At 44.4% G+C, this 57,671-nt stretch carries 55 protein-coding genes (1 of these 55 running past the window's edge); 28 read left to right on the forward strand and 27 right to left on the reverse strand.

From position 1 onward, the window contains the following. Window positions 1-76: 76 nt before the first annotated feature. Both R2S67_RS17065 and R2S67_RS17070 read left to right on the forward strand, forming a co-directional pair. Entirely contained in the window at window positions 77-1,210 is a 1,134-nt protein-coding gene (locus tag R2S67_RS17065; RefSeq protein ID WP_005393103.1) for a flagellin, read from the forward strand. 116 nt (window positions 1,211-1,326) lie between these two features. Next, window positions 1,327-2,451, forward strand: coding sequence for a flagellin (locus tag R2S67_RS17070; protein ID WP_317345900.1), 1,125 nt, complete (start codon window positions 1,327-1,329; stop codon window positions 2,449-2,451). Window positions 2,452-2,531: 80 nt separating this feature from the next. On the opposite strand, the gene crr is transcribed toward R2S67_RS17070, so the two are convergent. The 5 genes from crr to cysZ form a co-directional block, all read right to left on the reverse strand. Continuing rightward, window positions 2,532-3,041: a PTS glucose transporter subunit IIA gene (gene crr / locus R2S67_RS17075; RefSeq protein WP_005382041.1), complete on the reverse strand. Its 510-nt coding sequence runs from the start codon at window positions 3,039-3,041 to the stop codon at window positions 2,532-2,534. Between the two features lie 121 nt (window positions 3,042-3,162). Next, window positions 3,163-4,887 (reverse strand): phosphoenolpyruvate-protein phosphotransferase PtsI, encoded by a 1,725-nt coding sequence (gene ptsI / locus R2S67_RS17080; protein ID WP_005393100.1) that lies wholly within the window; start codon window positions 4,885-4,887, stop codon window positions 3,163-3,165. Window positions 4,888-5,027: 140 nt separating this feature from the next. Further along, window positions 5,028-5,285, reverse strand: a complete 258-nt coding sequence (locus tag R2S67_RS17085; protein WP_005382043.1) for an HPr family phosphocarrier protein — start codon at window positions 5,283-5,285, stop codon at window positions 5,028-5,030. A 301-nt stretch (window positions 5,286-5,586) separates the two neighbouring features. Next, entirely contained in the window at window positions 5,587-6,555 is a 969-nt protein-coding gene (gene cysK / locus R2S67_RS17090; RefSeq protein WP_005382045.1) for a cysteine synthase A, read from the reverse strand. Between the two features lie 164 nt (window positions 6,556-6,719). Next, window positions 6,720-7,463 (reverse strand): sulfate transporter CysZ, encoded by a 744-nt coding sequence (gene cysZ / locus R2S67_RS17095; RefSeq protein ID WP_031780324.1) that lies wholly within the window; start codon window positions 7,461-7,463, stop codon window positions 6,720-6,722. Window positions 7,464-7,714: 251 nt separating this feature from the next. Between cysZ and zipA the strand changes: the two genes are divergently transcribed. The 3 genes from zipA to R2S67_RS17110 all read left to right on the forward strand — a co-directional run bounded on the left by zipA (window position 7,715) and on the right by R2S67_RS17110 (window position 12,694). Then, entirely contained in the window at window positions 7,715-8,671 is a 957-nt protein-coding gene (zipA, locus tag R2S67_RS17100) for a cell division protein ZipA (RefSeq protein WP_317345933.1), read from the forward strand. 90 nt (window positions 8,672-8,761) lie between these two features. Further along, the gene (gene ligA / locus R2S67_RS17105) at window positions 8,762-10,774 is read left to right on the forward strand and encodes an NAD-dependent DNA ligase LigA (protein ID WP_317345934.1); all 2,013 of its coding nucleotides are present in this window, start codon (window positions 8,762-8,764) and stop codon (window positions 10,772-10,774) included. 510 nt (window positions 10,775-11,284) lie between these two features. Further along, window positions 11,285-12,694, forward strand: a complete 1,410-nt coding sequence (locus R2S67_RS17110) for a hypothetical protein (protein ID WP_006742721.1) — start codon at window positions 11,285-11,287, stop codon at window positions 12,692-12,694. A 42-nt stretch (window positions 12,695-12,736) separates the two neighbouring features. On the opposite strand, the gene R2S67_RS17115 is transcribed toward R2S67_RS17110, so the two are convergent. From R2S67_RS17115 to R2S67_RS17145, 7 genes are all read right to left on the reverse strand, one after another. Continuing rightward, the gene (locus tag R2S67_RS17115) at window positions 12,737-12,919 is read right to left on the reverse strand and encodes a hypothetical protein (protein ID WP_109168626.1); all 183 of its coding nucleotides are present in this window, start codon (window positions 12,917-12,919) and stop codon (window positions 12,737-12,739) included. Window positions 12,920-13,033: 114 nt separating this feature from the next. After that, window positions 13,034-13,213: a hypothetical protein gene (locus tag R2S67_RS17120; RefSeq protein WP_074191004.1), complete on the reverse strand. Its 180-nt coding sequence runs from the start codon at window positions 13,211-13,213 to the stop codon at window positions 13,034-13,036. A gap of 324 nt (window positions 13,214-13,537) precedes the next feature. Then, on the reverse strand, window positions 13,538-13,999 hold the full coding sequence (locus tag R2S67_RS17125) for an NfeD family protein (protein WP_012842052.1): 462 nt from the start codon (window positions 13,997-13,999) through the stop codon (window positions 13,538-13,540). 3 nt (window positions 14,000-14,002) lie between these two features. Continuing rightward, window positions 14,003-14,920: an SPFH domain-containing protein gene (locus tag R2S67_RS17130; protein ID WP_005393087.1), complete on the reverse strand. Its 918-nt coding sequence runs from the start codon at window positions 14,918-14,920 to the stop codon at window positions 14,003-14,005. A 155-nt stretch (window positions 14,921-15,075) separates the two neighbouring features. Further along, window positions 15,076-15,930: a co-chaperone YbbN gene (locus tag R2S67_RS17135; RefSeq protein ID WP_048626123.1), complete on the reverse strand. Its 855-nt coding sequence runs from the start codon at window positions 15,928-15,930 to the stop codon at window positions 15,076-15,078. A 479-nt stretch (window positions 15,931-16,409) separates the two neighbouring features. Next, entirely contained in the window at window positions 16,410-17,237 is an 828-nt protein-coding gene (locus tag R2S67_RS17140) for an SDR family oxidoreductase (protein WP_114322609.1), read from the reverse strand. Between the two features lie 40 nt (window positions 17,238-17,277). Continuing rightward, entirely contained in the window at window positions 17,278-18,192 is a 915-nt protein-coding gene (locus R2S67_RS17145; RefSeq protein WP_258508222.1) for a TIGR01777 family oxidoreductase, read from the reverse strand. Window positions 18,193-18,444: 252 nt separating this feature from the next. Between R2S67_RS17145 and R2S67_RS17150 the strand changes: the two genes are divergently transcribed. The 6 genes from R2S67_RS17150 (at window position 18,445) to yfcE (ending at window position 21,680) form a co-directional block, all read left to right on the forward strand. Next, a complete protein-coding gene (locus R2S67_RS17150; protein ID WP_317345942.1) occupies window positions 18,445-19,179 on the forward strand; it encodes a DUF1538 domain-containing protein in 735 nt (244 codons plus the stop codon). After that, the gene (locus R2S67_RS17155; RefSeq protein ID WP_046874269.1) at window positions 19,176-19,967 is read left to right on the forward strand and encodes a DUF1538 domain-containing protein; all 792 of its coding nucleotides are present in this window, start codon (window positions 19,176-19,178) and stop codon (window positions 19,965-19,967) included. The genes R2S67_RS17150 and R2S67_RS17155 overlap by 4 nt, the downstream gene beginning before the upstream one ends. Beyond that, window positions 19,957-20,307, forward strand: coding sequence for a P-II family nitrogen regulator (locus R2S67_RS17160; RefSeq protein ID WP_005393077.1), 351 nt, complete (start codon window positions 19,957-19,959; stop codon window positions 20,305-20,307). The genes R2S67_RS17155 and R2S67_RS17160 overlap by 11 nt, the downstream gene beginning before the upstream one ends. Beyond that, window positions 20,304-20,711, forward strand: a complete 408-nt coding sequence (locus R2S67_RS17165; RefSeq protein WP_005393075.1) for a CBS domain-containing protein — start codon at window positions 20,304-20,306, stop codon at window positions 20,709-20,711. The genes R2S67_RS17160 and R2S67_RS17165 overlap by 4 nt, the downstream gene beginning before the upstream one ends. Window positions 20,712-20,860: 149 nt before the next feature. Next, the gene (locus R2S67_RS17170; protein WP_005393073.1) at window positions 20,861-21,070 is read left to right on the forward strand and encodes a hypothetical protein; all 210 of its coding nucleotides are present in this window, start codon (window positions 20,861-20,863) and stop codon (window positions 21,068-21,070) included. 64 nt (window positions 21,071-21,134) lie between these two features. After that, on the forward strand, window positions 21,135-21,680 hold the full coding sequence (gene yfcE, locus R2S67_RS17175) for a phosphodiesterase (RefSeq protein ID WP_104974381.1): 546 nt from the start codon (window positions 21,135-21,137) through the stop codon (window positions 21,678-21,680). A gap of 39 nt (window positions 21,681-21,719) precedes the next feature. Here the strand turns inward: yfcE and R2S67_RS17180 are convergent, their stop codons facing one another. The 4 genes from R2S67_RS17180 to R2S67_RS17195 are packed head-to-tail and all read right to left on the reverse strand — an operon-like array spanning window position 21,720 to window position 24,226. Next, window positions 21,720-21,998 (reverse strand): SelT/SelW/SelH family protein, encoded by a 279-nt coding sequence (locus R2S67_RS17180; RefSeq protein ID WP_005382088.1) that lies wholly within the window; start codon window positions 21,996-21,998, stop codon window positions 21,720-21,722. Window positions 21,999-22,019: 21 nt separating this feature from the next. Next, on the reverse strand, window positions 22,020-22,775 hold the full coding sequence (locus tag R2S67_RS17185) for a sulfite exporter TauE/SafE family protein (RefSeq protein ID WP_005393069.1): 756 nt from the start codon (window positions 22,773-22,775) through the stop codon (window positions 22,020-22,022). Between the two features lie 46 nt (window positions 22,776-22,821). Continuing rightward, complete coding sequence (gene toxS / locus R2S67_RS17190; protein WP_005393067.1) at window positions 22,822-23,337, reverse strand: transmembrane regulator ToxS; 516 nt, start codon at window positions 23,335-23,337, stop codon at window positions 22,822-22,824. A gap of 10 nt (window positions 23,338-23,347) precedes the next feature. After that, window positions 23,348-24,226 carry a transcriptional regulator gene (locus R2S67_RS17195; RefSeq protein ID WP_256949389.1) on the reverse strand — a complete coding sequence of 293 codons (879 nt, stop codon included), beginning with the start codon at window positions 24,224-24,226 and terminating at the stop codon, window positions 23,348-23,350. A 271-nt stretch (window positions 24,227-24,497) separates the two neighbouring features. Between R2S67_RS17195 and htpG the strand changes: the two genes are divergently transcribed. The 3 genes from htpG (at window position 24,498) to hemH (ending at window position 28,500) form a co-directional block, all read left to right on the forward strand. Next, window positions 24,498-26,402, forward strand: coding sequence for a molecular chaperone HtpG (htpG, locus tag R2S67_RS17200; RefSeq protein ID WP_005393063.1), 1,905 nt, complete (start codon window positions 24,498-24,500; stop codon window positions 26,400-26,402). A 321-nt stretch (window positions 26,403-26,723) separates the two neighbouring features. Beyond that, the gene (adk, locus tag R2S67_RS17205; protein ID WP_005393061.1) at window positions 26,724-27,368 is read left to right on the forward strand and encodes an adenylate kinase; all 645 of its coding nucleotides are present in this window, start codon (window positions 26,724-26,726) and stop codon (window positions 27,366-27,368) included. Window positions 27,369-27,537: 169 nt separating this feature from the next. Continuing rightward, window positions 27,538-28,500: a ferrochelatase gene (gene hemH, locus R2S67_RS17210; RefSeq protein WP_085343421.1), complete on the forward strand. Its 963-nt coding sequence runs from the start codon at window positions 27,538-27,540 to the stop codon at window positions 28,498-28,500. 42 nt (window positions 28,501-28,542) lie between these two features. On the opposite strand, the gene R2S67_RS17215 is transcribed toward hemH, so the two are convergent. Next, window positions 28,543-29,931: a peptide MFS transporter gene (locus tag R2S67_RS17215; protein WP_005393058.1), complete on the reverse strand. Its 1,389-nt coding sequence runs from the start codon at window positions 29,929-29,931 to the stop codon at window positions 28,543-28,545. Between the two features lie 334 nt (window positions 29,932-30,265). On the opposite strand from R2S67_RS17215, the gene rfaH reads away from it, so the two are divergent. Then, entirely contained in the window at window positions 30,266-30,766 is a 501-nt protein-coding gene (gene rfaH, locus R2S67_RS17220) for a transcription/translation regulatory transformer protein RfaH (RefSeq protein ID WP_005393056.1), read from the forward strand. A gap of 148 nt (window positions 30,767-30,914) precedes the next feature. Here rfaH and asnB read toward each other — a convergent pair whose 3' ends face one another. The 4 genes from asnB to nagA form a co-directional block, all read right to left on the reverse strand. Continuing rightward, complete coding sequence (gene asnB / locus R2S67_RS17225; protein WP_005393054.1) at window positions 30,915-32,579, reverse strand: asparagine synthase B; 1,665 nt, start codon at window positions 32,577-32,579, stop codon at window positions 30,915-30,917. A 230-nt stretch (window positions 32,580-32,809) separates the two neighbouring features. Then, window positions 32,810-34,399: a cation:proton antiporter family protein gene (locus R2S67_RS17230; protein WP_006742714.1), complete on the reverse strand. Its 1,590-nt coding sequence runs from the start codon at window positions 34,397-34,399 to the stop codon at window positions 32,810-32,812. An 81-nt stretch (window positions 34,400-34,480) separates the two neighbouring features. Then, window positions 34,481-35,695, reverse strand: coding sequence for an ROK family protein (locus R2S67_RS17235; RefSeq protein ID WP_006742713.1), 1,215 nt, complete (start codon window positions 35,693-35,695; stop codon window positions 34,481-34,483). Window positions 35,696-35,697: 2 nt separating this feature from the next. Further along, entirely contained in the window at window positions 35,698-36,834 is a 1,137-nt protein-coding gene (gene nagA / locus R2S67_RS17240; protein ID WP_317345950.1) for an N-acetylglucosamine-6-phosphate deacetylase, read from the reverse strand. Between the two features lie 489 nt (window positions 36,835-37,323). Here nagA and nagE point away from each other — a divergent pair, with 489 nt between their 5' ends. Both nagE and glnS read left to right on the forward strand, forming a co-directional pair. After that, window positions 37,324-38,895 carry an N-acetylglucosamine-specific PTS transporter subunit IIBC gene (nagE, locus tag R2S67_RS17245; protein WP_006742711.1) on the forward strand — a complete coding sequence of 524 codons (1,572 nt, stop codon included), beginning with the start codon at window positions 37,324-37,326 and terminating at the stop codon, window positions 38,893-38,895. 236 nt (window positions 38,896-39,131) lie between these two features. Continuing rightward, window positions 39,132-40,802 (forward strand): glutamine--tRNA ligase, encoded by a 1,671-nt coding sequence (gene glnS / locus R2S67_RS17250; RefSeq protein ID WP_317345952.1) that lies wholly within the window; start codon window positions 39,132-39,134, stop codon window positions 40,800-40,802. A gap of 289 nt (window positions 40,803-41,091) precedes the next feature. Here glnS and fcrX read toward each other — a convergent pair whose 3' ends face one another. Further along, window positions 41,092-41,541, reverse strand: coding sequence for a ferric iron uptake transcriptional regulator FcrX (gene fcrX, locus R2S67_RS17255; protein WP_317345954.1), 450 nt, complete (start codon window positions 41,539-41,541; stop codon window positions 41,092-41,094). Between the two features lie 200 nt (window positions 41,542-41,741). Here fcrX and R2S67_RS17260 point away from each other — a divergent pair, with 200 nt between their 5' ends. Continuing rightward, window positions 41,742-42,245: a DUF4442 domain-containing protein gene (locus R2S67_RS17260; RefSeq protein WP_005393042.1), complete on the forward strand. Its 504-nt coding sequence runs from the start codon at window positions 41,742-41,744 to the stop codon at window positions 42,243-42,245. Between the two features lie 50 nt (window positions 42,246-42,295). Here R2S67_RS17260 and fldA read toward each other — a convergent pair whose 3' ends face one another. From fldA to R2S67_RS17275, 3 genes are all read right to left on the reverse strand, one after another. Next, complete coding sequence (gene fldA, locus R2S67_RS17265) at window positions 42,296-42,829, reverse strand: flavodoxin FldA (protein WP_046874258.1); 534 nt, start codon at window positions 42,827-42,829, stop codon at window positions 42,296-42,298. A 48-nt stretch (window positions 42,830-42,877) separates the two neighbouring features. Continuing rightward, complete coding sequence (locus R2S67_RS17270) at window positions 42,878-43,099, reverse strand: DUF2788 domain-containing protein (protein ID WP_005393038.1); 222 nt, start codon at window positions 43,097-43,099, stop codon at window positions 42,878-42,880. A gap of 112 nt (window positions 43,100-43,211) precedes the next feature. Beyond that, complete coding sequence (locus R2S67_RS17275; RefSeq protein WP_046874257.1) at window positions 43,212-43,979, reverse strand: alpha/beta fold hydrolase; 768 nt, start codon at window positions 43,977-43,979, stop codon at window positions 43,212-43,214. 92 nt (window positions 43,980-44,071) lie between these two features. On the opposite strand from R2S67_RS17275, the gene seqA reads away from it, so the two are divergent. Continuing rightward, the gene (gene seqA, locus R2S67_RS17280; protein ID WP_005393026.1) at window positions 44,072-44,614 is read left to right on the forward strand and encodes a replication initiation negative regulator SeqA; all 543 of its coding nucleotides are present in this window, start codon (window positions 44,072-44,074) and stop codon (window positions 44,612-44,614) included. Window positions 44,615-44,706: 92 nt separating this feature from the next. Next, window positions 44,707-46,353, forward strand: coding sequence for a phosphoglucomutase (alpha-D-glucose-1,6-bisphosphate-dependent) (pgm, locus tag R2S67_RS17285; RefSeq protein WP_012842047.1), 1,647 nt, complete (start codon window positions 44,707-44,709; stop codon window positions 46,351-46,353). Between the two features lie 62 nt (window positions 46,354-46,415). On the opposite strand, the gene R2S67_RS17290 is transcribed toward pgm, so the two are convergent. Further along, the gene (locus R2S67_RS17290) at window positions 46,416-47,189 is read right to left on the reverse strand and encodes a DUF1853 family protein (RefSeq protein WP_317345960.1); all 774 of its coding nucleotides are present in this window, start codon (window positions 47,187-47,189) and stop codon (window positions 46,416-46,418) included. Window positions 47,190-47,421: 232 nt separating this feature from the next. Between R2S67_RS17290 and R2S67_RS17295 the strand changes: the two genes are divergently transcribed. Continuing rightward, the gene (locus tag R2S67_RS17295) at window positions 47,422-48,180 is read left to right on the forward strand and encodes a Nif3-like dinuclear metal center hexameric protein (RefSeq protein WP_317345961.1); all 759 of its coding nucleotides are present in this window, start codon (window positions 47,422-47,424) and stop codon (window positions 48,178-48,180) included. Between the two features lie 92 nt (window positions 48,181-48,272). On the opposite strand, the gene R2S67_RS17300 is transcribed toward R2S67_RS17295, so the two are convergent. Then, window positions 48,273-49,562 carry a citrate synthase gene (locus tag R2S67_RS17300; protein WP_005382163.1) on the reverse strand — a complete coding sequence of 430 codons (1,290 nt, stop codon included), beginning with the start codon at window positions 49,560-49,562 and terminating at the stop codon, window positions 48,273-48,275. Window positions 49,563-49,958: 396 nt separating this feature from the next. Between R2S67_RS17300 and sdhC the strand changes: the two genes are divergently transcribed. The 7 genes from sdhC to sucC form a co-directional block, all read left to right on the forward strand. Beyond that, complete coding sequence (gene sdhC / locus R2S67_RS17305) at window positions 49,959-50,351, forward strand: succinate dehydrogenase cytochrome b556 subunit (protein WP_017634811.1); 393 nt, start codon at window positions 49,959-49,961, stop codon at window positions 50,349-50,351. Next, window positions 50,345-50,689, forward strand: coding sequence for a succinate dehydrogenase, hydrophobic membrane anchor protein (gene sdhD, locus R2S67_RS17310; protein WP_005382169.1), 345 nt, complete (start codon window positions 50,345-50,347; stop codon window positions 50,687-50,689). The genes sdhC and sdhD overlap by 7 nt, the downstream gene beginning before the upstream one ends. Beyond that, window positions 50,690-52,456, forward strand: coding sequence for a succinate dehydrogenase flavoprotein subunit (sdhA, locus tag R2S67_RS17315; protein WP_005393016.1), 1,767 nt, complete (start codon window positions 50,690-50,692; stop codon window positions 52,454-52,456). A gap of 15 nt (window positions 52,457-52,471) precedes the next feature. Beyond that, window positions 52,472-53,182, forward strand: a complete 711-nt coding sequence (locus R2S67_RS17320; protein WP_005382174.1) for a succinate dehydrogenase iron-sulfur subunit — start codon at window positions 52,472-52,474, stop codon at window positions 53,180-53,182. Between the two features lie 170 nt (window positions 53,183-53,352). Beyond that, entirely contained in the window at window positions 53,353-56,178 is a 2,826-nt protein-coding gene (gene sucA, locus R2S67_RS17325; protein ID WP_005393014.1) for a 2-oxoglutarate dehydrogenase E1 component, read from the forward strand. Window positions 56,179-56,206: 28 nt separating this feature from the next. Continuing rightward, window positions 56,207-57,415 carry a 2-oxoglutarate dehydrogenase complex dihydrolipoyllysine-residue succinyltransferase gene (odhB, locus tag R2S67_RS17330; RefSeq protein WP_047009527.1) on the forward strand — a complete coding sequence of 403 codons (1,209 nt, stop codon included), beginning with the start codon at window positions 56,207-56,209 and terminating at the stop codon, window positions 57,413-57,415. Between the two features lie 213 nt (window positions 57,416-57,628). Continuing rightward, a protein-coding gene (sucC, locus tag R2S67_RS17335) for an ADP-forming succinate--CoA ligase subunit beta (protein WP_046874251.1) crosses the window boundary here: on the forward strand, window positions 57,629-57,671 show its 5' end (the start). Its footprint extends 1,124 nt past the window's final position; the window shows 43 of its 1,167 coding nt (coding positions 1-43); it begins with the start codon at window positions 57,629-57,631; its stop codon lies off the right edge, out of view.

A 57,671-nucleotide genomic window follows, 5' to 3' on the forward strand; every position in this document is an offset into this window, starting at 1 on the left:
GTAACTTTGAGAGAACTACTTGGTTTTCCGAGACGTCGGAAACCGCTATACCGGAAAATCAATTGGAGAAATCACCATGGCAGTGAATGTAAACACTAACGTATCAGCGATGACCGCKCAGCGTTACCTAAACAACGCAAACTCAGCTCAACAAACTTCTATGGAGCGTTTGTCTTCGGGTTTCAAAATCAACAGCGCAAAAGATGACGCTGCGGGTCTTCAAATTTCGAACCGTTTGAACGTACAAAGCCGTGGTTTGGATGTGGCGGTTCGCAACGCGAACGACGGTATCTCAATTGCACAAACCGCTGAAGGTGCAATGAACGAGACCACTAACATTCTTCAACGTATGCGTGACTTGTCTCTACAATCAGCAAACGGCTCAAACTCGAAATCAGAGCGTGTGGCGATTCAAGAAGAAGTGACCGCGCTAAATGACGAACTAAACCGTATCGCAGAAACCACTTCTTTCGGTGGTAACAAGCTACTAAACGGCACACACGGTGCGAAATCGTTCCAAATCGGTGCGGATAACGGTGAAGCCGTGATGCTTGAGCTAAAAGACATGCGTTCAGACAACAAAATGATGGGCGGTGTGAGCTACCAAGCTGAAAGTGGTAAAGGTAAAGACTGGAACGTTGCTGAAGGTAAGAACGACCTAAAAATCAACCTAACGGACAGCTACGGTCAAGAGCAAGAAATCAACATCAGCGCAAAAGCAGGTGACGATATCGAAGAGCTTGCGACTTACATTAACGGTCAAACTGACCTAGTGAAAGCMTCAGTAGACCAAGACGGTAAACTGCAAATYTTTGCTGGCAACAACAAAGTCGAAGGCGAAGTCGAGTTTTCAGGCGGCCTATCTGGCGAGCTAGGYTTGGGCGAAGGTAAAAAAGTAACGGTAGATACTATCGACGTAACCTCAGTTGGTGGCGCACAAGAATCTGTCGCTATCATCGATGCGGCACTGAAATACGTAGACAGCCACCGCGCAGAGCTGGGTGCATTCCAGAACCGTTTCAACCATGCAATCAGCAACTTGGACAACATTAACGAGAACGTGAACGCGTCGAAGAGCCGTATCAAAGATACTGACTTCGCGAAAGAAACGACTCAAATGACCAAGTCACAAATTCTATCGCAAGCGTCAAGCTCAATCCTTGCGCAAGCGAAACAAGCGCCAAACTCAGCGCTAAGTCTGCTAGGTTAAGCACCTTAATAAGACAAGATACAAAAGCCAGGCTCATCCCTGGCTTTTTTGCTTATCGGCTATAACGTTTAGATGCGTCCCAACAGGATGTTCGACAAGGCACTCATATCGATTAGATGGTCTCTTTAAATACCAATGTTGCCGCGATGGTGGCGCAGAGACACTTGAGTCAAGCAGCAGCGCAAAACGTCGAATCACAACGCAACCTGACTTCTGGTTTTCGAATTAACTCGGCGAGTGATGATGCGGCAGGTTTACAGATATCCAATACTCTCCATGTGCAAACGAGAGGGCTTGATGTCGCCTTAAGAAATGCGCACGATGCTTATTCGGTCGCGCAAACCGCGGAAGGCGCGTTACATGAGAGCAGTGATATTTTGCAACGGTTACGCTCTCTAGGGCTTCAAGCGGCAAATGGTAGTAACGATACCAGTGACCGACAAAGCATCCAATACGAGGTCGTAGCGCTGCAGGATGAGCTTGATCGTGTCGCGATCACGACAACATTTGCGGATAAAAACCTGTTTGATGGATCTTACGGTTCACAAAGTTTCCATATTGGAGCGAACGCTAACTCAATCTCTTTGACGTTACGTAATATGCGTAGCCATATCCCAGAGATGGGAGGGCAGCATTATGTTGGTGATGCGGTCGATAAAGATTGGCGAGTCACTAAAGATAACCAAACTCTAAAAGTCGAATACCAAGACAGTAAAGGGCAAACCCAAACGGAATCCATTGGGCTCAAATTGGGTGATCGCATAGAACAGGTCGCCACTTACATCAATGCTCAACAATCGGTAGTGAGTGCCTCAGTAACGGAAAACAATGAACTGCAATTCTTTGCCTCTACGATGATTGCGCCAGAGGGCGTGCATCTAGAAGGCAGTTTAGCGGATGAGCTTGATATAAGCACCGGTCAATCAGTCACAATGGATGACATCGATATGTCGACGGCTGGTAAGGCGCAGTTTTCAATTGGGGTGATTGATGCAGCAATTAAGTACGTTGATTCGCACCGAAGTGAAATTGGCAGCTTTCAGAACCGTGTAAATGGTTCGGTGTATAACTTAAATACCGTGAATCGGAGTGTTACGGAATCCAAGAGTCGAATAAGAGATACAGACTTCGCAAGAGAATCTACGGAAATGGTGCGTTCTCAAGTGCTCAAAGATGCGACAACTGCGTTATTGGCTCAGGCAAAACAAAGGCCGAGTTCGGCACTTGGTCTACTCAGTTGAATCTGGTAAGAAAGCATAAACTTCAGGTAATAAAAAACGCTGCCAWTGGCAGCGTTTTTTCGTGTTCGGCTAAGTAAAAATTACTTAGTTACACGTAGAACTGGAGTTTCACCAACAGTCACAGAACCAGAAAGCTTGTTCAGCTCTTTGATTTCGTCCATGTTAGAGATAACAACTGGAGTTAGCGTTGACTTCGCTTTCTCTTCTAGAAGAGCTAGATCGAATTCAATTACAGTGTCGCCAGCTTTAACAGTTTGACCTTCTTCAGCGATACGCGTGAAGCCTTCGCCTTTTAGTTCAACTGTGTCGATACCGAAGTGAACGAAAAGCTCAACACCGTCGTCAGACTCGATAGAGAATGCGTGGTTAGTTTCGAAGATCTTACCGATAGTACCGTTTACAGGAGCTACCATTTTGTTGCCTGCTGGCTTGATAGCAATACCGTCACCAACGATTTTCTCAGCGAAAACAACATCTGGCACGTCTTCGATGTTTACAATCTCACCAGAAAGTGGCGCGATGATTTCGATAGCACCAGCGTCAGCGCTGTCATCAGATACAAGCTTCTTAAGTTTGTCAAACAGACCCATTGTGTCATGCTCCTAAGGTTTGGTTTTATTCTGTCGAATTATAGTATACCAATATAGCGCATTAGACGACTTTTTTCGCCGTCTAATGGCCATTAAGTATTGAATTACTTGGTACTACCGATTACTGAGCTTTCTCAGCAATAAACTTTTCTACCACTGCTTCGATTTCTGCAGCTGTTGGTAAAGAAAGGGCTTCTTCAGCCATTGCTTTCACTTCTGCGAAGTTAGAGTTACGAACTACTTTCTTCACTTTAGGGATTGAAATGCCGCTCATTGAGAACTCGTCCAGACCCATACCTAGAAGTAGAAGCGTTGCACGCTCGTCACCTGCAAGTTCACCACACATACCAGTCCATTTACCTTCTGCGTGAGAAGCGTCAATAACTTGCTTGATCACGGTTAGTACTGCTGGTGATAGTGGGTTGTAAAGATGAGAGATCATCTCGTTACCACGGTCTACCGCTAGCGTGTACTGAGTTAGGTCGTTTGTACCGATAGAGAAGAAAGATACTTCTTTCGCTAAGTGGTGTGCGATCGCTGCAGCAGCAGGAGTTTCAACCATAACACCGATTTCGATGTTTTCGTCGAATGCGTGGCCTTCAGCGCGTAGCTCTTCTTTGTACTCTTCGATCGCTTTCTTAAGCTCACGGATTTCTTCAACAGAGATGATCATTGGGAACATGATACGCAGTTTACCGTGTGCAGACGCACGTAGGATGCCACGTAGCTGATCACGAAGGATTTCACGACGATCCAGACTGATACGTACAGCACGCCAGCCTAGGAATGGGTTCATCTCTTTTGGAAGATCCATGTATGGGAGATCTTTATCGCCGCCGATATCCATTGTACGGATGATCACAGCTTGACCGTTCATTGCTTCTGCAACTTCTTTGTACGCTTGGTACTGTTCTTCTTCAGTTGGTAGCGCAGTACGGTCCATAAATAGGAATTCAGTACGGTACAGACCAACACCTTCACCGCCGTTACGGAGGATACCGTCACAGTCTTTCACTGTACCGATGTTACCGCAAACTTCTACACGGTGACCGTCAGTCGTTTCTGCGTGCAGGTCTTTCAGTTTCGCTAGCTCTTCTTTTTCAGCTAGGAATGCCGCTTTAACCGCTTTCGCTTCTTCTAGTTCAGCTTCTGATGGGTTAACAACAATCTTGTTGTTCATCGCGTCAAGAATCAGCATATCGCCATTCTTAACTTTTTTCGTGATGTCGTTAGTACCAACGATAGCTGGAAGCTCAAGAGAGCGAGCCATGATTGAAGTGTGAGATGTACGACCGCCGATATCACAAGCAAAACCAAGTACGTAGTCTAGGTTAATTTGTGCCGTTTCAGATGGCGTTAGGTCGTAAGCAACTAGGATAACTTCTTCATTGATGTCGCTAAGCGAAACAATGTTGATACCCAGTGCGTTTTTCACAAAACGAGAACCGATATCGCGGATGTCAGTTGCACGTTCTTTTAGGTATTCGTCATCTAGTGACTCAAGAGCACATGCTTGCTCTTCGATAACTGAGTGGATAGCGTGATCCGCAGTCATCTTGTCGTTTTTGATAAGTGCTAGGATCTCTTCTTCTAGCTCTTCGTCTTCAAGAAGCATGATGTGACCTTCAAAGATCGCTTCTTTTTCTTCACCAAACGTTTCAAGCGCTTTTTGCTTGATAGTTTCTAGCTGAGCTGCAGATTTGTTACGAGCGTCGAAGAAACGCTGAACTTCAGCTTCTACTTGATCGTCAGAAATAGTGTTTGTGTTTAGGACAATTTCATCTTCTTGAAGTAGTAGTGCTTTACCGATTGCAATACCAGGAGATGCTAGGATGCCTGAAATCATAGCCTTACCTTAAGTTTGGTCAACTTTATAAAACGGGAGAATAATGGGTGCGCTAACGAATAGTTTTAGCTTAGTTTTGAGCCTATTTCCAACGAAGCCATTTTGCTTTCACAAAATGGCTTCTGGAGTAGGAGACCGGATTAGTGTAGTTGGTCCATTAGAGCAACTAGGTGGTCAACTGCTTGCTGAGCTTGTGGGCCTTCAGCAGAAATAGTTACTTGAGTACCTTTTACTAGGCCTAGTGTTTGTAGTTTGAATAGGCTCTTAGCGCTAGCGCTTTTACCGTTAGAAGTCACAGTGATGTCTGCGTCGAATGCTTTTGCTTCTTTAACAAACTGTGCAGCTGGACGAGTGTGAAGGCCGTTTTCTGCTGTGATTTCTACTTGCTTCTCGTACATGTGATATACCCCAATAAATGTATTTTTTTGTTAGTTTGTGACTAGATTTTAGCTTAACTGCTTTACATCTTGTGCGCTAGCACGGGAAGAGTTCAAAGCGCGTCAGTTCTGATACTAGTCAAAAGTTTGGTAACTACGCAACTGTTTGCGTGCGTAATCACTTTGAAACCTTTTTGTGTTCTTGCTTCTTTATTTTGAAGCTAGAAATAAAACACCCTGATATTACCAAAGGTAGGGCAGGGATCAACAAAAAAGCCCCTAAACGGGGCTTTTTTAAACTAAAAATTGATTTGAACACATATTATTGTTGGTTCTCTTTTTCGGTAAAGATACCTGCAAAGAGTGCTGTACTTAGGTAACGCTCACCTGAACTTGGTAGAACGGTTACAATTGTTTTTCCTTCAAATTCAGGGAGTTCTGCAAGTCGGTTAGCTGCAACAACAGCCGCGCCGGATGAGATACCAGCTAGGATACCTTCCTCTTCCATTAGGCGACGAGCCATCTCAATCGCTTCTTCTGAGGTGACTTGCTCAACACGGTCAATAATGTCTAAATCGAGGTTACCTGGGATGAAACCAGCGCCGATACCTTGGATTTTGTGCGGAGCAGGTTGGATTTCTTCGCCAGCAAGTGCTTGTGCAATAACTGGAGACTCTGCTGGCTCAACTGCAACAGAAGTGATGGCTTTGCCTTTTTCACCTTTGATGTAACGGCTTGTACCTGTGATAGTACCGCCCGTACCGACACCAGCAACGAATACGTCGATTTCACCGTCTGTCGCTTCCCAAATCTCAGGGCCCGTAGTCTTTTCGTGGATCTCTGGGTTCGCAGGGTTGTCAAATTGTTGAAGAAGTAGGTACTTCTCAGGGTTGCTTGCTACGATTTCTTCTGCTTTAGCAATCGCCCCTTTCATGCCTTTCGCCGCTTCAGTCAGCTCAAGGTTAGCGCCTAGTGCTTTAAGTAGCTTACGGCGTTCTAGGCTCATTGATTCAGGCATGGTCAATGTTAGCTTGTAACCGCGAGCAGCCGCTACGAATGCTAGAGCAACACCTGTGTTACCACTGGTAGGTTCTACAAGCTCTACACCTGGCTTAAGAAGCCCCGCTTTCTCTGCTTCCCAAATCATGTTTGCACCGATACGGCACTTAACACTGAAGCTAGGGTTACGCGCTTCAATTTTCGCGAGAACTTTGCCTTTGCTCACTTTGTTTAGACGAACGAGAGGTGTATTACCGATAGTAAGAGAGTTATCTTCGTAGATTTTGCTCATAGTGATGTTCCTTCATTACACGTTGTGTGAATATGGATAGAAGAATATGCGGTATGAAAAAAAGGGAAAAGGATTAAAAAGTTATATCTTATTAGGTTGGCCCAGAACTCGATAAAAGAAAAGGGAAAAGCTGGCGCAGATCCCTTTCCTTAATCTCTAATCGACTATCGTTGGTGCTTAAACTCCGCCACCCACATAGCGGTTGCGCCACATATTGCTACAGGCATGACAATGAGGTTCAAAATTGGGATCGTCGTAAACACAGACACCAATACCCCAAAGCCATAGGCCTTACCTTGCTTTTGTTTCAATTTGTAACGCATGTCGTTAAATGGGATTTTATGGTTATCAAACGGGTAGTCACAATATTGAATCGCGAGCATCCAAGCGGTAAAAATAAACCATAAAAATGGGCCTACTGTTTGCCCAAGGGCAGGGATGAGCAATAACAGGAATAGGCCTATTGCTTTAGGTAAGATGTAAAGCAGCTTTCTCCATTCACGAGCTAAAACGCGAGGAACATCTTTCAGAACGGCAGTGAAACCATCATCATTCACTTTTTGTCCCGTTAAGTATTCTTCAACTTTTTCAGCTAAGAGGCCATTGAATGGCGCGGCGATAAAGTTCGCGAGCGTGCTGAAAAAATAGGAGAAGGTAGCGAGTATCGTCAGAGCGAGTAAAGGCCAAAGAATGTAAGTTAACCAGGATAAAAACTCAGGCAGCTGCCCAATCCAGTCTTCGATCCATATATTAAGGTTTGAAAATAGATAGAAGATGGCACCACCCACAAGCAAGATATTTGCAAGTAGAGGTAAGATGACAAAGCGTCTGATTTTAGGGGCAAGTGCCAATTGTATCCCGTATAGAAAATAACCGAATCCGGTTCTCTGCTGATTGTTTTGCTTCATGTCTATTTTGGCTTCGTGTAAATGAAAACTCATTGTACCTGTGAGGGCTTTTCTTTCAATGCCCTGACAAATGACGTCTTGTTAAGTGGAATCGTGGCAAGAATCACAACAAAAAACGGAACTTCTTGCATTAAGTTGTTCTAAATCTACATATAGTTTTGGTAAAGTAAACGTATCATTCAGATTTATTGCACTTGGGTTGCTGCTCAAGGAACTGCGAGTAGTAAAAACAAGTATATTGAGAGTAAATAATGCAGGAATTGCGATTCGTACTCATTGTTGTTGGCGCATTAGCCATCGCGGCATTGCTGTTTCATGGTTTGTGGAGCAGTAAAAAAGAAGGCAAAGCAAAGTTTGGTAACAAGCCGCTTGGTAAGCTGGATGTTGACCAAGAAGACAAAAATGATCTTGTCGAGAAAGAACGAGACTTCGCTCCCGCTCCTGAAGATGACTTTGAGATCATTCGTAAAGATCGCAAAGAGCCAGATTTTGGGATGGCGAGTTCTTTCGACAACAAGTTTGAATCTGACCCGTTATTCGGTGGTCCATCTGAAGTAAAACAGATGCAGCAGGAGCCGGATGACATCCCTTCATTTGTTGCAGAAAAAGATAAAGAAGAGGACGTTGAGCCTGTCGTTCAAGCACCAGTAGCTGAAGAGCCACTCCAGCCTGCTGTGGAAGAAGAAGCTATTCCCGCCGCGTTTGATATCGCTGAGAAAGAACAGCAAGTCGAAACGGTTAGTGAGCCTGTAGTTGCAGAGCCTAAGGAAGAGCCAAAGCCTGAACCTGAAATGCAAGTGATTGTATTGAATGTGCACTGTGCGGGTGAAGAGCCATTTGTTGGTACTGCTTTATTTGAGAGTATGCAACAAAACGGCTTAATTTATGGCGAGATGGATATTTTCCACCGTCATGTTGACTTGTCCGGTAACGGCAAAGTGCTGTTTAGCGTAGCTAATATGATGCACCCTGGTACGTTTGAGCATGCTGATCCTGCTGAGTTTACAACGAAGGGTATTTCATTCTTCATGACATTGCCTTGTTATGGCGAGGCTGAACAGAACTTCAACTTAATGCTCCGAACTGCGCAGCAAATTGCTGATGATTTAGGTGGCAACGTTCTTGATGACCAGCGTAACTTAATGACGCCAGACCGTTTAGCGTCTTATCGACGTCAAATAGTTGAGTTTAATGCCGCTAACGCATAATCTTAACAGCAAATAATAATAGGGCTCCGGATGGAGCCCTTTTTCTTGGATTTCCCAACCTCACCGATTGAAAATACACGGGGCTTTACTATGTCTGAATCAGTACTTCAGCGATTAGAAGAACTAAAAGAGTCGTTGCATTACCACGCTGTGCGTTACTACGTGGAAGATAACCCAGAGATCCCTGATGCCGAGTACGACCGCTTAATGCGAGAGCTCCTGGATATTGAAGCTGAGAACCCTGATTTAATTACCGTAGATTCACCAAGTCAACGTGTCGGTGGACAACCGCTCTCTGCGTTTAGCCAAGTGACACATGAAGTACCGATGCTTTCGCTTGATAATGCGTTTGATGACAGCGAACTTGATAGTTTCCATAAGCGAGCACAAGAGCGGGTGGGCAGTCAGAGTGTAAAAGAATACTGTTGTGAGCCGAAATTGGATGGACTTGCAGTTAGTTTACTGTATGAGAACGGTGTGTTAGTTCAGGCGGCAACACGAGGCGATGGCACTACTGGCGAGAACATCACAGAGAATGTTCGCACGATTAAAGCCATTCCTTTAAAACTCAGGGGTAATGACTGGCCAAATCGTCTTGAAGTTCGTGGTGAAGTCTTTATGCCGAAAGCTGGGTTTGAAAAGCTCAATGAATTAGCAAGGAAGAAAGGCGAGAAAATCTTTGTTAATCCACGTAATGCTGCGGCAGGTAGCTTACGACAATTGGATTCACGCATTACGGCTTCTCGTCCGCTTAGCTTCTATGCATACAGTGTAGGCGTGGTGCAAGGCGCTGAATTGGCGGCAAGTCACTACGAACGCTTCTTGCAAATTAAATCTTGGGGATTACCAATGTGCCCGGAGACCAAGCGAGTTGAAAGTTTGGCGGATGTAAAAGCTTACTACCAAGATATCTTGCAGCGTCGTGATGCCCTTCCTTATGAGATCGATGGTGTCGTCATTAAAATTGACGATATTGCCGTGCAAGAGCGTCTTGGATTTGTTGCTCGCGCTCCACGTTGGGCGATTGCCTACAAATTCCCGGCTCAGGAAGAAATGACGACGTTGAATGAGGTGGAATTCCAAGTCGGTCGTACTGGTGCGATTACACCTGTTGCTAAACTAGAGCCTGTATTTGTTGGCGGGGTAACGGTAAGTAATGCGACGCTTCATAACGCAGATGAGATAGAACGTCTGCAAGTTAAGATCGGTGATCACGTTGTGATTCGTCGAGCGGGTGACGTTATTCCTCAAGTCGTTTCTGTCATCAAAGAGCGTCGACCAGAAACGGCGCGAGATATTATTTTCCCAACTCAGTGTCCGGTTTGTGGTTCGCATGTTGAGCGGATCGAAGGAGAGGCGGTAACACGTTGTACGGGTGGCTTAGTTTGCCAAGCCCAACGTAAACAAGCGCTAAAACACTTTGTGTCTCGTAAAGCGTTAGACGTTGACGGTCTAGGCGATAAAGTGATCGAGCAACTTGTTGACCGTGAGATGGTGAAAACTCCTGCTGACTTATTTAAGTTATCTGCGGGGATTTTAACGGTATTAGATCGCATGGGGCCAAAGTCTGCGCAGAACATTGTGAATGCGTTAGAAAAATCCAAAGAAACAACGTTACCTCGCTTTTTGTATTCGCTGGGGATTCGTGAAGTTGGCGAGGCAACCGCCGCAAACCTAGCAATGCACTTTAAAACGTTGGAAGCCATCCAAAAAGCTAACGAAGAGCAGTTAATTGAAGTGCAAGACATCGGTGCTGTGGTTGCTCAACATATTACGACTTTCTTCAGTGAAGAGCAGAACCAAGCAGTGGTTAAAGATTTGCTTGAACAAGGGATCCACTGGCCAGAGATTAATACTACTGAGCAGGTAGGAGAGCTACCGTTAGAAGGTAAGACAGTTGTATTGACAGGAACACTTTCTCAATTAGGTCGCACAGAGGCTAAAGAAGCCCTCCAATCCCTAGGTGCAAAAGTGACAGGTAGTGTTTCTAAGAAAACGGATATTTTGTTTGCTGGTGAAAATGCAGGTTCGAAGTTGGCAAAGGCACAAGAACTGGGTATCGAGATCAAAACAGAACAAGACTTACTCGAGTTGATGAATTAAGTCTTATCAAAAAAGCTAAAAAATAACTAAAAGCCCCACATAGTAAGCATGTGGGGCTTTTTCTTGCTCATAATTAAGTGCTTTTTGATTGAGTTATTTGTGCTTTTTATCTTTTCAGTGATCAAGATCTCCCATTGAATTATTAAGGTTTTTTACTTCTTTAGTCTGCGAGTGACTTCAAGCTGGAATTCTAGGGTGTGTTTTAAGTTATTGATATTTAATGTTTAACTGTCTTTTTGTGTTGGTGTTGTTAAAAGTAAGATCTGGATCAACAACTTATATGGAACTTTGGACTGGCTCATATTTTTTTAGAAAAAAAATAAGTTCCGTTTGGATGTTTTTAGCTGCGAAGTTAGTCTTAATCACGTGGATACACGGTGTGTATGCAGGAACTAAAAAAAGCCAAATTAGAAATAATGAGGTTTGATCAGGAATTTACTTCTCTCCTTCGGCGGCCAACTAAAGGTGAGATAGAAAAATACAGCTATATCCATTTTTAGGAGTTTTTCCATGGACAAATTTTTTAAGGTTTCAGCGTTAACCGCAGCAATGTTTGGTGTTGTTGCTGTTGCTCCAGCTACAGCGTCTACTGAAAGTGCAGCAGGTGGCGAGTACGTAGAGAAAGTGAACGAATTTATGCAAGACTCTAGTCTTAATGCATTATTTCTAGTTGATACTCGTTCTCGTACTCGTACAACAGGTAAGCCTGGCGGTGAAAACGGTGACCGTTGGAGTCGTCTAAACTACTCTTCTTACAACGCAATTTTAGACTTTACTTCTGGCTACCATGATGGTTGGGTTGGTGCAGATGTTGCGGCTTACTATTCTGGCGACCTTTACAACGATAGCCTTTACAATTCAAACGAAGGCTACCTATGTAACGAAATTTCAACTTGTAACAACCTAGACTGGGGTGCAGGTGATGGTCAACAGCTTAAAGTTTACAAAGCAGCACTGAAGTTCAAAGCAAACGAAAGCTTCAACGCGCGCTTTGGTATGCTACAAGCGGGTGGTAACGGTACTATTGGTAACGTTTGGAGTTTCGTACCTGGTACTTACCGTGGTTTCGAACTGAACGCTAAACTAGGTGATTTCAACCTAAGCTACTTTGGTGCAGACCAATTTACAGCACCTTGGCTACTTCACGAAGATGACTACGCGCCAGCGCTTTGGTCTGATACTTCATGGAGCTACCTACACTCTCTAGGCCTAAACGGTAACCTAACTGACAGCTTGTTTATGCAACTTGGTTTGGGTCAAGCTACTGGCGTTCAATATGCAAATGGTATCGACTGGGGTGCAGGTCAAGTAACTAGCTACCACAACGAAACTGACAACACTTCTTACAAGGCTTACTTGAAGTACACTGTGAGTGACCGTACAACTCTAGCATTTGATTTCTACGGTGTTGACGATGATGTGAAATACGATGGTCTAGGTTTCCACACTGGTCTATCTTTGAATCAATCTTTCGGCAAGCTAGCTTGGATGTCTGAGCTACGCTACACAGACACAGACAACCGTGCTGACTTCGTTCCTCGTACAATTCATACTTACGGTATGAACAACGGTACTTGGTCTCAGTGGTGGGATGCACTGTCTGACTGGAACAAAGCGGGTGAGCTAGCGTGGTACAACCGTCTATCTTACAACCAAGGTAACGGCTGGAACTACTACCTAGGCTTTGGTTATGGTACTGGTGCTGATTCTGCAGCAAGCGGTGCATCAGGTGACTGGGATTACGAAAGTGAATACGCAGTTAACGCGACAGTATCTTACTCTCTACAGAGTGGTGCACTGAAAGGTTCTACGATCCGTCTACACGGTACAATCCTAGAGCGTGATGAGTACGCTGGTGCTGGTGATGCGGATGAAACAGACCTACGTCTACAAGTTCTTATCCCTTACAGCTTCCACTAATACTTAGTGAGATGATAAAAAGGAGCCGCTAGGCTCCTTTTTTTATTTTACTTCTCGACCATCATATATTTTGCAATATAACGGCGGTAGCATATGCACGTTACCGTTTGGTAACTCACACTTTATCTCTGGGGCTAGCGTACGACCACCTGAAGCACCATTAGCATGAGTAGTTAATGGAGCTAGGGCAAAACATGCTAACAATAGACCAGCTAAAAATTTCATAATCATCACCTTAATGTAGACATTGAATATCTACTTGCTTGGATAAATAATGACTTTACTGAAAAGTAAGGTATCAATAGTTTCTTAATATTGAACTAACTACTGACTTCTATATTAGTTCCATTCTCCGCCTCTAAATCGACACATTTCACTTGGAATATTAGTGACATCACCACTTGGCAATTTACATTCGACTATCGGTCCTAAATTAGTTGTACCACCATTTCCGTTGGTGTAGGCAAAGGAAGAAAAAGAAAAGATACCGCATAACATTAAAAAGAGAAGTTTCTTCATAGTACATCCTCTTACTTACCAAATAAAAAGCATTCAACTTAAATGCTTATGCGTTAAGTATGTATGGGGGGGCAAAAAGATCAAAAAATAATTCAATAAAGTTTTATTTTTTAAAATAAATTTATAAAGATAATTTATATCGATATATTTCTATCTTATTGATTATCGTATGATGAATAATTAAATTATTGGAAGGATAGGGTAGGATATTAATAATATTGCTGCTACTTATTTTTTGTTCGATTTTAATTAAATCAATGAAATGAAAGCGGTTGTTTAGATTAAAGTAATGGAGCATAGTTTGCCCCATTACTTTGGCATAAATTACTTAGAATCAGGCTCAATGATTAAAATAATACCATCGATATCTTTTATTTTAACGCGCGTTCCTGCTGGAAGTGCTTGATCCGACTGTGCCGACCACGTGGTATCGGCAACCTTGATACGATTGAGCCCAACAGAAAAGTCCTCTTCAATGGTAAGTGTGCGTCCGATTAACTGCTTATACTTTTGGTTCAGATCTCTTTCTTGGTCTTCTTTCTTGTCTTTAGACCATTGTCGTCGCCACCATAACCAAGTGGTGATTAAGCTGAAACTTGCAAAGCAAAGCCATTGTAATTGCCAGCTCATTGGTAAAACAGTCATTAGTGCCCCAACGATAAGTGCAGAAACTCCGAGCCAGAGAAAATATCCCGCAGTCCCAAGTAGTTCTACCGCTAGAAGTGCAAAACCGAAGGCTAGCCAATGCCAGAAAGAGACGCCTTCCAGCAAACTGAAAAAGTCCATAAGTTATTCTTTATCTTGTTGTTTAAACATCTCTGCTATCCCTGCAACCGAGCCCATTAGTCCGGTCGCTTCTAATGGAAGCATAATGATTTTGCCGTTTTCAGCTTGACCAATGCTTTTGATCGCTTCGGTATAGCCCTGAGCAATGAAGTAATTGACGGCTTGCATATCGCCTTTGGCAATCGCTTCAGAAACCATATAAGTCGCTTTTGCTTCTGCTTGTGCGGCGCGTTCACGAGCTTCAGCATGGAGAATAGCAGACTGCTTTTCGCCCTCAGCTTTTAATATCTCCGATTGCTTATGACCTTCAGCCTTTAAAATTTCAGCTTGGCGTACCCCTTCTGCTTCGAGAATCTCCGCACGTTTATTTCGCTCGGCTTTCATTTGAGCATTCATCGCCGCCGTTAGATCGGATGGTGGCTGTACATCTTTTATTTCAATTCGTGTGACTTTTACACCCCATGGGTTGGTGGCTTGGTCAACAATTGCCAGCAGCTTGGAGTTGATCATGTCACGCTGACTCAGCATTTCGTCCAACTCCATTGAGCCTAAAACGGTGCGGATATTGGTGAGAGTTAAATTTCTAATGGCATGTTCCAAATCGTTGACTTCATAAGCGGCTTTGGCAGCATCGATGACTTGAACAAATCCGACGGCATCAATAACTACGTTAGCGTTGTCTTTTGAAATAACTTCTTGCGCTGGAATATCAAGAACGCGCTCCATCATGTTGACTTTTTGCCCTATCTTATCAACAAATGGGATGATCAAGTTTAAGCCGGGTTTTAGCGTATGGGTGTAGCGTCCGAAGCGTTCGACTGTCCAGTTATTTCCTTGTGGCACCGTCTTAATGGCTGAAGATAAGATAACTACAGCAAGAACGACGAAAATACCGATGGTAATCAGTGAATCAATTGGCATGAGTTATTCCCTTAAGTGCATAATGTCCGATTCATTTTTACCTATTTATAGACAATAGACAATTGAAGTTCTGAGAACCTTAAGAGGTTATTGGTTTTTTATATAACAAAGGCCGGAATATCCGGCCTTTAGTTGAAGTTTCGCTTTTCAGCGAGTTAGTACAGAATCGAATACAGCTGACGGCGATATTTGCTTGCTAATGCGTTGCCTTGACCTAGCGCGCTGAGAATATCCATAAAAGTCTTCTTCACTTCACCGTCTTGGGCGCCCAAGTCTTTTTTAAGAATATTCCACAGCAGTTCCAGCGCTTCTTCATCACGACCCACTTGGTTGTACTGTACCGCCAATTCACAAGCAAGTTCGAAGTTTGCCATGTCTGCTGCGTATGCTTGTTCTAGTCGTTGTAACTCAGGGCTATCTGCAGCCTGCAAATGCAGCTCGAGCTTGGCTATTAGACTCTTGTAGTAGTTATCTTGATACTCAAGAGGGATAGCGTTCAGTAGCTCTTGGGCGACATCAAATTGTTTGGTTTCTAATAAACAATCAGCCATCGCGAGTTTCACATCGCCACGCTCTTGCAGTTCTGGCGGCAAAGTGTGGATGATGCTTAAAGCCTGAGCATGTTCACCTTGCTGAAGAAGTTCACTGACTTGCTTTAATAGCTGTTCATCTGGGCTTGGCAAATGCTTTTGTAGCATGGTTGCAATGGCATCAATTGGCTGAGGGCCACCCAATCCATCGACGGCTTGACCATTTATAAACAGCGCGATAGTTGGCAATACTTGCACACCAAATTGAGACGCTAAAGCCGGCTGATCTTCACAATTTAATAAAGCAAGCGTAAATGCACCGTTGTACTGTTGAGCAAGAGATTGCAACTCAGGGAGTATCTGTGCGCTTTCTGGTTGAGCATTGGCCCAAAAGTGGATCAGAACGGGCGTGTTCATTGATCCTTCAAGAGTTTCGCGAAAGTTCTGTTCTGTTATCTCAACGATAAATGGGGATTGCATCAGAGTATCCTTGCTTTGTGTCTTGTCGTTGATAATAGATATGGAGTTGATTTAAGGGAAATTCAAGCGATGGTTGCTAATCGTCATCAATAATGAATCATTCTATTTTGTGAAAGGATGCGGTAAGAGAATAGTGTTACTGCTGAATAGGTGTAAGGCAAAAAGAAAACGCTGCCGAAGCAGCGCAGTTCTAATGCTATTTGTTAGTGCGGTATCAAAATAGGATGAACATGGTCAACACTACACCCACACTAAGCCAGTTAAGCTGATTCAATGTCATTGTTGCCTCGCAGTAGTAAAAACATTGCTACAAAACGTAATGGGTGGCGATACCAAATCTAAGCAACTCAATCACTTTAGGCGAAAGAATCCCCGCTGAATTGCGTAGAAATTGATTCGTTTGGTTGAGGTTTTTTTAACCTACATGTTCATAATGACATCACATTGTTACGGTGAAATTACATTTCGACAAAACTTTTTTATGCAGCCTGTCGCAAAATTTTATCAAGCACACGGGTTGGTAATAACCTTTTCAAGATTGCGAATAATTTAGTCGGCGTAGTAATTCGATAGCGAATTTTAGGTGAAGCGCTAGTTAATGCATGAAGAACAGGTGCGACGCAGGACTCTGCAGGTAAAACAAATCGATTATTAGATTTGTCTTTGTTGAGTCGCTCTCTTTGTCCTTCATAGGCGAGGCGGTGAGGGCTGGATTCAATATCAATCCACTTCTCGAAGGCTTTTAATGCATTATTTCTAAATTGAGTTTCGATAGGCCCAGGTTCTATCAATGCCACTTTGATATTCGTATCCGCAAGCTCTAGCCGTAGTGTGTCAGTCCAGCCTTCTAGGGCAAACTTTGACGCATTGTAGGCGCCGCGGTACTTCATTGCAGCAAAGCCAAGAACAGAACTGTTTTGTATTATCCGTCCTTCGCTTTGTATGCGCATGTGAGGAAGCACTTCTCTGACTAACTGGTGCCAACCAAAAAAGTTGGTCTGAAATTGAGCTTGAAGAGCCTCGGTGGGCAAGTCTTCCAATGCACCGGGCTGGCCATAGGCACCATTATTGAACACGGCATAAAGCTTACCTTCTGCTAGCTCTAATGCTTGCTTTACGCCCGAAGAAATACTTTCAGGGCTGTTTAGGTCTAGCTTGATGCAGGTTAGCCCTTCATTAATTAGACGTTGGACATCTTGCTCTTTCCTACAAGATGCTATGACATGAAATCCCTCGTTTTGCAGGGCGTGAGCGCACACGTAACCGATACCGGTTGAGCAACCCGTAATAAGAATCGACTTTTTCATAAATTAAGCCTCAAGAAACATTGAATGAGGTCATCATTCATCAGCTCCGGTCATGAAGCAAGTGCTTGAGTGCTGGCTCTATTCTGGAGTAGCTAAATTTGAAGCCAAGTTCGGTGAGCTTTTTGGGTTTGGCTCTCATGCTATCGAACAATAAGCAGGAAGATTCACCCATTAGGAGTTCCATTGCCCATTTAGGCGTGAACAAGATATGTGGTCGTTTGAGCGTTTTTGCCAACGTGCCGCTAAAGATACGGTTAGTCACAGGGTGAGGTGCGCACATATTGAACGCACCGTGGGCATGTGGTGTTTCAAGCAAGTACATGATGGCGCGGACCATATCCAGAATGTGAATCCAAGGCATGTACTGGTTACCGTTCCCGAGCGGGCCGCCTACGCCAAGTTTGTAAGGTAAGAGCATTTTCGCCAAAGCCCCGCCATTAAGGCCGAGTACTACGCCAGTTCGCAATAGACAAACACGTGTTTGTTCAGACTCTGCGCGTTTGGCTATTTGCTCCCACTTTGCACAAACCTCGTGAGGAAAGTCTTCACTATTAACATGCAGGCACTCATCAAACGGGTGGTCTTGTTGATCGCCATAGTAACCAACGGCCGAGCCACTAATAAAAACAGCGGGAGGTTCTGTGCTGGCGTGGATCAGCTCAACGATTTGTTCGGTAATTTTCCAGCGACTTTTACAGATTTTTTCTTTCTGCTCGCTGGTCCATCTTTTATCTGCGATAGGCTCACCCGCAAGATTAATTATGGCATCAATGTGATTGAGGTCGGCGAATGACTCAAGCGAGTCAAGGTATTCGATATTACCCAAATCAGCGTGTTGGAGGCGTTGTTTTGCTTGCTCCGGAGAGCGTGTAAGTAGCAGAACTTGGTGAGTGGATAGCAGCTTGAGCAACTCCGAACCAATAAACCCGGTGCCACCTGTGAGTAATATCTTCATGTTATCTCTTTGAATGTACACGTATTAGAACATTATAGTCGTTTTGTGCTGAGCTTGATCATCTCAACACTATTATTTCTAGGATAGTGGCAAGCCTGTAGCGAGGCTACTGACTTCACATATTGAAAAAATGTAACTAAATGTTATGCATGGCGCTAATTCGTTCACGGTAGGAGAACTAAATCTATGCCAGACTAGAAACATCGCTACCGGAACAAGCGTAATCAGTTTGCACCATCAAGGAGGATAGGTATGGAAGCATTTGTTGCTCTTTTTCGAGCGCTCCTTAATAGTGCTCGTGATCTGCTACCCATCGTTGTTGTTATCACTTTTTTTCAATTAGTTGTTTTGCAAGAGCCACTTCCTAATCTCATCTCCATTCTTTTTGGCTTATTGCTTGTGGTTTTAGGGTTAACGTTTTTTATTTTTGGTCTAGAGCTTGGTCTTTTTCCTATCGGAGAGAGTATGGCTCAAGCCTTTGCAAAAAAAGGCAGCGTGTTCTGGTTGTTAGTTTTTGCGTTTTGTTTAGGCTTTGGCACCACGATCGCCGAGCCTGCATTAACGGCCGTAGCAGAAGAAGCATCAGAAGTTGCGGCAGAAGGCGGGATGATCACAAACTCAGAGCAATCCATGAAGGATTATGGACAAGGGCTACGAGTAACGGTGGCACTTTCTGTGGGGATCGCCATCGTTATTGGCGTTCTGCGCATCTTAAAAGGGTGGCCAATTCATTACATGATCATCGGCGGCTACGTCGGCGTTGTAGTCCTGACGTGGTTTGCACCTGAAGCCATTATTGGCGTTGCTTATGATTCTGGAGGTGTGACGACGTCGACTATCACCGTGCCTTTGGTCACTGCTCTAGGGGTTGGTTTAGCATCGGTGATTAAAGGGCGCAACCCCATGGTGGATGGTTTTGGTTTGATCGCTTTTGCCTCGCTGCTACCGATGATGTTTGTGATGGTTTACGGAATGGTCGTAACATGATTTCAATTGAACATTTCCTAGACACTTTATTATCGACCGTTCGAGATGTCATTCCCATCGCCAGCATTATTTTTGGTTTTCAGTTAGCGGTGTTAAGGCGTCCAGTTAACAACCTTAAGAAGGTTTTGCTTGGGTTTGTTTATGTGATTCTTGGGCTCGCTCTTTTTTTGCTCGGATTAGAAATGGCTCTGTTTCCGCTCGGAGAGACCATGGCCGTGCAACTGACGGCGCCGGAATTTTTACAAGAGTTTAAAGTCTCTGTGGGAAAAGCCTTAGTGTGGGTCGACTACTATTGGGTGTATACCTTCGCCTTTTTTATCGGTTTTAGTACCACGATTGCTGAGCCTTCTCTAATCGCTGTAGCGATAAAAGCAAACCAAGTTTCTGGTGGCAGTATCAGTATTAACGGTTTACGCGTGGCCGTTGCATTTGGGGTGGCCATTGGCATCGCGCTAGGGAGCTATCGGATTGTTGTCGGTGACCCTATTCACTATTACATCATTGCGGGTTACATCGTGGTTGTGATTCAAACGTTTTATGCGCCAAAGCTTATTGTTCCACTCGCCTACGATTCTGGAGGCGTCACGACTTCTACTGTCACTGTTCCGCTTGTAACCGCACTAGGGCTGGGGCTTGCTTCTACCGTCCCAGGAAGAAACCCAATGATTGATGGCTTTGGCTTGATCGCTTTTGCCAGTCTGTTTCCTATGATCTCTGTGATGGGCTATGCGCAAATAACCCAATGGCTGAATAAAGATGTCTCGGAGGACGAAGAAAATGCGCTTTAAATTGATACTTGCGTTTGTTGAAGACAGCAAAACAGACAAGGTACTGGACGCTGCTCGCGAAGCTGGCGCGACTGGTGCGACGGTGATTAATAACGCTCGTGGACAAGGCTTAAATCAAAAGCGAACGTTTTTTGGCTTAACGCTGGAAGTACAAAAAGATGTGCTGCTGTTTGTCGTTGAGGAGCACCTTTCTCGACACATATTAGAAACCATCAATGAAGTTGGTGAGTTCGACCGAGAGTCGGGGCAGGGCATTGCTATTCAGATCGATATTGAGGATGCAGTCGGTGTCGCGCATCAAGTAGAGACGTTGACCAAAGTGGTCGAGGATGAGTTATGAGCAGTCAAACGATAATTAGAGTTCGAGATGTAATGGCGGCTACTTATGTCATGGTTGATGGGCTAATGACAGTTTATGAAGGCATAACGTTGGCTAAAAAATACCAAGTCAAAGCGCTGGTGGTGAAAAAGCGAGATGACAACGATGAATATGGCATCGTCTTGATGAATGATATCGCCAAAAAGGTGCTGGCGAATAATCGCTCTCCACAGCGCACGAATATTTATGAGATCATGACCAAGCCCGCTTTGTGTGTCGACCCTGATATGAATGTGAAATATTGTGCGCGCCTATTTGAACGATTTGGCATTAGCCGAGCTCCTGTCATTGAAGATGGGGAGGTCATTGGCATGGTGAGTTATAACAATATTGTCATCAATGGCATGGTGCGAGAAGAAGTGTAATAGGTTGATATAAATGAAAAATCAACGCATTTTTTCTCAAGTCAGCGACTGTTACAAAGAACTAAAATATTTAATATATGTTAGGTTGCATATGTGTTAATTCACCATTATTCTTTGCGCCCTAAGTCTATTGTCGAGGAATTTGTATCATGCCTTTAGTCTCTTGCCCTGTGTGTGAGAAACAAATCTCAAAGCGCGCTCACGCATGTCCAGGATGCGGAGAGCCAGACCCGCTGCACCACCTAGCTAAGTCAAAATTTATGTCGATGGTGTTTTGGATACTGGTGTTGGTTGGAACTGCGTATGCCGCATGGTTCTATATTTTGCCTATGGTCATTGAATCATTGCGTTATCAGTAGTCGTTGGTTGAGCTGTCATAAAAATGCCGTAGAATGACCTCGTACTTTGTGAGGAGACGATGTCGTGAAACTATTTTTTGCCTCAGATCTGCATGGCTCTTTGCCAGCAACTAAAGAAACTATTGAGCTATTTTTAGCCTCTGGTGCGGAGCACCTGATTTTGTTGGGGGATACGCTAAACCACGGGCCAAGAAACCCGATTCCAGAAGGTTACAACCCACCGCAGGTGGCGGAGCTACTGAACCAATACAGTGATCAAATTATTTCTGTGCGTGGTAACTGCGATAGTGAAGTGGACCAAATGCTATTGAAGTTTCCAATGATGATGGATTACTCGTGGGTGCTACTTGAATCTGGTAAGAGAATCTTTTTGACTCATGGTCACTTGTACAACTCTGAAAAACGGCCGCCACTGCGTGAAGGTGATATCATCGCCCACGGTCATACGCATGTTCCTGTCGCAGAGATGCAAGATGGGGTCATTATTTTTAACCCAGGCTCGATGACATTTCCACGTAATGGTTTACCAAGAAGCTTTGGTACTTTAGAAGACAATACGCTAACGGTAAAAACGCCAGAAGGCGAAGTATTAGCACAAACCATGATTTAACGGTTTTACTAAGTAAAAATATAGGGAGCGAATTGCTCCCTATTTTGTGTCTGAATGTCCTAAATCGCGTTCTGGGTCGATAATGTCTCTTACGCGCTGTTTTAGCACCTTTGCTTCAGGAAAGCCGCTGTCTTTTTTCCGTTCCCAAATTTGCTGGCCATTGCAGAAAATTTCGAAGCGACCACCCGTATCTGGGTGTAAGCTGATCGTTTCTATTTCTTCGCTAAAAGTATGCAGTAGTTCTTGCGATAGCCAAGTTGAACGCAACATCCAGTTGCACTGGCGGCAGTAATAAATATCAATGATTGCTTTATCCATGAAACTTTCCTTTTAATCGGTTTAAACTAGCAACTTGATACCCACGGCAAACGTGAGAATTTCGAATGCAATTTTAATCACTCGGTTGCTGTATCGAGTCGCGGCCCATGCGCCTAAACTGCCGCCTAGAAATGAGCTTAACAATAAAACAGGCAACCAAGCCCAATGTATCGGAGCGCCAGCTTGGACGACGGCAATGCCTCCAATGCCATTCCAAAACAACCCGACGCAAATCATGGTGTAAGCAACGGCTTGTTTATAGTTATACCCAAACCAGCGAACTAAAAATAGTGTCACGAGTAAACCAGAACCTGCGGTCAGCGACCCGTTGATGATACCGATGAGCATTAGTCCGACACCGCCGATGACCCAACCGATTGGGTGACGGTTACGTATTATTTCTTCTTGGCCTAACGATTTCTTAAATCGTGAATAGATGCCGAGCGCGAGAATCATGCTCCCTAGCATTTTTTCCGCCATACCATCAGGTATTTGGACAATTAGGTTCGCCCCTAAGACTACGCCAATGCTGCCAGAGACTATAAGGTAGAGTGCTATCTTCCATTTAATTGTGCCTGCTTTTAAGTGTGTGCTTGCTGCCCCTAAACCTAAAGCGACGGAAGCCACTTTATGTGTCCCCAGTGCAACCGAGAATGGCAAGCCGAGAAAGATGAGCAAAGGGAATTGAAGTAAGCCTGCACCGCCGCCAGAAAGCGAAGCCAGAGTATTGGCGATAAGTGAGCCGAAAAAGAGGGTGAGGGTATCTAGCCAATCCATAAGCAAAATAAAGGGGGCGTCTTGCCCCCTTATCATCAAATCAAAGTTAGTTTTTAAACAGCACCGAAGAACCGTGGTTCAAGCTAGTGAGCAATAGCGTTTTTTCGTTCACGACATCAATACGGCGACTTTGCTCGGCATCAAGCTTAAAGATTTGAGTGATCAAACGTAGCTGTGCTTCGGAGAAGTCTTTTGATTGAGAAGATGAAATATCTTTAAACTCAGAAGGCGAAACCAACAAATAGTTGTCACTGACTTCCCAGCGCCCTTTTTCCGAGATATTAATCGTGGATTCTGCCGTTGAACCTTGAGCGAATAGTTTGATATTTGCTACGCGAATATAGTCTCCATTAGGGAGATATTTCACATTTGATTCAACATTAACACGACGCAGTGGGCCGACAGGATCGTCAGGCAAGCTGTCTGTAATGACCGTCACCATGGTTGACTGCCACTCATTGGCAGTGAGGACCTGTTCCACTTTTAGGTCGCTACCCCAATATAACCAACCACTGAAAAGAACGGATACGGCCAAAACCGCAGATGCTAATTTTATCTTCATTCTGGCCTCCTTATTTACAGATATCGGTTGGGTCATTTTGACCAGCGAAAATACGCAATGTCACGTTCTCATATGAATGTTGACTGTCATGAATGTAGTTCAGAATCAGCTGATTGTTCTGGCCACCTGTAGCAATCACTTCTACCGGCATTGAATCTTCTGCATGGTATTTTACGTAGCGTTCAATGCACTGCTCAATGGACGGCAACCAACTATTGATTTGCGGGTGGTTCACTGGCGTCATCACAGGTACATTTTGATACTCACCAATCTGACGGAATTGGGATTCTGCAGGATTGGTGAATAGCAATACACAAATAGGAAGCAGTAGAGACAAAAGAACGATCATACGCGGCAGCCAGTTATTAGTGTTAGCTGCTGGTTTTGGCTGTGCCTTAGGTAGTTCTACTTGAGGCTCTACTTCAGTCGTGGTGTCTGCCGCCGCTTCTGTTGACGACGCGTCACTTGTTTCTATTTCCGCAGCGTGCGCTTCATTTTCAGAAGTGGCTTCTTCAACGTCAGTATTAGAGTCAGCAGATAATGGGCTTAAGCGTTCCACTGAACAAATGAGTTGATAACCGCGTTTAGGAACCGTTTTAACAAACTCTGGAGATTTTGTTGAGTCCTTCAACATCTTACGCAGAGTAGAGATCGCTTGAGTCAGGCTTGAGTCATCCACCTCAAAACCTTGCTCACGCCAAACAAACTCGTGAAGCTCGTTACGGGTTAAAACTTCGTTTGGTCTCTCTGCCAACATCAGAAGTATACGGCTTTCGTTGCTTCCTAATCGTACAACGTCGTTGCCGTTTTGTTGGTCAGCGAGCGAATTACTATTTGGATCAAAGGTGAACCTTTGAGCAAGTAGAAATTTGGTGCCGATGTTAGTCATTTAGTTCTTCTTAGATGGATGATGTTGTAATTATAGTGATTTATGTCACAAAACTACCGAGGCGCATGGAGTGCGCACGACATTTTAGATGCTTTTAGGCTGGTAGGATAATTAAATTTTTCTAAAAAAACACCGTTTTTAGCAATATTGACCTTGAATTTACATTTGTCAGCCACATGTTAAATGACATCTCAGTAAGGTAATTTCAAGGGGAAAGTCACAAACTTATCTCCATGAAAAAACCAATTAGTTTAGATGTTATGGAGCACACATGAGCGAAACCGTATCTCAAAACAAAGAAACTCGTGGTTTTCAATCAGAAGTAAAACAACTACTGCATTTAATGATCCATTCTCTTTATTCAAATAAAGAGATCTTTTTGCGCGAGCTGATTTCTAACGCATCAGATGCATCGGACAAGCTGCGCTTCCAAGCGCTATCTAACCCAGACTTATATGAAGGTAATGCAGATCTTTGCGTGAAACTGTCGTTTGATGAAAGCGCAAATACCTTAACCATTTCTGATAACGGTATCGGTATGAGCCGCGATGATGTGATCGAGCACCTAGGTACGATTGCAAAATCCGGGACCGCAGAGTTTTTCTCGAAACTGTCTGAAGAGCAGAGCAAAGACTCTCAGCTTATTGGTCAGTTTGGTGTTGGTTTCTACTCGGCGTTTATCGTTGCTGATGCCGTCACCGTACGTACTCGTGCTGCGGGCCTAGCCGCTGATGAAGCAGTACAATGGCACTCAGCCGGTGAAGGTGAGTACACCATCGAAAACATCACTAAAGAATCGCGTGGTACTGACATCATTCTTCATATGCGTGAAGAAGGTAAAGAATTCCTAAATGAATGGCGTCTACGTGATGTGATCAGTAAGTACTCGGATCACATTGGCATCCCAGTTTCAATCCAAACTGTTGTTCGCGATGACGAAGGCAAAGAAACGGATGAGAAGAAGTGGGAGCAAATCAACAAAGCTCAAGCACTGTGGACGCGTAATAAATCGGATATCTCAGATGAAGAGTATCAAGAGTTCTACAAGCACGTATCACATGACTTTGCCGATCCATTGGTTTGGAGCCATAACCGTGTAGAAGGTAAAAACGATTACACGAGCTTGCTTTACATCCCATCTAAAGCGCCATGGGATATGATGAACCGCGACCACAAATCAGGCTTGAAACTGTACGTACAACGCGTGTTCATTATGGACGATGCAGAGCAGTTCATGCCGTCTTACCTACGTTTTGTACGAGGTTTAATAGACTCCAATGATCTGCCACTTAACGTATCGCGTGAGATCTTACAAGATAACAAAGTGACTCAGTCTCTACGTAATGCTTGTACTAAGCGTGTGCTAACGATGTTAGAGCGCATGGCTAAGAATGATGAAGAGAAATACCAATCATTCTGGAAAGAGTTTGGTCTTGTGATGAAAGAGGGTCCGGCAGAAGACTTCGCAAACAAAGAGAAAGTTGCAGGCCTATTGCGCTTTGCTTCAACTGAAGTGGATTCTGCGGAGCAAACCGTGGGTCTAGCTGCTTACGTTGAGCGCATGAAAGAAGGTCAAGATAAGATCTACTACTTGACGGCAGACAGCTATGCAGCTGCGAAAAACAGCCCTCACTTAGAGCAGTTCAAAGCGAAAGGCATTGAAGTTATCTTGATGTACGACCGCATTGATGAGTGGCTGATGAACTACTTAACTGAGTTTGACGGTAAGCAGTTCCAGTCAATCACAAAAGCTGGGCTCGATCTAAGTCAGTTTGAAGATGAAGCAGAAAAAGAGAAGCAGAAAGAAACTGAAGAAGAGTTTAAGTCGGTTGTAGAACGCACGAAGTCTTACCTAGGCGATCGTGTGAAAGAAGTTCGTACGACCTTTAAACTCGCGTCTACACCTGCTGTTGTGGTAACGGACGACTACGAAATGGGCACTCAAATGGCGAAGCTTCTTGCAGCAGCGGGTCAAGCAGTGCCAGAAGTGAAGTACATCTTTGAGCTAAACCCTGAGCACGAGCTGGTTAAGCGCATGGCTGACGAAGCGGATGAAGAGGCATTTGGTCGTTGGGTAGAAGTCCTGCTTGGTCAAGCAATGCTTGCAGAGCGAGGCTCAATTGAGGACCCAACGGAGTTCTTAGGAGCTGTTAATAAACTTTTGACTAAGGTGTAATAACCTCAGTACATCAAAAAGCTCGCATTTCGCGAGCTTTTTGTTTGTTGTCGCAAAATTTTGCATCTCAGGTGTTGAGTTAATAATCAATAGGGCGTGAAAGAGGGTATCGTTAACATTCTTTAGTCTTAATACACTCTTTGCGCGGCGAACCTGTGATAGAATCTGCGACTTGAATGTGAGTAATAAGGCGTGTATTTTTGCTCGCCTATATACGTTATACCGAAACTTATCGTTGCGAGTGCTTCTCGGGTTTGATGTCTAAGAAGCCCAGCTATTGTGAGCTTCGGTATAAATCTTAAATATTAAAGAGGATAAATCATGCGCATCATTCTTCTAGGTGCTCCAGGTGCAGGTAAAGGCACACAAGCAAACTTCATCATGGAAAAATACGGTATTCCACAAATCTCTACTGGTGATATGCTTCGTGCTGCTATCAAAGCAGGTACAGAGCTTGGTAAACAAGCTAAAGCTGTTATCGACGCTGGTCAGCTAGTTTCTGATGAAATCATCCTTGGCCTTATCAAAGAGCGTATCGCTCAAGAAGACTGTGCGAACGGTTTCCTACTGGATGGTTTCCCACGTACTATTCCTCAAGCTGACGGCCTAAAAGAAATGGGCGTTGATGTAGACTACGTTATCGAATTTGACGTTGCAGATGATGTGATTGTTGAGCGTATGGCAGGTCGTCGTGCTCACCTTCCTTCTGGTCGTACTTACCACGTTGTTTACAACCCACCTAAAGTGGAAGGTAAAGATGACGTAACTGGTGAAGATCTTGTTGTTCGTGATGACGACAAAGAAGAAACAGTACGTGCACGTCTAGGTGTTTACCACGAGCAAACTGCACCACTAATCAACTACTACGGTAAAGAAGCTGAAGCAGGCAACACTAAGTACCTTAAGTTTGATGGTACTAAGCAAGTAGCTGAAGTTAGTGCAGATATCGAGAAAGCACTCTCTTAATTTGCTGAAGTCAAAAATTTAATATTTTGATATATTGAAAGCGACCCAAGTGGTCGCTTTTTTTAGTTTACTCGTAAACATATATCTAAATGACTTCAAGTGGCAGCGATGCAGCGCTGTGAGGCTATTTAAGTATATGAACTAAGCCGTTTACCATGAATAGGATGTTATGAAAGAGAATAATAAACAGGGTGTACTCCTCGTGAACCTGGGTACTCCTGACGCACCAACCGCTCCTGCCGTAAAGCGCTTTTTAAGTCAGTTTCTTCATGATCACCGAGTGGTAGACATGACTCGATGGCTTTGGTGTCCGCTATTGCACGGCGTTATCCTTCCAATCCGAGCTCCCAAGGTTGCTAAACTCTACCAATCAGTTTGGATGGAAGAGGGCTCGCCACTGATGGTGTACTCTAAGCGTCAAACAGAAAAGTTGGCTCAAAAGCTTGATATGCCAGTCGAACTTGGCATGACTTATGGAAATCCAAGTTTGCAATCAGGTTTTGAAGCGCTGTTGGCTCAAGGGGTAGGGGAAGTCATCGTTTTACCTTTGTATCCGCAATACTCGGGCACAACAACGGCAGCGGTTTCTGACGGAATCACTAAAGCGTTTAAAAACCTGCCCGTGATACCGGGCTTTAGCTTTATTCGGGATTACTACAATCACCCGAAATACATTGAAGCGTTAGCGCATTCAGTTCGTGAACATTGGCAAGAGTATGGTAAGGGAGACTACTTGCTATGTTCTTATCACGGTATTCCAAAACGTTACGCTGATAATGGAGATGTTTACCCTCAGCACTGTGAAGAAACGACTCGCTTACTCGCTGAAGCGTTAGGGTTAAACGAGCAACAGATAGGTATGACGTATCAGTCTCGATTTGGCCGAGAAGAGTGGTTACAGCCCTATACCGATAAAACCCTAGAGGCACTTCCTGCAAAAGGGGTAAAAAATATCAATGTAGTGACACCAGCATTCTCTTCGGATTGTTTAGAAACGTTGGAAGAGATCTCGGAAGAGTGTAAAGAGATTTTCCTTGAAGCAGGTGGTGAAAGCTTTACTTACATTCCTTGTTTGAACGATAGTGAGCTTCATATAGAAATGATGGCTGAGTTAGTTCACTCTAAGCTTTAGGTACAAAAAGGGTCGCAAAAGCGACCCTTTTTTGTAGAGCGATTAAGCGACTTGTACTTGCTGCTCTTCGACTTGTTCTGCTGTGCTGTGAGTATTCTCTGCACCATGCATCCAGCGAACGAGCGTATTCGAGAACAGAAGTAGGATGACACCACTCACGGTAGCGCTGACTGCAATGCCACTAAAGATAGCCATTGCGCCCAACTCTCCTACGTGAGATCCCACATAGCCCGCAACGTAGTTTGCAATCGCATTACAGCCAAACCATGCACCCATCATGAGTGAAGCTAAGCGAAGCGGTGCTAACTTGGTTACCAGTGAAAGACCAATTGGAGATAAACACAGTTCGCCCAAGGTGTGGAAGAAGAAAGCACCCACCAGCCACAACATTGATGTTTTTACCGTTGTGTCTCCACCTTGTTCTAGCACAGCGCCAACCATACATAGGAAGCCAATTGCCAAGAAAAATAGTGCCATCGCAAATTTCACTGGCGACGTAGGTTCGCGTTTACCCAGTTTTACCCAAAGGACCGCTAGAACCGGTGCTAGGGTAATAATGAAAAATGGGTTTAGCGATTGGAACCACGCAGCAGGTACTTCAAAGCCACCAATCATACGATCAGTATATTGTTGAGTGTAGATGTTCATCAGGCCACCGGCCTGCTCAAAGCCAGCCCAGAAGACGATAGTGAATAAGCTCATGACCAAAATTACTTTTAGTCGGTTTACTTCTTCTTTCGTTAAGGGTTGCTTCGTGGTTGAGTTTTTGTTGCTTAGATCTCGTTTTGCTGCGGGCTCGCGACCGATGTCACCAAGCCAAGACTGAGCTAGCACCATTTGCATCACTAGGCTAATAATCATACCTACACCTGCGGCCACAAAACCAGCTTTCCAACCGTACGAGGTTGTCACAGAGCCAGAAACGACGCCGGCAAGTAACGCACCTAAGTTGATACCCATATAAAAGATAGTGAATGCGCCGTCACGACGGTTGTCACCCTCTTTATATAAATCGCCAACCATGGTTGAGATATTCGGCTTAAAGAGGCCGTTACCAGTGATAAGCAGACCAAGACCTAAATAGAAACTGTGTAGCGAACCAATACCCAGAGCGTCAGCAGGAAGTGCGAGTGTAAACTGGCCGATAGCCATTAACGCGCCACCAAGCAAAATTGAACGGCGTTGACCTAGATAGTTATCCGCTAAGTAACCTCCGATGAGAGGTGTGATATACACAAGACCAGTATAAATACCGTATAGGTCTAGTGCGTCTTTGGTTGACCAGCCAAGGCCGCCATTCATCGTTGTATCTGTAAGGTAAAGTACTAGAATGGCGCGCATTGCGTAGTAAGAAAAGCGTTCCCACAGTTCAGTACCGAACAATAAGAACAAGCCACGAGGATGGCCGAAATATTGATGTTGGTTTGACATAAGCTCTTCTAATAATAGTTATTACATTTTTTAACGACTTCTACGTATACATTGCAATTTAATGAGTGACAAACAATAAAATTTTGCATTACGACTAAAGTTGTTTGTTAAGTGACTGTTTTTGGGTGAATTTGCAGATGATATGATGGTGTGTTGGCTGTGTTACAAACTTAATTTCCATTTTTGTCTATGGACTTCTTCTCGTAAGTTCTTGAAAAGATACCGTTAATGCGAGCGATGTATAATCATACTTTTATAGATAAACTGAATGTCAATGACTCAACTTTGGCTTAATGCTAGGATAAAAACAAAATAGAATTGGCTAGTAAAAAAGATGAAACGTTGGTATCTACTTTATTGTAAACGTGGGGAGCAGGTTAGGGCGAAACAGCACCTTGAAAACCAAGGTGTAGAGTGCTTTTATCCAACTGTAGAAGTTGAGAAGATTTTGCGCGGGAAAAGACAAAAAGTCGAAGAGCCGCTGTTTCCTTGTTATGTGTTTGCGTACTTTGATTATGAACAGGGACCTAACTTCACCTCAGTCCGCTCCACTAGAGGGGTTGTTGATTTTGTGCGTTTTGGTGCTCAACCGAAAGAAGTCCAAGGTGACTTAGTCTTTGAATTGATGCAGCTAGAAAAATGCTGTAATGAAAATACCGCTTCTGAGTGTATGCCAAAACCAGGTGATCAAATCCGAGTTAAGAGCGGTCAGTTTGCAGGTATAGATGCTATCTTCCAAGAGCAAGATGGTGAGAAACGCTCAATCATGTTAGTGCAGATGATCACTAAACGAGTGCCTGTCAGTATTGATAACAGCGATTTAGACTTGAAATAGCTAATGTGTACAAACAAAAAAAGAGGTGCTTTGGCACCTCTTTTTTAATCTTGCTGGTAATCACCAGCAGTGGGACGCTGTTTAGCGAGCTTAGCAAAACAACGATGGTTACCGATTAGGAGTAGGGCATGATACCCTACTTAGTCGCTTAGTAAGCGTCGTTATGGACGGTTTGCACCGCACGACCTGACGGGTCTACACAGTTTTGGAATGACTCATCCCATTCAATCGCTTTCGCTGATGAACAAGCTACTGAAGGACCACCTGGCACACACTCAGCCGCTGAAGGTAGTGGGAACAGCTCTTCAAAGATTTCTCGGTACACGTAACCTTCTTTGGTGGTTGGCGTGTTGTATGGGAAGCGGTATTGAGCCGTTTCCATCTGCTGATCCGTCACTTTTTGCTCTGCGACTTCTTTCAACGTATCAATCCAGCTGTAACCTACGCCATCAGAGAACTGCTCTTTTTGACGCCATGCGATCGACTCTGGCAAGTAATGCTCAAAACACTCGCGTAGAATGTGTTTTTCCATTTTGCCGTTGCCACACATCTTATCTGCTGGGTTTAGGCGCATTGCAACATCAATAAACTCTTTATCAAGGAACGGTACTCGGCCTTCAACCCCCCATGCCGCTAGCGATTTGTTTGCGCGCGCGCAGTCAAACATGTTCAGAGCAAGCAGCTTACGTACTGTTTCTTCGTGGAACTCTTTCGCGTTTGGTGCTTTGTGGAAATATAGGTAACCACCAAAGATCTCATCTGCACCTTCACCAGAAAGTACCATCTTAATGCCCATCGCTTTGATCTTGCGACCCATTAAGAACATAGGTGTGGATGCGCGGATGGTGGTCACATCGTACGTTTCGATGTGGTAAATCACGTCGCGAATCGCGTCGAGACCTTCTTGAATTGTATAAGTCATTTCATGGTGAACGGTACCGATTTGGTCGGCAACTTCGCGAGCTGCTTTTAAATCTGGTGCACCTTCTAGACCCACAGCAAAAGAGTGCAGTTGTGGCCACCAAGCTTCTGACTTTTCATCGTCTTCAATTCGCATCGCTGCAAAGCGTTTTGCTACCGCAGATGTAATAGAAGAATCTAGACCACCTGAAAGAAGTACACCGTAAGGCACGTCAGTCATTAGTTGGCGTTTAACAGCCGCTTCTAGCGCTTCAGTCAGTTCTTCTTTGCTGGTGGTGTTACCTTGAACTGCAGCGTATTCGTTCCAGTCACGAACATAGTAACGCGTTGGCTCGGCATCTTTTGAGCTGTAGTAGCTACCAGGAGGGAACTCGCTCACTGTTTTACATACTGGAACAAGTGCCTTCATCTCTGATGCAACATAGTAGTTGCCATGCTCATCATGACCTTGATAAAGAGGGATAATGCCAATGTGGTCGCGACCGACTAAGTATTCGTCTTTTTCTTCATCGTACAGAACAAAAGCGAAAATACCGTTTAGTTCTTCAAGGAGATCTGCACCCATATCTTGGTACAGTGCAAGAATGACTTCACAGTCTGAATCGGTTTGAAACTCGTATTTTCCTTCGTAACGAGCACGAATTTCTTTATGGTTGTAGATTTCACCATTGACTGCAAGGATGAGCTTTTTATCAGGGCTGTATAGCGGTTGTGCACCACTATTTAGACCAACAATCGCCAAGCGCTCATGCGCTAAAATAGCGCGCTCTGAAGAGTAAATCCCAGACCAGTCAGGGCCACGATGACGAAGTTTTTTCGACATTTCTAATGCGATAGGGCGCAATGCGGCTGCATCGCTTTTAATGTCTAAAATGCCAAATACTGAACACATACTACATCCTTACTAAACTAAATAATTTCTAATCGGTATGGCTTCAATTTGCCACTACTAGTAAAAAAAGCAACGTTTTGTGATTATAAAAATGATAAAAAGCCTTGTTGTGTAAATATTATTTAATTTAATGGCTGGTTTGGTGAATGGAATCAAGGTTTGGTATAAAAACCATACAAAAAAGCCTTTCTATTGATAGAAAGGCTTTTAAAAAATATTAGTATGGTTGCTTATTTTATTGGTGTGAACTGAGGTTCAAGTTGTTTACACACATGTCGAGCAAAACCGCTACCTGCTTCACTGTATATATTGAATGCGGCGTCAACTCCGCTTTCCAGCAAACCTTCCAACTGATCTGGGTACTCGGCGATAGCAGCTATTTGCCCTTTATATTTTCTGCGTTTAAGCTGCTCAAGTGCGGTTTGGTTACCTTGATGATGAGGCATGGCAAGCAGCACCAGTTTGACATGACCTGTATCTAAAATTCGTTCCCAAAAATCTGGGTCTGTGGCATCGCCAGCGATCACGTTTCTTCCCTCTGAACGGTGCTGATGTGCTGCATCTTCACGAATTTCTATGCCTAGTGAAATTTTGCCATAGCGCGCACGTAATTCATCATAGGCCCCAGTCCCGATGCGCCCCATGCCTAAGATCAATACCTGGGCATGCCCAGGGTTAATGAGTTGGTCACGCTGGTTAAGCTTTTCTGCGGCTGTCTCTTGCAGCCACTTGCCGGAGTGTTGATAAATTTTGTGGCTAAGGCGGTTAAGTGGCGCAGAAATAATAAAGGACACAGACACCGCAACCGCAATCGCAGCGAGCATATCGCTTGGCATCCAGCCCATTTTATAGGCCAACCCTGCGACTATAAGGCCAAACTCACTGTAGTTGAACAGCGATAAAGAGGCGAGCAAAGAGGTACGTACTCGAAACTTAAAGTGATTAATCGTGACGAAGTACAAGAGCCCTTTTATAGGCAGCAGTAAGATAAATAGTAGGGCGAGTACGACGCCATTGACGCTCAATGAAGCGGACAAGCCAATGTTTAAAAAGAAGCAGACTAAGAACAGCTCCTTCATATTGAATAGCGATTTTGATAGCTCTGAAGCTTTAGGGTGGCCTGCGAGCAACATGCCTAAAATCAGCGCGCCCAAGTCTGGTTTCATACCGACCAGTTCGAATAGCCCTGCCCCAACAACAAGCGCGAAGAAAATACCGAACAGCACCAGCATTTCGCCGTGGCCAACTTTATCTAACAGCTTATAGAATAGTGGACGAAGGAAAGGCAATGCGAACAAACCAATGGCATACCATTCTGGGACTTTTCCGGTTGAAGCAGTCAGGAATACCACGGCAAAAATATCTTGCATAACCAAGATACCGATCGCGAGTGTGCCGTAGGTGGCGTTCATTTCCCCTTTTTCTTGCAATGCTTTTACGGCAAAAACGGTACTGGAGAACGATAGTGCAAACGCTAAAAGTAGGATTTGACCGCTATCCATACTGGCGAGCGAAGTTAAGCCCAGTAGTTTTAAACCTGATAGCGCTAGTGCAAAAAAAGCGGTAGACAGTATGTTGTGGGCGGTCGCTCCTCCCCATATTTCTTTGGACAGTAGCGTTTTGACATCAAGCTTGAGTCCGATCGTGAATAGAAGAAGAGTGACACCAAGATCTGCAAGAGTGACGATAACGTCATTGCTTTGATAGCCAAATGCATGCAAACCAAATCCTGCCAGTAGAAAACCAACGAGGGGAGGGAGGCTACATTTAAGCGCAATAAAGCCAGCTAAAAAAGCTGTTGTAATTAGAATAATTTCCATACTGTTGAGCTGTATTCCTGATATACAAAAACGGGCTGTGAAAACACAGCCCGAGATTGTAACTCAATTAGTTGTATAAACTTAGTCTTCAAGTAACTTTTGTAACAAAACTCCGTTTAGCATTGCGCGTTTAATCATCGCAAATGCGCCCATCGTTGGCTGCTTATCAATGTGTGAAGCCACGATAGGAAGGTCGTTATGGAAAGTTTTGAGAGATTGATTTTCGACATTGCGTTGAATTGCAGGGAAGACTATGTCTTGTGCGGCAGTAATGTCGCCCGCAATGACAATTTTCTGAGGGTTAAACAAGTTAACGGTAATTGCAATTGCTTTACCTAACTGGTTACCCACTCGCACTAAACTCTGCTTTGCAAGTTCGTCACCATCCATTGCATGCTGACACACTGCTTCAATCGTGATGTTTTCAAGGTCAGTCAAGCTTGACTCATAGCCTTGAGCAATCAGTTGTTTTACTCGTTGGATAATGGCTGGGTTCGCTGCTACGGTTTCTAAGCAACCAAAGTTCCCACATTGGCACTGTTCACCAAGCGGATCGATTTGGATATGACCAATTTCACCGACGTTGCGGTTAAAGCCAAGAAAAACCTGGCCGTTAACGATAATACCTGCGCCAGTACCGCGGTGAACGCTAACTAAAATGGAGTCCTGACAGTCTTGGCTTGCCCCAAAGTAGTGCTCCGCTAACGCCATGCCACGTACGTCATTCCCAACAAAGCATGCGGTATTAAACTTCTCTCCAACAATTTCACCCAACGCTAGATTATCGATATCGGTATTCGGCATGTACTCAACTACGCCTGTTGTTGGGTTAACAAGGCCCGGTAGCGTAATACCAATTGCGATGAGCTGATCAATTTTGTCTTCGCAACGGTTTACGAAGTCTTTAAGTAAATCGATAAGCCCAGCGATCAAGTCAGCTTGGTTGGTGTAATGCAGTTCGTGCTGATCTTCCGCAAGTGCAGTGCCACCTAAATCGTACAAACAAAATTGTACGTAATCTCGACCTAAACGAACCGCAATAGAGTGGAAGGGTTTGACTTCGGTGGTCAGAGAGATTGCACGACGACCACCAGTTGAAGCTTGCTGGGCGACCTCTTTAATAAGGCCGCGCTCTAAAAGTTGGCGGGTTATTTTGGTAACACTAGCAGGTGCGAGCTGGCTCACATCTGCGACTTGAATACGGGAGATAGGACCTTGCTGATCAATCAGCCTATATACCGCAGCGCTGTTAAGCTGTTTTACTAAATCTACATTACCAATCTGTCCGCCATTCATGCTTAATTTTGCTCGTATTGTCCGTTAACAACCGTCGCTTTTACTTTGAAGTCACGATCGAAAATGGTTAGGTTTGCAACCATCCCTTTTCGAACTCGGCCAAGGCGATCCTCAACACCAATTGCAGTTGCTGGGTATAACGTGGCCATTCGTAGAGCTTCGTCTAAAGCGATCCCCGCGTGCTCAACTGAATTCTGAACTGCTTCTATCATTGTCAAAGCTGAGCCGCCTAGTGTGCCGTTTTCATCAACACACTTACCATCTCGGTAATATACTTTCTTACCGACAAAAATAAAGTGATCAATGTTAGCACCTGCTGGAGCTGTGGCATCCGTCACCAAAACAAGCTTGTCACCTTTGATTTTATGAGCAATTCGGATGTTTGCGTAGTCTACGTGGAAACCATCGGCAATAATGCCAGCATAAACGTCAGGCGTATCGTAAATTGCACCAACAACTCCAGGTTCACGACCAACCATTGGTGTCATCGCATTAAATAGGTGTGTGGCAAAAGTAATACCTGCTTCAAAGCCTTTACGCGCTTCGGCGTAGGTCGCATTTGTATGACCAATAGAAACTACGATGCCGGCTGCTTTTAATCGTGCAATATGCTCTGGATCGTTTTGCTCTGGTGCAAGCGTTACTTTAGCGATGATATCGGCGTTTGCGCAGATAAGATCAATCATGCTTTCATCTGACGGGCGAATAAAATCGACGTTGTGGATACCTTTTTTCGCGACGTTAAGATAAGGACCTTCTAGGTGTAGACCAAGTGATTGGTTTTGATATTGGTTGTGGTATTCACGAGCGGCAGAAATTGCAGTTCGCATATCTTCGTCTGATGAAGTAATGAGCGTTGGTAAGAAGCTAGTACAGCCGGACTTGAGGTTTGCTTCGTGCATGATTTGCATGGTTTCCGGTGTGATTGCATCGTTTAGCATTACACCGCCACAGCCATTCAGTTGCAGGTCGATAAAGCCCGGACTTAGGTTTGCGCCTGCGAGGTCTTTCACTTCGATGCCCTGAGGTAGCTCTGCAGCCGGTACAATAGATTGAATAAGGTCGTTTTCGATGATGACCGCATGATCGGTAAGAACATCACTACCGGTATAAATTTTACAGTTACTTAGCGCGTACATAGTCAGCTAGTCCTTATAGATGAGAATTCAATTTCTATATCGTTACCTAAGTGGAGACTGCTTTAGTCATATGGGTACTTAGTTTGTATCACTGAATTAGATAACGAGTCACATACAGCAAGTCGCGTTTTATCGATGTTATTGTCATAGTAACTAACTGAAAAGTAATAATTGTATGGTTTTTTATGATTCTTTTTCAGAGCAAAGTTACAGTGATTTACCCGCCTAGATACCAAAATAACACTGATTCTGCCTTGCATAAAGTGCGAGAATATTATCTTTAAAACGCCATTTTTTCGTATAATAAAATAAGTTTTATGATCTCGCTAGCAAAAACCTTCCGAAAGGGCAAATTGTGGTGATTATGATCACAAACGGTGAGCTTTTAATTTGCGGAGCAAAATTAATGTCATAAACTGAGGATGACTAAATTGGACGACTGAAATAAGTCATTCAACATAACATCTAATCCTATAGGGGGAACTTAAGGTGAATATTCTCGGATACGCGCAGAAGTTAGGTAAAGCTCTTATGCTTCCTATTGCGACTTTGCCAATCGCAGGCTTGTTACTGCGCTTGGGCCAGCCGGATGTTTTTGACATCGCATTTATGGCACAAGCAGGTAACTCAATCTTTTCTAACCTTCCATTGTTATTTGGCCTTGGTATTGCGATCGGTCTATCTAAAGACGGTCAAGGTGCAGCTGGCCTGGCTGGTGCAGTTGCGTACTTTGTACTGACAGCGACAGCGTCAACAATTGATGCATCAGTAAACATGTCGTTCTTTGGTGGTATCATCGCAGGTATTATTGCTGGCCACTCTTACAACGCTTTCCATGCTACACGTCTTCCTGAGTGGCTTGCTTTCTTCTCTGGTAAACGTTTAGTGCCGATTATGGCAGGTTTATTCGCTTTAGTTGCTGGTGCAGTTGGTGGCATTGTATGGCCAACAATTCAAGGTGGTCTAGATGCGCTTGCGCATGGTATCTCAACTTCTGGCGCTATTGGTCAGTTTATCTACGGTACACTGAACCGAGCCCTTATTCCTGTAGGTCTACACCACGTACTTAACTCATTCTTCTGGTTTGGTATGGGGTCTTGTCAAGAAGTGCTAGTAACTGGTGCAAATGCTGCGGGTCAAGCGCTTCCTGCTCTACAACAACTGTGTGTTGATCCTGCGCTAGCGAAAACGCTTGTGGCTGGTCAAACTCATACATTTGAATTCGCTAACTCTGTCACTCCTGAAATCACTGCAACAGTGAAGGAAGTAACTGAAACAGTTAAATCTGGTGACCTACACCGTTTCTTCGGCGGCGATAAGAGCGCAGGTGTGTTCATGAACGGTTTCTTCCCAGTAATGATGTTCGGTCTACCTGGTGCGGCGCTTGCTATGTACCTAGCGGCTCCTGCTGAGAAACGCAGCCAAGTTGGTGGTGCATTGTTCTCTGTTGCATTCTGTTCATTCCTAACTGGTATCACAGAGCCTCTAGAGTTCATGTTCGTATTCCTAGCGCCTGCACTATACGCTATTCACGCAGTGTTCACTGGTCTGTCGCTTGTTGTTGCTAACATGCTTGGTACGCTACACGGCTTCACATTCTCAGCTGGTCTAATTGACTACTTGTTGAACTACGGTCTAGCAACTAAACCGTTACTACTTGGTGCAGTTGGTCTTGGCTTTGGTGCTCTATACTTCTTCACATTCAGCTTCGCAATCCGCGCATTCAACTTGAAATCGCCTGGTCGTGAAGATGACGACAGCGAAGCAGCTGCGCCTGCTGGTGAGAAGAAAAGTGGTGACCTAGCTCGCCAATACTTAAAAGCACTTGGCGGTCATGACAACCTAACTTCAATCGACGCATGTATCACTCGACTACGCTTGACGCTAAAAGATCGTTCAGTCGCTGATGAGGAAGTACTGAAGAAACTGGGTGCGAAAGGTGTTGTTAAACTTGGTGAAAACAACCTTCAAGTTATCCTTGGCCCTCTAGCTGAAATCGTTGCTGGCGAAATGAAAGCAATCGGTGCTAATGAAGACCTATCGAATGTAAAATTGCCTTAATTACATCGAACTGATATCTGACTAAAGACCTCCCTCGGGAGGTCTTTTTTTGTTTTGGCACTTTGAATCTGCTGTGCTTTCGCACTAACTCGATAAATATTGTCGTTTTAGCGCGAGTTCTTGTTGTCTAATTGCTTAGAATTGTGGATCATTAGAAACAATGTACTCTGCAAAACCATACTTGGATGCAGAGTTCCGTTTTCTCTGACAATACTAATATTTTTGAGGTGCTATAGATGAGTGAAGCTGATGCTCGTCCATCAAACTTTATTCGCCAGATCATTGATAAAGATCTAGCGGATGGTAAACACACTAGCGTGCATACTCGATTCCCGCCGGAGCCAAATGGCTACCTGCATATCGGTCATGCTAAGTCTATCTGTTTGAACTTCGGTATTGCTCAGGACTACCAGGGTCAATGTAATCTACGTTTCGACGATACGAACCCTGAAAAAGAAGACATCGAATACGTTGAGTCTATCAAGAAAGATGTAAACTGGTTGGGCTTTGAGTGGAGTGGTGAAGTATGTTACTCATCAAACTACTTCGATAAGCTTTACGAATATGCAATTGAATTGATTAACAAAGGCTTAGCGTACGTAGATGAGCTAAGTCCAGAGCAGATTCGTGAATACCGTGGCACGCTAAAGGCGCCAGGTAAACCAAGCCCATACCGTGACCGTTCTGTTGAAGAGAACTTAGCGTTATTTGAAAAAATGCGCGCTGGTGAATTTGAAGAAGGTAAAGCGTGTCTTCGTGCCAAGATTGACATGGGTTCTTCATTCATGGTTATGCGCGATCCAGTTTTATACCGTGTGCGTTTTGCTACGCACCACCAAACTGGTGATAAGTGGTGCATTTACCCAATGTACGACTTTACGCACTGTATCTCTGATGCATTAGAAGGCATTACACACTCTATCTGTACGCTTGAGTTTATGGATAACCGTCGTCTGTACGATTGGGTTCTAGACAACATCACGATCGAAAGCCGTCCACATCAGTACGAGTTTAGTCGCTTAAACCTTGAATACACAGTGATGTCTAAGCGTAAGCTTAATCAACTCGTCACTGAAAAACTGGTTAACGGTTGGGATGACCCACGTATGCCAACAGTCTCAGGTCTGCGTCGTCGTGGCTTCACGCCAGCATCTATCCGTGAGTTCTGTAAGCGTATTGGTGTAACGAAGCAAGAAAATATGATCGAGTTTAGCTCACTAGAGTCTTGTATTCGTGATGACCTAAACGAGAACGCTCCGCGTGCAATGGCTGTGCTGGATCCTGTTAAAGTTGTTATCGAAAACTTTGCAGAAGGTGTAGTAGAAAACTTGACGGTTGCTAATCATCCAAACAAACCAGAGATGGGTGTGCGTGAAGTACCATTCACTCGTGAGTTGTGGATTGAGCGTGAAGACTTCCGTGAAGAGGCGAACAAAAAGTACAAGCGTTTAGTGCTAGGTAAAGAAGTTCGCTTACGTGGTGCTTACGTGATCAAAGCAGAGCGCGTTGAAAAAGATGCCGAAGGCAACATCACGACTATCTTCTGTTCTTACGATGCAGACACACTAGGTAAGAACCCGGCTGATGGCCGTAAAGTAAAAGGTGTGATTCATTGGGTATCAGCTGATAAAGCATTACCAGCGGAAATCCGTCTGTACGATCGTCTATTTACGGTTCCAAACCCGGGTGCAGCAGAAGACTTTGCTTCTACAATCAACCCTGAATCATTAGTTGTGATCAATGGTTTTGTAGAGCCTAGCTTAGCGTCAGCAGAAGCAGAAAAAGGCTACCAGTTTGAGCGTATGGGTTACTTCTGCGCAGACTCGAAAGATTCTTCAGCAGATAAACTAGTATTCAACCGTACGGTTGGTCTACGTGATACTTGGGCAAAAATTGAGAACCAATAATCTCGATTAATGCAAAAACCGATAAAAATGCCAGCAAATGCTGGCATTTTTTTATTCTCATTATCGTAATGCGGCGGTTATAGGTAGTGTAGGGAGTTGCTTAAGAACGAGGGACGTTTGATAAATGTTCGGTTTGGAAGCAAAACAATGATGTTTATTAAGGTTTGAATTGGTAAGTCTAATCGACGCTTTACAAAAGTTGGTACGGCAATTCAGCTATTGAAAGATATCGCCCTCAGAAACAAAAAACGCCAGCATGAGCTGACGTTTATTTTAAATCAACAAACCGTTATTTTTTTGGTTTGTGTGCATCTGGATTGTCTTTACAACCACCATCACTGCACTTGCCGTACAAGTATAAGCTGTGGTTTGTTAGCGTGACATTGTACTTAGCTGCAATCTCTTTTTGACGTTCTTCAATAAGATCGTCAGAAAATTCAATTACCTCACCACAGTCTAGGCACACTAGATGGTCGTGGTGATGTTGAGTCGATAATTCGAAGACTGACTTACCACCTTCAAAGTGGTGACGAGTTACAATACCAGCATCATCGAATTGGTTTAGAACTCGGTAAACAGTTGCTAGGCCAATCTCTTCACCTAGATCAATCAACTTTTTGTACAAATCTTCAGCACTGATGTGCTGGCAGTCTGGCTGCTGAAGTACTTCTAGAATTTTTAGCCTTGGAAGGGTTACTTTTAAACCCGCATCCTTCAGCGCCTRATTATTATCTGACATATACTTTCCCGTTGGATCATCTGCAGCGATTTAACAGAATTCAATCTTCCTACCATTATAGGATAAGCGCTCAGAACATTAAACCACGAACTTCAAAGGGTTAATAGAATCTTTTTGTAAATTAGAAACAGGTCGATTATATTACAGATCTGACCAGTTACAATTATGTAACATTGAGCTTGGAGAGGGCACGGACTGCGATGAATAAGCGACTTGCGAAGATATACAAACCAGGAATTGTAAAATTCGCACTCAATATTTGGCCACCTTTTTGGGGCGCTGGTATTAAAATCTTACATATTTCTGAAGACTTTCGTACCGTCAAGGTGCGTTTGAAACTTCGCTGGTGGAATAAAAACGCCAATCGTACTCAGTATGGTGGCAGTATTTTCTCTTTAACTGATCCCATTTACTCGTTGATGCTGATGGGGATTCTACGCGAGGAGTATTACGTGTGGGATAAAGAGGCGAGTATTAACTTTATTAAGCCAGGGCAAAGTGATTTATTTGCAGAATTTGAGGTCACTGAAGGAATGCTAGAAAACATTTATCAAATGACACGGAATGGAGAAAAGTGTTTTCCTGAATTTATTACCCATGTAAAAGATAAGCAGGGGAATGTGGTTTCAGAGGTTCAACGCAAGCTTTATGTAAGAAAGAAACCTCAGTATCGCGAAGAGGAAGTGCTCACCGATGCTTTGTGAAAATATACAAAAAGACCTCCAATCGGAGGTCTTTGCATAATTCGATTTATTTAGCCTTCAAGCTCAGCTAAACACATTTCTTCGTAAATCTGTTTAACCCAGTTCTCAACACGCTCATCAGTCAGTTCCGGTTGACGGTCTTCATCGATACATAGACCTACGAATTGGCTTTCGTCACCTTCAACAAGTGCTTTAGACGCTTCAAATTCGTAGCCTTCTGTTGAAGTATGGCCAAGAATTGTGCCGCCTTTAGACTCAACGATATCACGTACTGTGCCCATCGCGTCACAGAAGTATTCTGCGTAGTCCTCTTGGTCGCCACAGCCAAAGATAGCCACTAGCTTAGTAGAGAAGTCGATTTGCTCAAGTTCAGGGAAGAAGTCATCCCAATCACATTGTGCTTCACCGTAGTACCAAGTTGGGATACCTAGAAGAAGAAGATCGAAGTTATCAATGTCTTCTTTGCTGCTTTTCGCGATGTCTTGAACGTGAACTAGATGCTTACCTAGTTGCTTTTGAATCATCTTTGCAACGGCTTCAGTATTACCTGTGTCGCTACCGAAGAAGATACCTACACTTGCCATAGAGTCTATACCTTTACATTGTTTGTTATTGGCGATGGTACTAAGGGTTTAACCTAACCCAGAGCCTTCCCAAGTTAGCTGAATTACACCTTTTGCAATAAAGCCAGCACAGCCTAGGAAAAGGACTAACCATACAATACGACGACCAAAAACAGGTACATTGCCTTGCTTTAGCACATCTTTTATCGCCATCCCGATGAAAAAGAAGATAGCAGCAAAAAGAAGATCGAGCCCAATAGACTCGAGCATATCCATATAGTCGTAAAGCATTTTAGTCCTTCATGCCGAAAAATCTTGGACGCACTATACCACTGTTAAACGGTAAAGTTAATGCACTACAAGAAGGGTTATTTCAATAATCTATTGTTGCTTTTCGAATTTGTTAACTCGAAATGTATTTCCGAATGACTCTCATTACTTCAGCCGGTTTTTCGGCGTGAAGCCAGTGGCCAGTATTAGCGATAATATGTGCTTTTGCTTGTTTGAACTGTTTTTGCACCGCAGGTTGGTGCTCTGGCATTAAGTAATCGGAATCACCACCTTTAATAAACAGAGTGGGTATGTCTGTTGGGGCAATTTCCTGCCAGCCGATAATTTGTGCGTAATTCTCAAAAAGGCTCGGTACGTTAAACCGCCAGTCCATTTTATCGCCATTTTTGTATAGTGACTTAGAGAGAAATTGTCTTACACCGTCGATCTCAACATGTTGAGCTAGGATATCCATCGCTTGTTGACGGCTTGCTGGCTTTTCGTTAATTACGGCGTGTAAACCATTAAACACATTGTCGTGACGGTTTGCTGTGTAGGCGACAGGTGCCATGTCGAGCACAACCAACTGTTTGACGAGCTCTGGAGCAATGTCCACCAGTGTCATCGCGACCTTTCCACCCATTGAATGCCCAATAATAATAGATGGATCAACATTTAAGTGTTGTAGGAGTTGTGCCACATCTTTTGCCATGTCGGCGTAATTATGAATGTTTGAGTGAAAAGAGAGGCCGTGATTTCTCAGATCAATACTGATCACCGTGTGATCTTTAATAAGATCGCGGGCTAGTAGACCCAGATTACTTAAACTACCAAACAATCCGTGAATCAAAACAACTGTTTGGCCTTGGCCTTCCTGCTTATAGTTGAGTAATGCTGACATTTTATCTTATTCGTGATGGGTTTAACGTGGAGTATCCGAGAGGATCTCGTTATAATCCCCCAGAGTTTAAACATTGAGAATGTGAAAAGCGAATGAAAACAATTGAGGTTGATGAGGATCTATACCGTTACATTGCTAGCCAAACTAAGCATATCGGTGAAAGCGCCTCGGATATTTTGCGACGCCTTTTAAACCTTGATGGTCAGTTGCAGGAAGCTGAAGCCGCGCCTGTAGTAGAGAAGCCACAAGGGATTGTAGTAAGTAAAGATGCGGGTAAAACGGAATCTGTTGATGTAGTGAAAGAAATGCGTTCGCTGCTTATTTCTGATGAGTTTGCCGGTCTAAAAAAAGCGATTGATCGCTTTATGTTAGTACTATCGACCTTACATAAATTAAATCCAGAAGGTTTCGCGCAGGCTACGAATGTAAAGGGACGCAAACGCGTGTACTTTGCAGATAATGAAGAAACCTTGTTGGCAAATGGCAACACGACCAAGCCAAAAGCCATTCCTGGCACACCGTTTTGGGTTATCACGAACAACAATACCAGTCGTAAAAGACAGATGGTTGAACAAGTGATGACACACATGGGGTACCAACCTGACTTAATAGAAAAAGTAACAGGTTCAATCTAAGAAACCTGATAGAAGCCTCATAATGTGTCGCAGTTAGCGGATATTATGAGGCTTTTTTAATTTTATTTGTATTTAAAGAAAGGATGTCAAACATGGCTATGCACCCTCGTGCTGGGCAAAAAGCGCAGCAGGAAGATCTTCATAATATTCCGGCACTTGTTGCCAATTACTTCTTGCTTCAACCTGATGCTAAGAACCCCGATCACAAGGTTCAATTCGGCACATCAGGTCACCGTGGTACCGCTGATAAGCATACATTTAACGAAAACCACATTTTGGCTATTGCTCAAGCGGTTGCAGAAGTTCGTGCCCAGCAAGGGACCACAGGTCCTTTGTTTGTCGGTAAAGACACGCATGCTTTGTCTGAACCTGCATTTTCTAGCGTGATTGAAGTTTTGATTGCGAATGGCGTAAAAGTAATCGTACAGCAGGATAACGGCTACACGCCAACACCAGGTATCTCGCACGCAATTCTGACTTACAACATCAAGCACGATGAAAAAGCAGACGGTATTGTGATTACGCCATCTCATAACCCACCACAAGACGGCGGTATCAAATACAATCCGACTCACGGTGGTCCAGCAGAAGCTGAGTTGACTCAAGCTATCGAAGATCGTGCGAACGCACTGATTGCCGAAGGTTTACAAGGTGTTAAACGCTTACCACTAGCAGAAGCAAAAGCATCGGATCTGTTTGTGGAGATGGACTTGGTTAAACCCTATATCGATGATCTGGTGAACGTTATCGATATGGAAGCAATCCAAAAAGCGAATCTGAAGATTGGTGTAGATCCATTGGGTGGCAGCGGCATCGATTACTGGCGTCAAATTGGTCAGGCATACAACCTAGACCTAACGCTAGTAAGTGAAGCGATTGATCCTTCTTTCCAATTCATGTCTCTCGATAAAGACGGTGTTGTACGTATGGACTGTTCTTCTCCTTACGCAATGGCGGGTCTATTGGCACTGAAAGACGAATACGATTTAGCATTTGGTAACGATCCTGACTACGACCGTCACGGTATCGTTACGCCAAAAGGTTTGATGAACCCGAATCACTTCTTAGCCGTTTGTATCGACTACCTATACCGCCATCGTGACGCATGGGGTAAAGATGTAGCGGTTGGTAAAACACTAGTATCAAGTGCACTGATTGACCGTGTTGTTGCGGATCTAGGTCGTGAGCTATGTGAAGTACCAGTAGGCTTTAAATGGTTTGTTGATGGTCTGTACACTGGTAAATTCGGCTTCGGTGGCGAAGAAAGTGCCGGGGCATCTTTTCTTCGTAAAGATGGTACGCCTTGGTCAACAGACAAAGACGGCATCTTGTTATGTCTTCTAGCGGCAGAGATCACTGCGGTAACGGGTAAGAACCCACAAGACTACTATGAAGAGCTAGCGGCGAAACACGGTGAGTCGAAATACAACCGTATTCAAGCTGTAGCGAATGGCCCTCAAAAAGATGTACTGAAGAAATTGTCACCAGAAATGGTCGCGGCTGAAACACTAGCGGGTGATCCAATTACGGCTCGTCTCACGCATGCGCCTGGTAATGGTGCTGCAATCGGTGGTCTAAAAGTAACGACTGCCAACGGCTGGTTTGCTGCTCGTCCATCAGGCACAGAGGACATCTACAAGATTTACTGTGAAAGCTTCAAAGGTGAAGAGCACCTAAAACAAATCGAAGCAGAAGCACAAGAGATCGTTAATCAAGTGTTTGCAGCTGCCGGCCTGTAAACCATCCAATAGTCGATTTAGAAAACAAAGGGTTGATGTGCAAGCATCAACCCTTTTGCGTTTTAAGATTCCTGAACTGAGTCGTTTCCGGGCCAGGAATCCGGTACCACAAACCAGAATTGACCGTCTTCCGTTTGTGCATGTACAAATCGGTCTGAAGGCTTTTCAATGGGTTGAGAGAAATCGTCCGTACCAATCGCCCAGCATGGTTTGTGTAAATGATAAAGTGGCTTACCGATTAACTCCCATTGGCCCTGGTAGCACCAGTAACCACTAATCTGGCTTGGATTTAATTCATAACCCAAGCACTCGCTAGGAGTTGGCTCTGGAGTAAACGGATTAATATAGAGTCGTCCTTGCATCAATAGACGTTCTTGTGGGGCGTCGTTTAACGGAATTATTTTTTGAAATTCCGGGCGATCGCTCATTTTCAACTGATGAGTAAGCATTCTATTCAGTTTTGTATGCAGCTGGTCGTGAGCATTCGGACCATACCAAACGCCGTTATAAAGAAGATAAAACTTAATCGCTACTTCCCAGTGTTCTATTTGATTTGATTCTGTATTCCGCAACACCAAGTCGATAGCACCAATGGTCTTACCTTCGATGTCGTTTAACTGAACCTCTTCCGCGATAACCTGATATCGTTCTGAACTAGAGAGAACTGCAGTGCATAAGTGCTGATATAAAAAGCCCAATCTTGGATTACCATTGTATTGCTCAGCGTTATTTAAAGGCGTTACCGAAAGATCCTCTAAGGTTGTAAACGGAGGGCGTAACTTGAAAAGAGGAGGTGAAGTGGCGATCCATTGGTAAAAGCGTTGCAGTTGGTTCATCCGTATCCCTATATGTATGGTGAGGAGACAAGCTTTGTTATTGTAACTAAATTTGCTTTTGAGGGTAGGGTGGCTAGCATCGATATTAGGGTTCGAGATACACTTTAAGTACCTAAATGATATCAAGGTGCCAGATGTCAAAACGTTGTTGTATCAACTAGGTTGCACATTCTCGGTCTGATTTCATCGAGAGGTTATTTAGGTTTACATGCGCTAGAAATTGGAAGTAATAATGAATAACTTAAAGCTAGAACAGATTCTTAATGACAAACTGTCACCGCAGTTAATTAAAGATTACGCACCAAACGGGTTACAGGTAGAAGGGACGCCAGCCGTAAAGCGTATTATCACTGGCGTAACTGCCTCCCAAGCCTTAATCGATAAAGCGATTGAGCTTAATGCAGACGCATTACTCGTTCATCACGGTTATTTTTGGAAAGGTGAACCTGAGCCAATTCGTGGTATGAAAGGTAAACGAATTCGTAGTCTGATCAAAAACGATATAAACTTATATGGTTATCACCTTCCTCTGGATATTCACCCAGAGCTAGGCAACAACGCCGAATTAGCTCGCTTACTTGAAATCGAAGTAGAAGGTGGGCTTGAAGGACATCCTCAATCAGTAGCCATGTTTGGACGCTTGAAAAAACCGATGTCTGGTGCTGAGTTTGCGAGAAAGATCAATCAAGTTCTTGATAGACAACCACTGCATATTGCTCCAGAGAATACCGATAAGATGATTGAGACGGTCGGTTGGTGCACTGGTGGAGGACAGGATTTTATTGAGCTTGCTGTACAACACGGATTAGATGCGTTTATCTCTGGCGAAATTTCTGAGCGTACAACCTATACTGCGCGAGAAATGGACATTCATTACTTTGCTGCAGGTCATCATGCTACTGAGCGTTATGGTGTTCAGGCTTTAGGAAAATGGCTAGCGGATGAATATGGCCTACATGTGGAGTTTATCGATATTGATAATCCGGTTTAGTGTTCGCTATTCATAACGTGAAACGCTGAAAAGAAAAAAGGGTTGAGACAAAATCTCAACCCTTTTGTTTGTTTATCTTCTAACTAAAAAGATCATTCACGTTCGTGAAGTGGAGAAAACTCACGCTGTGTCTCACCAGTGTATAGCTGACGAGGACGACCGATGCGGTTCAGTGGATCGCTGTGCATTTCGTTCCAGTGAGCAATCCAGCCGATGGTACGAGAAATCGCGAAGATAACCGTAAACATAGAAACTGGAATACCAATCGCTTTAAGAATGATACCTGAGTAGAAGTCTACGTTCGGGTACAGCTTCTTAGAAACGAAGTACTCATCAGAAAGCGCAATGCGCTCAAGTTCCATTGCTACATCTAGTAGAGGGTCTTGAATGTTTAGCTCTTTGAGAACTTCATGACACGTTTCGCGCATTACTGTCGCACGTGGATCGTAGTTTTTATAAACGCGGTGACCAAAGCCCATTAAGCGGAATGGGTCATCTTTGTCTTTCGCGCGGTCTACATACTCAGGGATGTTATCGACGCTGCCAATCTCTTCTAGCATTCTCAAGCACGCTTCGTTTGCACCACCGTGAGCAGGTCCCCAAAGTGATGCAATACCAGCGGCAATACATGCAAATGGGTTAGCACCAGAAGAGCCAGCTAGACGTACAGTTGACGTCGACGCATTCTGTTCATGATCCGCGTGTAGCGTGAAGATTTTATCCATTGCACGAGCAACGACAGGGTTTACTTCATACTCTTCGCAAGGGTTTGCGAACATCATGTGTAGGAAGTTTTCTGCGTAGCTCAAATCGTTGCGTGGGTAGATAAATGGCTGACCGATAGAGTATTTGTAACACATTGCAGCCAGTGTCGGCATCTTCGATAGCAGACGGTACGCCGCGATCTCACGGTGCTCGTCGTTGTTGATGTCAAGAGAGTCGTGGTAGAAGGCTGCAAGTGCACCGACTACACCACACATTACTGCCATCGGGTGAGCATCACGTCGGAAGCCATGGAAAAAGCTTGCGATTTGCTCGTGGACCATAGTATGACGCGTTACGGTCGTCTTGAATTGCTCGTATTGTTCTCGGGTAGGGGCTTCACCATAAAGAAGGATGTAACATACTTCTAAGTAATCTGCGTTATTGGCTAATTGATCAATCGGGAAACCGCGGTGCAAAAGAATACCTTTGCCGCCATCGATGTACGTGATTGATGATTCACAAGATGCAGTGGCAAGAAAACCTGGGTCAAAAGTAAAGTAACCATTGGCTCCCAGCTTACGAACGTCAATTACAGGTGTACCTAGCGTACCGTCCATAATTGGCAGTTCGATTGGCGCTTGACCTTCAACATGAAGGGTCGCTTTCTTATCCGCCATAACAATCTCCTTTGTTTATTATTTAATCCGTCCAGGATGTTTATGTGCCATTTTTGTACTGTTGTTAAAGCTTAAAGTCAATTTTTCTCCATCTTTGTGTGCACTTGTTATGATTTTTCTCATGAAAATCGTTAAAAATCTGTTCTATGTAGCATAATTTGTTACACCAATTGTATTAGAATGTTGCTCGCCGTATATTGGCTAAGAAAATTTTAGTTAAATCCTTATAAATTCGGGGCTAGAAACAAAGAGTGAGGTTTGTTGCTGGACTCCGATTGTTAACAAGTTGTTTACAATTATCTGGGTGGTTACCCGTGATATTTGTTAAATAGATGTTAACTTTTGTACGTTTGGAAGCTGAAATTGGTTATAACAATAAATGCTCAATGGAGCTGAGTGAGCAAGCCCGTGAAAGAAAGAAAGTCAAGACCTGTTAATTTAGATTTACAGACCATCCACTTTCCTATCACAGCAATCGCATCCATCCTACACCGTGTGTCTGGGGTAATTACGTTTGTTGCGGTGGGTATACTACTGTGGTTACTGTCCATTTCTCTGTCATCCCCAATGGGTTTTATGGAAGCCGCTGACATCGTCGATAGCTTCTTCGTAAAATTCATCCTGTGGGGAATTCTTACTGCACTTGCCTACCACATTGCAGGTGGTATCCGTCACTTGTTGATGGATCTAGGTCACTTTGAAGAGCTAGATTCTGGCACGATGAGCGCTAAAGTCGCGTTTGGTGCAACAGCAGTATTATCATTATTGGCGGGGATCTTGGTATGGTAAAACACGTATCTTCATTTGGTCGTAATGGTGTACACGATTTCCTACTAATTCGTGCAACTGCAATCATTATGACGCTATACACGATTTATCTGATTAGCTTCTGTGCATTTTCAGATATCTCTTACGCATCTTGGACCCAATTCTTTGGTGGTACCTTCACTAAAGTATTCACCATGTTGGCACTTGTCTCGATCCTGATCCACGCATGGGTCGGTTTGTGGCAGGTATTAACGGATTACATTAAGTGCGCGAAACTGCGTGGCGCACTGCAACTTGGTGTTATTGCCGTGCTATTCGGCTATGTCTTCTCTGGTCTATTTATTCTGTGGGGTGCGTAAGTGTCTATTCCAGTTCGTGAGTTTGACGCCGTAGTAATCGGCGCTGGTGGTGCAGGTATGCGCGCTGCACTACAAATTTCAGAACAAGGCCTATCATGTGCTTTGTTGTCAAAAGTATTTCCAACACGTTCTCATACTGTGTCTGCACAGGGCGGTATTACCGTTGCTCTGGGTAACTCGCACAAAGACGATTGGCAATGGCACATGTACGATACCGTTAAAGGTTCCGATTACATCGGTGACCAGAACGCGATTGAATACATGTGTAAAAATGGCCCTGAGTCCGTTATCGAACTAGAAAAAATGGGTCTTCCATTCTCTCGTTTTGATAACGGTACTATCTACCAACGTCCATTCGGTGGTCAGTCAAAAGAGTTTGGTGGTGAGCAAGCTGCACGTACAGCTGCTGCTGCGGACCGTACAGGTCACGCGCTTCTTCATACGCTTTACCAACAAAATGTGAAACACAAAACCACCATTTTCTCGGAATGGTATGCACTAGACTTGGTGAAAAACCAAGACGGCGCCGTAATGGGCTGTACTGCGATTTGTATGGAAACAGGCGAGATTTGTTACTTCAAATCGAAAGCAACGATTCTAGCAACAGGTGGTGCTGGTCGTATTTACGCGTCGACCACTAACGCACACATCAACACTGGTGACGGTGTAGGTATGGCATTGCGTGCGGGTGTACCTATGCAAGACATGGAAATGTGGCAGTTCCACCCAACGGGTATCGCTGGTGCAGGTGTTCTTGTAACAGAAGGTTGTCGTGGTGAAGGTGGTTACCTTCTAAATAAAGATGGCGAACGCTTCATGGAGCGCTATGCTCCTAACGCGAAAGACCTTGCTGGTCGTGACGTAGTTGCACGTTCAATGATGATCGAAATTCGTGAAGGCCGTGGTTGTGATGGTCCTTGGGGTCCACACATTAAGCTGAAGTTGGATCACCTTGGTAAAGAAGTGCTTGAGTCACGTCTGCCTGGTATTTGTGAGCTGTCTCGTACTTTCGCGCACGTTGATCCAGTGAAAGAGCCAATTCCAGTAATTCCAACCTGTCACTACATGATGGGTGGTGTACCGACTCAAGTGTCTGGCCAAGCAATCAAGCAAAAGGCTGACGGCAGCGAGATGGAAGTACAAGGTCTATATGCATGTGGTGAGATTGCTTCTGTATCAGTACACGGAGCAAACCGTCTAGGCGGCAACTCATTACTAGACTTGGTCGTGTTTGGTCGCGCGACTGGCTTGCACCTTGGCGAAACGCTCGCAGCGCAAGCTGAGGCACGCCCTGCAACTGAATCTGATATTGAGGCATCTCTAGCGCGTACCATGCGTTGGGAAAATAGTACTGGCGGTGAAGATCCAGTTCAAATCCGTAAAGACCTACAAGCTTGCATGCAAAACAGCTTCTCGGTATTCCGTGAAGGCGATGCAATGGCAACGGGTCTAGAAGAGTTGAAAGTGATTCGCGAGCGTCTGAAAGATGCACATCTAGCGGACAAGTCTTCTGAATTCAACACGCAACGTATTGAGTGTCTAGAGCTAGACAACTTGATGGAAACAGCATTCTCTACAGCCGTAGCGGCGAACTACCGTACTGAAAGCCGTGGCGCACATGCACGTTTCGATTTCCCTGAGCGTGATGATGAGAACTGGTTATGCCACTCTATCTACAACCCGGAAACAGAAGCGATGACTAAGCGTGATGTGAACATGACGCCAACGCATCGTGAAGCTTTCCCGCCGAAAGTACGTACATACTAAAGGGAGGATACGACTATGAAATTGAACTTCTCTTTATACCGTTACAATCCGGATGTGGATACCAAGCCTTACATGAAGGAGTATACCCTTGAGGTAGACGAAGGCTCAGACATGATGGTGCTTGATGCATTGATTCTGCTAAAAGAGCAAGATCCAAGCATCGCGTTCCGTCGCTCATGCCGTGAAGGGGTATGTGGTTCTGATGGTTTGAACATGAACGGTAAAAATGGTCTAGCGTGTATCACACCGTTATCTGCTCTACAAGGCGATAAGATAGTTATTCGTCCACTGCCAGGGTTACCTGTCGTGCGCGATCTTATCGTTGACATGACGCAGTTCTATGATAACTATGCGAAAGTTAAACCATTCTTGATTGATGATGGTGCATTACCACCATCACGCGAGAACCTACAATCGCCTGATGACCGTGCGCATTTAGATGGATTGTACGAATGTATCATGTGTGCATGTTGTACAACGTCTTGCCCATCATTCTGGTGGAACCCTGACAAATTCATCGGTCCAGCTGGTCTTCTTGCGGCGTACCGTTGGCTAATTGATAGCCGCGATACGGCAACAGATGAACGTTTGTCTGATCTTGATGATGCATTTAGCGTTTTTCGTTGCCATGGCATCATGAATTGTGTAAGTGTTTGTCCTAAGGGATTAAATCCGACGAAAGCCATCGGCCATATTAAGTCGATGCTGGTTAATCGCTCGGTTTAATTTACTCGCTCTTAGGAATGTCGCAGTGTTGCGGATCACCCGATATGACCGCTTCACTGCTTCAAGAATATTTCGAGTAAAGAATACAAAAATTGCCGACTAGTTCTGGTCGGCTCTTATAGCTCGGCAAAGACCGAAGCAAACGTGAAAACTACTGGTTAAGGGAAAATATGCACAACGGCGTGATGAAGGCATGGCTCGAGTCTTCACACTTGGCTGGCGCCAATGCAACGTATGTAGAGGACCTCTACGAACTGTATCTAAGTGATCCCGATCTGGTAAGTGAGGAGTGGAAACGTGTTTTTGAAGGCTTACCTAAGCCGTCAGAAGAAGTGGCAGAACAACCACATTCACGTGTCCGTGACTACTTCCGTCGACTCGCTAGAGAAACAAAGCATTACAATGTCCAAGTTAGTGACCCAGATGTCGATGCAAAACAAGTAAAAGTTCTACAGCTAATCAACGCATACCGTTTCCGCGGACATGAAGCTGCAGAATTAGACCCACTAGGTCTATGGCAACGCCCAACCGTGGCGGAGTTAGACCCTGCTTTTCATAATCTTACCGAAGATGACTTCGAAGAAACGTTCAACGTAGGTTCTTTTGCTGTTGGGCAAGAAACCATGAAGTTGAAAGACATCTATGAAGCCCTCAACAAAACTTACTGCGGTTCCATCGGTGCTGAATACATGCACATGACTGACACAGAGCAAAAACGTTGGATCCAACAACGTCTTGAGTCTGTCGTAGGCCAGCCATCATTCAACAAAGATGAGAAGCGCACATTCCTAGAAGAGCTAACAGCCGCTGAAGGTTTGGAGCGTTACCTCGGGGCGAAATTCCCAGGTGCAAAACGTTTCTCTCTAGAAGGTGGTGACGCACTGATTCCGATGACGAAAGAGTTGATCCGTCACGCGGGAACAAGTGGGATGCGTGAAGTGGTTATCGGTATGGCTCACCGTGGTCGTTTGAACATGCTGGTGAACGTGCTTGGTAAGAAGCCTCAAGATCTATTCGATGAGTTTGCCGGTAAACACGACGAAACTTGGGGCACCGGTGATGTGAAATATCACCAAGGTTTCTCTGCCGACTTTGCTACCCCAGGTGGTGATGTTCACTTAGCTCTTGCATTTAACCCATCGCATCTAGAAATCGTCAACCCAGTAGTCATGGGGTCGGTGCGAGCACGTCAAGATCGCTTGGGTGATAATCAAGGTAGCAAAGTGCTTCCTATCACTATTCACGGTGACTCTGCAATCGCTGGTCAGGGTGTGGTTGCCGAAACGTTCAACATGTCACTGGCTCGTGGTTTCCAAGTCGGTGGTACGGTGCGTATCGTTATTAACAACCAAGTTGGCTTTACGACGTCTAACCCTCGTGACACGCGTTCAACGATGTACTGTACAGATATCGCGAAGATGGTTCAGGCGCCAATCTTCCACGTGAATGCCGATGACCCAGAAGCGGTTGCTTTTGTTACTCGTATTGCTTTGGATTACCGCAACGAGTTCAAGCGCGATGTCGTGATTGATTTGGTGTGTTACCGTCGCCACGGTCACAACGAGGCCGATGAGCCAAACGCGACTCAGCCTTTGATGTACCAAAAAATCAAAAAACACCCTACACCACGCAAATTGTATGCGGATATTCTGATCGATAAAAACGAATCAGATATCGAGACAGCGACTCAGTTAGTCAATGAGTACCGCGACGCATTAGACCGCGGTGAAGTGGTGGTTAAAGAATGGCGTCCAATGGCGTTGCACTCCGTAGACTGGTCCCCTTACTTAGGGCATGAATGGGATATGGAGTGGGATTCAAAATATGACAAGACGCGTCTCATCGAGTTGGGTAATCGTCTTTGTCAGTATCCAGAAAGCCATAAACTGCAAAGCCGTGTTAATAAGCTTTACAACGATCGCCTAGCAATGATGACCGGTGAAAAAGCAATCGACTGGGGTATGGCCGAAACATTGGCGTATGCAACATTAGTTGATGATGGCAAGCGTATTCGCCTTTCTGGTCAGGATTCGGGTCGTGGTACTTTCTTCCACCGTCACTCGGTTCTTCATAACCAAACAGATGCAAGTACGTACATTCCATTAGCGAATATTCATGACAATCAGGGGCCATTCCAAGTGTTTGACTCAGTACTGTCAGAAGAAGCGGTATTGGCATTTGAATACGGTTACGCAACAGCAGAGCCAGGTGGTTTGACTATTTGGGAAGCGCAGTTTGGTGACTTTGCCAACGGCGCGCAGGTTGTGATTGACCAATTCATCTCGTCAGGTGAGCAGAAATGGGCGCGCTTGTGTGGTCTCACAATGCTTCTACCTCACGGTTACGAAGGTCAAGGCCCAGAGCACTCCTCTGCACGTCTAGAGCGTTACCTTCAGTTGTGTGCTGAGCAAAATATGCAGGTTGTAGTTCCTTCAACACCGGCTCAGGTATACCACATGATTCGTCGTCAAGTTGTACGCCCAATGCGTCGACCTCTGATTGTGATGTCGCCAAAATCTTTGCTGCGCCATCCTCTATGTACTTCGACAATTGAAGACTTAGCGGACGGTACATTCCAATCTGCAATTCCAGAAGTAGATGATTTAGACCCAAGCAAAGTAAAACGCGTCGTGTTCTGTTCAGGTAAGGTTTATTTTGACCTACTGGAGCAGCGCCGTAACAACGAGCAAGACGATGTCGCTATCGTGCGTATCGAGCAGCTTTATCCATTCCCGATGGAAGAAGTACAAGCAGCGATTGCTCAATACACTAACGTTGAAGACTTCGTGTGGTGTCAGGAAGAGCCTCAGAACCAAGGTGCTTGGTACTGTAGCCAACACAACTTCCGTGCCGCTATTCCTGCAGGTGCAGATCTTAAATACGCAGGTCGCCCAGCTTCTGCTTCGCCAGCAGTTGGCTACATGTCGGTGCACTTGAAACAACAAAAAGCGTTGGTTGAAGACGCTCTGAACGTGAACTCAAAAACTTCGAATTAAGAACTAGAAGTTAAAGGAAGAAACAGATATGACAATTGAAATTCTGGTTCCAGATTTACCTGAATCAGTTGCTGATGCAACCGTAGCGACATGGCACAAACAACCAGGCGACGCAGTAGAGCGTGACGAGGTTTTGGTTGACATTGAGACAGACAAAGTCGTGCTAGAAGTGCCAGCTCCGGAAGCAGGCGTTTTGGAAGCTATCGTTGAAGAAGAAGGTGCGACAGTACTTTCTAAACAAATCATTGCTAAATTGAAGCCAGGTGCAGTTGCAGGTGAGCCTACCGCAGACAAAACAGAAGGTACGGAAGCATCTCCTGATAAACGTCATAAAGCTGCGCTTAGCGAAGAAAGCAATGATGCACTAAGCCCAGCAGTACGTCGTTTATTGGCTGAGCATGGCTTAGAAGCAAGCCAAGTGAAAGGCACTGGCGTTGGTGGTCGTATTACGCGCGAAGATATTGAAGCGCATCTTGCGAACGCTAAAACTGCGCCAAAAGAAGAAGCACCAGCAGTGGTTGACGTGCCGGCAGCGGCTCGTAGCCAAAAACGTGTTCCAATGACTCGCCTGCGTAAGACAGTCGCTAACCGTCTGCTAGAGGCGAAGAACAACACGGCAATGCTAACGACGTTTAACGAAGTGAACATGAAACCAATCATGGACCTTCGTAAGCAGTACAAAGATCAGTTCGAAGAGCGTCACGGTATTCGTTTAGGCTTCATGTCTTTCTACGTGAAAGCTGTAACAGAAGCGCTTAAGCGTTACCCAGAAGTAAATGCTTCGATTGATGGTGATGACATTGTTTACCACAACTACTTCGACATTAGCATGGCGGTATCAACGCCACGTGGTCTAGTTACACCTGTCCTAAAAGACTGTGACAAGCTTGGTTTCGCTGATGTTGAAAAAGGCATCAAAGAACTGGCTATCAAAGGTCGTGATGGCAAGCTAACGGTAGACGAGCTAATGGGCGGTAACTTCACTATCACAAACGGTGGTGTGTTCGGTTCACTAATGTCTACACCAATCATCAACCCACCTCAATCAGCGATTCTTGGTATGCATAAGATCCAAGAGCGTCCGATGGCAGTGGATGGCAAAGTTGAAATCTTGCCGATGATGTACCTAGCGCTGTCTTACGATCACCGCCTAATTGATGGTCGCGAGTCTGTTGGCTTCCTAGTGACGATTAAAGAGTTGCTAGAAGATCCAGCACGTCTCCTATTAGACGTTTAATATCGCTAAAACGTCTAGTTATCGTAGGTAGCTAGACGTTAAAAATTTCAATGGCTAGACTAGCTCAACGTCTGGCCTTCATTTGAATCCCACACCATGAGTACTCGTGATGAGGGATTGATTTGAGAAGACCCTACAGACGTACAAGCAGCCAAGACTGCAGCGTTATGGAAATAATAAATCCCTTAAGGGAAAAACAAACGGAATATCGAAATGAATTTGCATGAATACCAAGCCAAACAGCTGTTTGCAGAAT

It is taken from the genome of Vibrio sp. T13N, assembly GCF_032970445.1.
Lineage (GTDB): Bacteria > Pseudomonadota > Gammaproteobacteria > Enterobacterales > Vibrionaceae > Vibrio > Vibrio diabolicus.

What these genes read in the sequence shown, in the direction of transcription:
- R2S67_RS17070 (WP_317345900.1), top strand. Translation starts at nt 1,327, where the DNA reads ATGGTCTCTTTAAATACCAATGTTGCCGCGATGGTGGCGCAGAGACAC.
- crr (WP_005382041.1), bottom strand. Translation starts at nt 3,041, where the DNA reads ATGGGTCTGTTTGACAAACTTAAGAAGCTTGTATCTGATGACAGCGCT.
- ptsI (WP_005393100.1), bottom strand. Translation starts at nt 4,887, where the DNA reads ATGATTTCAGGCATCCTAGCATCTCCTGGTATTGCAATCGGTAAAGCA.
- R2S67_RS17085 (WP_005382043.1), bottom strand. Translation starts at nt 5,285, where the DNA reads ATGTACGAGAAGCAAGTAGAAATCACAGCAGAAAACGGCCTTCACACT.
- cysK (WP_005382045.1), bottom strand. Translation starts at nt 6,555, where the DNA reads ATGAGCAAAATCTACGAAGATAACTCTCTTACTATCGGTAATACACCT.
- cysZ (WP_031780324.1), bottom strand. Translation starts at nt 7,463, where the DNA reads ATGAAGCAAAACAATCAGCAGAGAACCGGATTCGGTTATTTTCTATAC.
- zipA (WP_317345933.1), top strand. Translation starts at nt 7,715, where the DNA reads ATGCAGGAATTGCGATTCGTACTCATTGTTGTTGGCGCATTAGCCATC.
- ligA (WP_317345934.1), top strand. Translation starts at nt 8,762, where the DNA reads ATGTCTGAATCAGTACTTCAGCGATTAGAAGAACTAAAAGAGTCGTTG.
- R2S67_RS17110 (WP_006742721.1), top strand. Translation starts at nt 11,285, where the DNA reads ATGGACAAATTTTTTAAGGTTTCAGCGTTAACCGCAGCAATGTTTGGT.
- R2S67_RS17115 (WP_109168626.1), bottom strand. Translation starts at nt 12,919, where the DNA reads ATGAAATTTTTAGCTGGTCTATTGTTAGCATGTTTTGCCCTAGCTCCA.
- R2S67_RS17120 (WP_074191004.1), bottom strand. Translation starts at nt 13,213, where the DNA reads ATGAAGAAACTTCTCTTTTTAATGTTATGCGGTATCTTTTCTTTTTCT.
- R2S67_RS17125 (WP_012842052.1), bottom strand. Translation starts at nt 13,999, where the DNA reads ATGGACTTTTTCAGTTTGCTGGAAGGCGTCTCTTTCTGGCATTGGCTA.
- R2S67_RS17130 (WP_005393087.1), bottom strand. Translation starts at nt 14,920, where the DNA reads ATGCCAATTGATTCACTGATTACCATCGGTATTTTCGTCGTTCTTGCT.
- R2S67_RS17135 (WP_048626123.1), bottom strand. Translation starts at nt 15,930, where the DNA reads ATGCAATCCCCATTTATCGTTGAGATAACAGAACAGAACTTTCGCGAA.
- R2S67_RS17140 (WP_114322609.1), bottom strand. Translation starts at nt 17,237, where the DNA reads ATGAAAAAGTCGATTCTTATTACGGGTTGCTCAACCGGTATCGGTTAC.
- R2S67_RS17145 (WP_258508222.1), bottom strand. Translation starts at nt 18,192, where the DNA reads ATGAAGATATTACTCACAGGTGGCACCGGGTTTATTGGTTCGGAGTTG.
- R2S67_RS17150 (WP_317345942.1), top strand. Translation starts at nt 18,445, where the DNA reads ATGGAAGCATTTGTTGCTCTTTTTCGAGCGCTCCTTAATAGTGCTCGT.
- R2S67_RS17155 (WP_046874269.1), top strand. Translation starts at nt 19,176, where the DNA reads ATGATTTCAATTGAACATTTCCTAGACACTTTATTATCGACCGTTCGA.
- R2S67_RS17160 (WP_005393077.1), top strand. Translation starts at nt 19,957, where the DNA reads ATGCGCTTTAAATTGATACTTGCGTTTGTTGAAGACAGCAAAACAGAC.
- R2S67_RS17165 (WP_005393075.1), top strand. Translation starts at nt 20,304, where the DNA reads ATGAGCAGTCAAACGATAATTAGAGTTCGAGATGTAATGGCGGCTACT.
- R2S67_RS17170 (WP_005393073.1), top strand. Translation starts at nt 20,861, where the DNA reads ATGCCTTTAGTCTCTTGCCCTGTGTGTGAGAAACAAATCTCAAAGCGC.
- R2S67_RS17180 (WP_005382088.1), bottom strand. Translation starts at nt 21,998, where the DNA reads ATGGATAAAGCAATCATTGATATTTATTACTGCCGCCAGTGCAACTGG.
- R2S67_RS17185 (WP_005393069.1), bottom strand. Translation starts at nt 22,775, where the DNA reads ATGGATTGGCTAGATACCCTCACCCTCTTTTTCGGCTCACTTATCGCC.
- toxS (WP_005393067.1), bottom strand. Translation starts at nt 23,337, where the DNA reads ATGAAGATAAAATTAGCATCTGCGGTTTTGGCCGTATCCGTTCTTTTC.
- R2S67_RS17195 (WP_256949389.1), bottom strand. Translation starts at nt 24,226, where the DNA reads ATGACTAACATCGGCACCAAATTTCTACTTGCTCAAAGGTTCACCTTT.
- htpG (WP_005393063.1), top strand. Translation starts at nt 24,498, where the DNA reads ATGAGCGAAACCGTATCTCAAAACAAAGAAACTCGTGGTTTTCAATCA.
- adk (WP_005393061.1), top strand. Translation starts at nt 26,724, where the DNA reads ATGCGCATCATTCTTCTAGGTGCTCCAGGTGCAGGTAAAGGCACACAA.
- hemH (WP_085343421.1), top strand. Translation starts at nt 27,538, where the DNA reads ATGAAAGAGAATAATAAACAGGGTGTACTCCTCGTGAACCTGGGTACT.
- R2S67_RS17215 (WP_005393058.1), bottom strand. Translation starts at nt 29,931, where the DNA reads ATGTCAAACCAACATCAATATTTCGGCCATCCTCGTGGCTTGTTCTTA.
- rfaH (WP_005393056.1), top strand. Translation starts at nt 30,266, where the DNA reads ATGAAACGTTGGTATCTACTTTATTGTAAACGTGGGGAGCAGGTTAGG.
- asnB (WP_005393054.1), bottom strand. Translation starts at nt 32,579, where the DNA reads ATGTGTTCAGTATTTGGCATTTTAGACATTAAAAGCGATGCAGCCGCA.
- R2S67_RS17230 (WP_006742714.1), bottom strand. Translation starts at nt 34,399, where the DNA reads ATGGAAATTATTCTAATTACAACAGCTTTTTTAGCTGGCTTTATTGCG.
- R2S67_RS17235 (WP_006742713.1), bottom strand. Translation starts at nt 35,695, where the DNA reads ATGAATGGCGGACAGATTGGTAATGTAGATTTAGTAAAACAGCTTAAC.
- nagA (WP_317345950.1), bottom strand. Translation starts at nt 36,834, where the DNA reads ATGTACGCGCTAAGTAACTGTAAAATTTATACCGGTAGTGATGTTCTT.
- glnS (WP_317345952.1), top strand. Translation starts at nt 39,132, where the DNA reads ATGAGTGAAGCTGATGCTCGTCCATCAAACTTTATTCGCCAGATCATT.
- R2S67_RS17260 (WP_005393042.1), top strand. Translation starts at nt 41,742, where the DNA reads ATGAATAAGCGACTTGCGAAGATATACAAACCAGGAATTGTAAAATTC.
- fldA (WP_046874258.1), bottom strand. Translation starts at nt 42,829, where the DNA reads ATGGCAAGTGTAGGTATCTTCTTCGGTAGCGACACAGGTAATACTGAA.
- R2S67_RS17270 (WP_005393038.1), bottom strand. Translation starts at nt 43,099, where the DNA reads ATGCTTTACGACTATATGGATATGCTCGAGTCTATTGGGCTCGATCTT.
- R2S67_RS17275 (WP_046874257.1), bottom strand. Translation starts at nt 43,979, where the DNA reads ATGTCAGCATTACTCAACTATAAGCAGGAAGGCCAAGGCCAAACAGTT.
- seqA (WP_005393026.1), top strand. Translation starts at nt 44,072, where the DNA reads ATGAAAACAATTGAGGTTGATGAGGATCTATACCGTTACATTGCTAGC.
- pgm (WP_012842047.1), top strand. Translation starts at nt 44,707, where the DNA reads ATGGCTATGCACCCTCGTGCTGGGCAAAAAGCGCAGCAGGAAGATCTT.
- R2S67_RS17290 (WP_317345960.1), bottom strand. Translation starts at nt 47,189, where the DNA reads ATGAACCAACTGCAACGCTTTTACCAATGGATCGCCACTTCACCTCCT.
- R2S67_RS17295 (WP_317345961.1), top strand. Translation starts at nt 47,422, where the DNA reads ATGAATAACTTAAAGCTAGAACAGATTCTTAATGACAAACTGTCACCG.
- R2S67_RS17300 (WP_005382163.1), bottom strand. Translation starts at nt 49,562, where the DNA reads ATGGCGGATAAGAAAGCGACCCTTCATGTTGAAGGTCAAGCGCCAATC.
- sdhD (WP_005382169.1), top strand. Translation starts at nt 50,345, where the DNA reads ATGGTAAAACACGTATCTTCATTTGGTCGTAATGGTGTACACGATTTC.
- R2S67_RS17320 (WP_005382174.1), top strand. Translation starts at nt 52,472, where the DNA reads ATGAAATTGAACTTCTCTTTATACCGTTACAATCCGGATGTGGATACC.
- sucA (WP_005393014.1), top strand. Translation starts at nt 53,353, where the DNA reads ATGCACAACGGCGTGATGAAGGCATGGCTCGAGTCTTCACACTTGGCT.
- odhB (WP_047009527.1), top strand. Translation starts at nt 56,207, where the DNA reads ATGACAATTGAAATTCTGGTTCCAGATTTACCTGAATCAGTTGCTGAT.